This is a genomic window from Pantoea sp. X-Soil-ISGK-275 (assembly GCF_059730795.1).
In genome coordinates this window covers 576,716-632,232 of the sequence record NZ_AP035977.1, presented here as the reverse complement: position 1 = coordinate 632,232, position 55,517 = coordinate 576,716, and the positions used below count along the sequence as shown (strand labels likewise).

The following is a 55,517-nucleotide window of genomic DNA, read 5'->3' as shown; positions in this document are numbered from 1 at the left end:
TCTCATGATCGCTGCGGCATTCGGGGGCACAATAATGGCCCTTGTCGACTGGCTCATCACACCAGAGGCATTTACCGGTGAACGTTGCCGTCACACGCGGCCGGTAAGCCAGCGCTAATTCAATCATCTGAAGCTCAAGTTCTGATGCTGCATCTATCGGATATGGATGTGTCATTTCGATTTCCTGGAGGCAATAAAAAACCGCCTCATTGGGCGGTTTTTGCGGTTTTACTGGCTTCATACTTTCTTCGTATTTCAATCATCCTGATGTAAAAGTCATACAACTCTTTGCGCATGTTGTTTTTCATGTCATCAGGTAGCGGCTCTTGCAATTTCATCCATTCATCAAGTTCAGGTTTGCACTGTACGTAGGCATCATCCACAACTTTCTTAGCGGGTATGGTTGAATTAATGAAGGGAATTGTATGGTCATTCAAACAACGCGTTTCTGGCGTTCCGAATGCTTTTTCGTCCGCTGCCGCAGACATCGAAAGAAATGCTCCCGTAAATAAAATCCATTTCACAGCTTATTTTCATCCTTCATATTTACCGGGTCCGATCCCCGTGGAAATTTCATCGACCCCTGTCGGTAAAACTTTAGCCTTCACTCATGAAAGCTAACCATTCTGCTCAGCAGTTTTCTGGGTCGATATCCCTGTAGCCACGACTCTCTGACGTACTCAAAGCCGCTTCAGCGTCCACGTAAATGGCAGTGGCGTTATCCCTGATATCTAATACCTCCAATTCAGTTAGAGGCGAGCCTTTCTCATCCGCTTTAGATAGCAGCAAGGCAATAAGCGAAGGCACAAAGACGATCGTCATTTATTCGCATCCTTCTGATAAACCGGGTCACTGCCACGCGGAAACTGTAGCGCGACATTCCTGTAATGCTGCAGGCGCTCTTTGAAGTACTCACGCAAATCTGCAGGTTGCTGCATTTCTGCTTCATGTGGAACGAAGGACATGTTCATGCGCTCTTTATATGCAACACCAGACGCGGCTAAATCAACGTTCACACAATCGCGTTCTTCTCTGCTGCGGGCTGCTAAGTTGTGAGAATTAACGCCATCCTCCAGCAGTGATTTTGTCCTTCAGGTTTAGAGGAGGGATTCACCATAGCGTGATAGAACCCCGATACTGTAGTTATTTTCGTCTTCGCCTAATAACGTTACCTTCGAGGCGTAGCTCTGGTGATGGTTCTACCGGAACCAGTTGCCACTTACCGTCAGGTGTAAACCCGTTTTCATCTAATTCTATTTTCATGTTTTCTCCAGCAACGATTATAACGCCTATTCTTTAAAACAGGAGGTGCATATGTGTGGAGGATTCACGCGCTTAAGTAGAATAGGTAAATATTTTTTAATCCTTAGAGCCCAGAGCGGAGAACAGAATGTATGCCACCGATTCCGCTGGGATTGCCATAATACCAGCTTACCCTTAAGATACTTTGCCTTGCATCAAATTAAAACTCACGTGTGCAAGATCTATTTTAAGGAGGCTATCCTTAAGATGAAATTGAAACTGGGTGACCAAAAGTATTTGGATGGGAATTTAAGAATCAGCGAAAGGGACTGCTGCTGATTACATTATAATCGACCCGTCCTATCTCGTGTTTGATGTGCTAAGCAACTTACGCGTTAATATTTGATGTTTGGAAGGCAGCACTTTCTTGTCTTCTGCTCACTCCATGACCAATGGAATTTGGCTAATAGTTACTGGCCGGCTACAGCTTTTAGTGTAATCTTTCTTTACTCTAGTTAAATTCACCCATGTACTTAGGGCATGTTGTCAGTTATTAACTAACCTTTCTTAGCTCGGATTTTCATAGATCCTTCCTGAAAGTGCACACACTACCCCGTTATTTTCAATCAGGGAGTGTGTGCATAGATGATTTAGCCTTTTTTACTTGTGTTAATTTTTGAGGGCTGAAGAAGAATTAAGAAACAAATGCCGAAGCATCCATGCTAAGTGTATAAATATCAGACTCGATATTTTGATCACCATGAGTTTTTATAACTCCACTTAATGTGTTAGTTTTATCTTTAGTCAAAAACCAGTCACCGTCGGCAAGAGGTGTCATACCCATAAATGGGGGCAAGTAAACATAAATATGATGTTTCGGGTCATTCGTACCTGTTAATAGGTACTGACCAGTATTTTGTTTTTGAGCCCTATTAGGTGTCCAGCGTATTCCCAAACGGTTTGGCGGCGTTGCACTAATGTTGAATGTGGCAAGTTTTGTATTACCAGGAACTTTTCCTGCATTCAAATATTTCTCAGCCACCAGTTGAAAATCAACTTTCACTGGGTTTTTAAACACCAAATCTACAGATCGGTTAACAGTTTCTCCTGTCATCTTAGGAGTGTCTGCCATTGTAGAGCCACATGCAACAGCGGCAATAACCAGAAGGAGTATGCGTATACTTTTCATGTAAGTCCTTACTCTTTTTTTTTGTGAGAGATATAATTTGGTATTATTCATAAATTATTGTTGGTCGGGTTTTGTGTTTTTCTTTAATATTCCTCCTTATGGTCAAGATGGTCCATAATGCACTTCGCACTCAGCTGCACAGTCAAGGAACTGGAAGCTATAAATTGTTCGCCACGACTAAGTAATTTAATTTCAGAAAATCTTGTCGAATTTCTTATGAAAATCCCTTTTCCACTAACAGTGTTCGGTTGCCAGTTTTCACCATGTAGTTTTACGCTAAGATTTATTTTCCCGTTTTCTGCATTCGAAAGTGTGTATTGTCCGGGAGTAGTTTCATTACTTGTTGTTTCATCCCACACGTTTAGGACACAACCTGAGTTTATGCCAGAAATACGTATTCGGGCCAATAGCGTACTATCTGGTATCTTTCCTGCATGTAGATCAGATTGAGCGATAATTGTCATGTTTAATTTTTCTGCTCGTAAGTGAGATGATAGTAAGCAAAATATGAGTGAAGAGATAAATAAAAATAAATTCCTACGGGATGACATAGTGTCTTTCCTGTTAATGACTTTTGACTGTGATAAAATACAGACCAGCAGCAGATTCGCTTTTTTCTAAGTGATAATTAAATATGAGCGTTTTACCTTTTAATTTTACAGTTAATCTACCGTTACGTGCTAATCCGGATAAAAAGACTTTTCCATTGTTGTCGACTATTCCCACTGTACCGTCCGCTGACAAAGCATTCACTACTGAACCAAAGGGTACTTTTGAACCATCATGTTGCAATAGCGTGACTATTGCCTTTGCACCTATATTAGTTTTAAAAGTTACAGGAATGACGGCACCTTCTGTTGGCACAACTGTCTTATCGGTTATGTTTATCTCAACGTCAGGTGGAAGCGTTGTCGGATCCAGAGAAATAGAATTCTCGTGATAAGGGTTCAAAAAAGGTTGGGCTGTATATCCCCGATAATCGGAAGCAATACCAGGAGAGCCTAATACTTTGACTCCTTTAGCCCCTCTGGCCTCAATCAGTGCGTTGGTTTCACCAAGCGACTGCGTGAACGTAAGACCATGGGGATGAGCGATCAAACCGCCGTCTATGGCAATGTAGCGCTGCCGGAAATTATGGTCATAGCTGTAACCTGAAGAGATATGTCCATAAGATCCACTCCATCCGATATTGATATCGCCATTGTTGCGGCTTTCTGCGTTGTCGGGGGTGTAACGCTGGTCTACGCTCCAGCTAATTCGCTGATCAAATGCCTCACCACTTAAGCCCACCGAATGACTGGCATGACCGGGCGATGATTGTGTTAACCGGTATGAAGCTCGAGTGTTAACTCCCATCCATTTTTTCAGCGGTACGCTCAGCCAGAAAGTGGTGATATTGTTTCTGCGATGGCGATGAGCGCTCTGATATGTTGACCAGTTAAACGAAAGGGTCATCCCGTTTAATGGAATAGCATACCCCGCGTTGAAACTTAACTCGTGGTTACCGCTGTTCCAGTAAGTATCACGGTAAGCGCCGGCGTTAAGATAACCCCATTTCCCTAAGCCCTGGCTGACAGATATTCCCGTACGGCTTTTCTTTTTATTTCTTTGTTGCCGGCGTATTACGACCTTATCCTTTCGCCAGCTGTCCAGCGTTTCTCCTAACGTAAGATAATTAGCCTGACTGAACTGAAAATTGACTAACGTAAGCGAGGTGTTTGTCACGACAATCTGCTTACTGTACCGCATGCGCCAGGACTGGCCACGATGAGTGCCCTCACTGGAAGGTTGTCCCCGGCTATATACCATGTCTGTTGATATAGCCCCCCAGTCCCCCATGCTTACGCCCACCCCCAATGACGAAGACTGATAGTGCCGGGCTGCCAGGATACCGCCATATAGCGTGAATCCACGCGGAAGACCATACATCGCGGTGGATTCCACGACGGGTGCCTGAATAACCCTTTTATCAGATGATCGATACTGTCCTGCCATCACGCTGTATCGCAGATAACCTTCCTTTATTGCCACTGCCGGAGTTTGAAAAGGCACAGTAAAGACCTGAGGGACACCATCGGCTTCCCATACGGTGACCTGAAAGTCGCCTCCCGAACCGGTGGGATTAAAATCCGTTAGCGCGAAAGGGCCTGGTGCGATGATCTGGTTATAGATGGTATAGCCGTTTTGCCTGACCTCTACGCGCGCCTGCGTCCTGGCCACACCGTGTATCACTGGGGCAAACATGTATTGACTCGAAGGAACCATCCTGTCGTCCGAAGCAAGCATCACGCCACGGAATGGGACGCTATCGAATATTTCCGAAGGGGTGTAGCGCTCTCCCAGGGTCAAACGACTGTTTATGTCGTTAATACTGCGTTCCAGATAGGTATTGATGACTTGCCAGCGGCCTGGTCGTCCCTTTGACTGATGCCAGCTGGTGACATTCCGTAGCCGCCATGGGCCAAGATTTGCCCCAGGACTTATTTGCAGCCACGAATATTGATCAGTGCGATATGATGCTCCGCGCATTACACTTTGACTGGTACCCGCATGGTAATTCAAGATTAGAGCGGGAATGCCGTCATCCCATAACGTTTTTGGCGCGATGCCTCTCAGTCTGGGTTTGAGATATACCTGAGGGATACTCAGAACCAGTGTCTGCTCGTTAAAACGGAAATCGGCCCGAGTGCCAGGTATCTGGGACAGGTCAAACTGCCCAGTGCGCACCTCCTCGTCTGAAACCTTAATTCGCTCCATGCGGATACCATAATCGGAAAGTACTTCACGTGTAATACAGGGAACAAGTTTCTGGTGACTATATTTGTTCGGCATCAATGTGAACACGACAGACCTGGAATCAACATGTGTGTCATTAATGAATATGTCTACCGGGTAAGCGCCGGGCAACTGACTGCCCTGATTGAACAGGGAAAGGTCAGCTTCAGTACCGCTCCCCGCTATCAGCGAAGGGTTGAAAGTATAAGCCTTCACTTGCGACTGAATTACGGCCAGCACAATGCCTGCCGCAAAGATGGGTCTTGATGCGAACATGATTCAGATCCTGAAGGGCATGAATGTAGCGAATTAACGGGGCTATTTCAGTACGGACGTAAATTCCTGACTCTCCCCGCCATAATCCGTAATCATTCGCCAGTGAACCGGGCCGCGTGCGCCTGCGGGGATGCTCAGTTCTCGTTTCCCCATGGGCGGCACATACTCAAGGTTGTTCACACTCACTTTGCCAAGCATAACGTTGCTGAGATTAATGAAGAACGGCGTGGGGTTTTTTATGGTAAGGGTCTTACCGGTTTTGACCCAGGTCAGACATGACGCGAAATCGTCTGGTGTTCCCCTCAGAGAGGAAGGGCGAACGATCAGTTTCAGACAACTTTTGATGCGTAACTGAGTGAGAAGGGTGGCACTGTTTCCGGCGACTCTCCTCTTATATGCTTCATCCGTCCAGTCGGAGTCCGGCTCAGGTGGGATCCCCTTAAGGCACAGCCAGAAAAGTGATTCCTTCAGGTCATCGGCGTGATTGCTTGTCGCGATAACTTTTATACGACTTTGTTGATGCCCATCCAGTCGGAAAAGTGGCGGTGTAACAATAAAGGGGGCTTTTGACTTACGGTCATTCCCAATCACTTCTGACTGAACCAGCATGGGATACGACTGGGGATTCATCACCGTCAGGGAGGCCCCATTTGAACCTGCAGGATAAATAAGACGTGTCGCGCCAGTTTTAATGGAAAATGCCTGGAGTTCATTTTTAATTGGTACGCCTTCACCCTTAGCAAGCGTCACGGTACCAACCATGGCTGCAATGAGAATCATGATGTTAACATTTGCTGTCATTTTTAATTTTTCCGTAGTCCAGCTTTTAATTTTCAATCGTTCATTGTTCGATGATATATAATTTCAACGCTCAGGCTCACTAGTTTAATGCGCGTGTAATTACTTCTCTTTATTGGGAATGTTTGCTGCAATCGCACAATTATTGCCTGATGTCACCACTTCCACGTTCACCGCTTCATACAGGGGCATAATATAATTAACTGGCTGCTCCATTAATTCCATGTAGCTGAACGCATCTGCATGGCTCAGGAACAGCTTGTCCTGCACTTCGCCCGGTAACTTTACGATCCATGCAACGGGTGGGGAAATCAGTGAAAGTTTAGCAATGAAATATACCAGTCGTTCCATGTGTTCTGAATTGGCAGTATTCAAATGACAATCTATGTAGTTAAGTAGTAAATTTTTCATGAATGCCTCTTGGTTTGATAATGGCGGTGTCTATGCGTTATTTTTTATTTAACAGCGCACCATTAATCAATATTTTTCGATTTAACTCATTTTGTTGAGTGAGAGGAATGTATCACTCAGACATAATTAGATGAAGTCAGAAAAGTGAACAAATTCAGAAGTTGAATTTTCCCTGGTATTAGCTAAGACAAATATAAGATTATTTTTGAGACCATCCATTACGTAAAACACTCTGGCAATACTGGCTTCGATGTTCTGACCATTCAGCGTTAACCTGTCTCATGGCCAGTTTCATTGCCTTTAACCAGAGCTTCCCTGCTTTTTCATAGTGTCCAAAGTTTTCCGCAATCGCTGCTGCTTCAGCAGTGTTATAATAACGGAGGTTACGTAAATTACCTTTCATGGGCTTACCTTGTCTCCTGGCCACACTTTTAAAAAATCATGATTTCTCACTTGTTCCGGCTTCATCCATTTCAGCTTTCCTCACCAGAAAGACATCGGTCGCTTTCTCAAGTAGTGCTGGTGTAGAAGCCAGCACTCTGGAGGCATAGGCGTAACATTTGGCCAACGCGCTGACGGTTTTGGCGTTCATCGCAGCCTCACAGAAATCCGCCAGCAGCTTATCGGGCGTCCGTTGCTGAACATCCTGATCGTTGACGAAAACTTTCGCTTTCCCGGCGGAACGCTGTGCTGATTTTTGCTCAGGCGCTGTCACTACGGAATGCTGCGTATCTGGGATAGGCGGTGGCGCTGTTGCTGGCGTATACGATGCGCTTTGGTCAACATCTGATGCTTCATCTTCAGCATCACTGTGTTCAATTAACGCCTCGGCTTGCTGCCTGGACTGATTGATCAGTGCGTTCAAGTCGGTCAAAGTGGATTTAGCGGGAGTAATATCTCGCTCAACGGTTGGAGCAGTGTCAATTTCATCGGGTGTATAAACGCCCAGGATGACATCGGGGCAATGCAGTCGCGCCCACCGTTTGACGGCGAGATAAGCCAGTTGTTGTTTGGGGTCACTTGCCCACAGTGTGGAGTTGCGCACCTGCGCCTGCGTTAAAAGGATTTCCAGCTCGCGTGGCTGTTCCTCATTCTTCATCGTTGCCCAGACACGAACGCCACAACCGGATTCATCGTCCAGTGTCCATCCGGGAGCCGTGTACTTATTTCCCTTTGATGACGTTTTTTCAGTGAATTTGCCGATGACCTTTTCCCACGGACCAAACCAGGCATACTGAATCCGATCGCGTGTAGGGGCCATTGTCGAGATGACGGCGTTAACCAGCTGAGCTTCATAACCCAGCACGCCGTTAACCATGAAGGTTTTCTGGGCCACAGCAAACGGGTTCATGCGCCACTGCACCGCCTGCATTGTGACGGCGAGGCAGTCTGAGGCTTTCCCGGCGAGGTGCGCAGGTACAGTCACCCGGCTGCCGGCCATAATCTCGGCGAAACGCACAAGCTTATCCAATGCATCCGGGCTGAAAATGGTGGCGGCCGTGCTGGTGTTATCTGACGTGGGGTCCACTGGTTTATTCTGCATCACTGATTCTCCTGTCTGCGTGCCCACAACGGGCGCTGGATTGTCTCAATGCCGCCCCAGTAATCATTGAGGCGGCAGTGGTGGAAGGTGTCGAGATTCTGGCGAAAGAGTTTCAAACCTGTCTGAAAGTCATCTTCATGCAGTTCGAATACCCGAACGGGGTAGCGGCCACAATCGATGGTTTCGCTCACGGCAATAAAGACAAACTGTGGATTTTCCCGGAAGCAATTATAGAAACCCTCGCAGTACATCGCGGCCTGTACGTGGTATCGGAACTCTTCTATATGCCGTGAAAAACGGGACATGTCGGCGACTTTCTTTACATCAATGATGACAGGGCGGTCGGCCAGAAATTTATCCGGGCGGATTCGGCATAGCTCATCGGTTTCACTGTCTCGCCAGTAGATTGAAGATTCGCAATACCCTTCGTCTTTCAAAAAGTAACTGGCTGCGGGGTGAGCCATTGCACTGTCTCGCATCAGCAAAAGCTTTCGTCCCTGCTCAGCATCCAGCACGGTCATGTTCATCCTGCTGGCATCGTCCAGGAATGTCTGCTCTTCCGCCTTGCCCTGATTTGTGCGGCGGTTGAAAGCGGGGGCCACGATATAGCGCTTATCAAATTCACCGGGTTCCAGCAGCATGCAATGCAGGGCGCTACCCATATCCAGTGCGGCTGTTTTTTCAGGATCGACAGGCGCATCCTTACGCCATTTGTAGATGGCAGGGTTCAGCGCCACATCATCAAGCTGCGACTTACTGACCCCCGGGCCTGCGTGGTAGTCCTCATTACTGATGTTGTGATACACGCCGGGTTTTACTGGCATGGCTCCTCCCATTTCAGTAATACCTGCAGGTCATAGTTTTCATTTGCCTGGAGGTAAGCAAGGTTAAGAATGAAGTCCCAATACTCTTCATTCGCTTTACCGCCGAAACAGCATTTGCTGGCGAGTGGATGAAGCAGGGAAGCCCTGAATTCATCAAGCGTGTCAGGAAAGAAGGTAAGAAGGCGTGCGGCTTCGTCGTCGATCCACTGCTCTTTTCGAATGGCATCCTGTTCTTCCGCATCGAGTTGTTCTTTTCTGCGCTCGAGCTCAATGAATGGCATCATGGCTTGCCCTCCTGAAGAATGATTTCGGTCAGTCTGTCAGTCAGAACCTGCAGTAGCGGTTTAGGAGGTCGACGGCTAAAGCTGGCACTGCTCAGAATGTTCTTTCGGCTGAACTCGACAGAATGGATGGAGTGAAAAGGACGTGCGCAGGCGGCATCGCCCCTGATGTTTTTGTTCATCATGGTGAAGTTCCTGTGAATAGGTCTGTTAAAAGGTATTGCTGTGGAAAAGGCTGAGTGAGGCTAAAAGAGGTCAGTTCTGGATTTCACTCAGCGCCTGATAACAAGTAGTTCGATCACGACCATTTTCTTACTGGTTTTCGTGCTATTGGCCGGTAACCGGGCTCCCCCGATCAATGCACCCTGCAAATCAGCACCTTCCAGCCTGGCTGTACGCATGTCCGCATCCCGTAGATTGGCAGCCATCAACTTTGCATGGCTGAAGTCTGTGTTTAATAAAGTGGTGCCTGACAGATCAGCGAACGGCATAAAAGCCCGGCAAAGCAGGGTGTTATTCAGACTCGCTCCCTGTAAATTTGCACCAATCATAAGGGCCTGGGTCAGATCAGCGTTATCGAGAGGTGCACCTCTCAGGTCCATAAAACTCATATCGGCACGCTTTCCTTTCTGACCCTCTGAGCGGACCCAGATTTTGTGAGCACGCAGTATGATTTCAAGTTGTGAAAGGTTCATGGTGTTACTCCATTGATTAACGGGTAAAAGGTGATGGCCTGACCTGTTTCTCCTGAGTTGGAGGAGAACGAGCGAATGAGAATTTTTTTAACGGCGTTGCGTTCAGTTGTGTGTGTAGCGGAACTGACCAGCGCGCCTGAACGGAGTATGTCCATGTAATGAAAACTCAGCTGGTTCGTCGGGTGGTTCAGGGTAAGTAAGACATAGATGCAAAACATTCATTTACACTCCTCCCGCCTTGCTGCCGCGCGGGCTTCATAAATGGAGGGCGTTTTGCCCGAAATGATTGTTTTCAGACAAAACACACCAGACGTCGATACGTTTGCTTCTGGAGCCGCGCTCAGGGCTGCATTTGCTACCCGCGCGTGTTTAAGCAAGCAGAAGATGCAGGACTTAATGATGAGCATGGATTGTTCGCCATTTGTGATGTATGTGATTTTCACAGGATCAACTCCGTGTAAATATTCAGAAAGAAGCAGGTATAATTAAAGCCAGTCTGGCCTCTCACCTTTACCGGTATAAAAGTCAAGAATATCCAGGAGCCTTGGATAAAATTGAATTGCGCGTTCGCCATCCATCGCCTCAATATCTTCCTGTCTGAAGCGTCGCCAGTCTTCGAATTTGTGAGTCTGACAGCCGGCGCTTAATGTGACGCCATGCGTTATTTGAATACTGTATTCCTCACCCAGAATAAGCCATGTATTGGCAGGTAAGCGGGTTCCAAATAAATGGGCTCCTTTCAGCTTTGTTCCCGTTACATCAGCGAGGCGAAGATTAGCGTCATAGAAATTCGTATAAAATAAATTGGAATGACGCAGTGACGCATAATCAAACTTTACGTGAGTAAAATCAGCTCTCTCCAGATTACATCCATCTAATGCAGCATGGCGTAGTTTTGCACGACTGAAGTTACAGGCGCTGAGGTTACAATTAGTTAAGATGCATTTCTCAAGGTTGATGTTATAAAAATTGTGTTTAGACAAATCCCGGTAATTAAGTACTAATCTTTTCCCCTCTTCACCTGCTGACCGAAGCCAGGCGTAATGTTCCTTCAGTAGTTCCGATAATTCGTCTTCAGTCATTTCATTTCCATAAGACTTTAAGGAACAATTTAACATTGACAGGTCATGCATATTTGTTATTCCCGTTCAGAGTTCTTTGTCATAATCGGCGTGACTGAGTAAAAGCCATTTTCTCCCTCCGTTTTTGGAGAGAAGACGCCAGGAAGGTGTCACGCAGATGGAAAGATAGCCATGTCGTATTGTGCGTCGTGGCTTTATTTGTCCCTGACGCCATTGCCTGAGAAGACAGCGTGCCCGGATGTTAACGCGTTCTGGTACCTTATGTTTATTCACGGCTGGCCACCCATTCATCTGCGCATGACGCCGCAAGCTTTTGGGTAAATACCCAGTCTAAGCCATCACAGAAATGGACAAATCTCCGCGAACGGTTTAAAGAACAGGCTGTGAATATGTGCCAACCCCATCTGAATCTGTAAATCATGTGATCTCCTAGTTTCAGGTAAAAATAGTCCCGTTTAGGACGGGACAGCAGTGCATAATCCATTTTTAACCAGCATGATAATACTGAATGGTGTTTGTGATACTTTCATAACATGAGATGCCAGGCGAAATACATCGCACGTTATTTATAACGAGTAGCAAAGCTCATTAACCTGAATAAACGCAATGCTCTTATTCAGGATTATGCGACTTTTCACACGCACAACACTTAGGGCGTAAGTCCGGGTGTAATTTATAGACGGGCTCCAGAATTTCACTGATTATATTATCAATTGAAATCTGTACTTTCTCCATATACTCTTCTGATTCCTCGTTGGTCACTTTACCTTCTGCTTCATACTCGTAAATATAACCCGCTGAGCTACTCATCTCACGCACAACCATTAAAACGGTTTGTTTAATGCTGACTGCTGCTTCACGATGTTTCATAGATACTCCTGATTAAGTGCTACATAGCGTTGATTAATTGAATAACCTGGCGAGTGTAAGGCGCTGATTTATTGAGCCCCCGCTTAAGGATTCAACGTAGAGGGTATATAAGTCACACCTGTCTTCTCATGATGGCATTTAGGATTATTTCATATTGAGAAAATGCACAGTCCGGGTAATATGTTCGACCTCTACAGAGAGAGGTCACTATGAAAAATGTCGTACTGAGCATGCTTGCTAAAATTTCGAAAATTGACGCGGCGACGAAGCAGCTGACTGCCCGCGTCGAAGCACAGTCACTTCTGATCAGCGCGTTGATTTTGGCCGTCAGCAAGCAGGGTGGTGTCACTGAGATGATTGAGAGCGCGAATAAAGCGATTAATACAGTTATTGAGTCGGCAGAGTCCGATGATATGCTCAAGTCAGATGCTGCAATTTTGCTGAGTGAATTGCAGGATTTGCTCACTATTTCCCGGGCCGTAGACGGGGCTGATACTGAAATCAACCATGAAGGTCTGGCAGAGATTTCAGGAATGTCCTCTGGAAATGACAATTCAATTCAGGACAAGAGCTGACAATTTTTGAGTGATGTATCGAAAGCCATTCGCTAATAAAAAACCCGGCATTAAGCCGGGTGGTATAAACTGCACCTTTAAACGGAACCAGCAATGTTCCTTGCTTAAGCATAATGCCTAAGATTAAATCCGATACTAAGGAACATTTGTCGTTACGATAAGGTTATTTTTCAGTAAGCGAGTTACATGCATAACCACCTGAACCATAATGTTTATTCCAGCAGTGTGCTTTGGTTTTGATGAGTCTGGTTGGCTTTTGTAATTATAAAAATCTTTCTTAGCGCTTAGCTCAAGCCTGCTATCGAAAATTAATGTGTGATGTCGGTCTAATTTTTTCCGGGCATTATGCGACTATCACTTTATTTGCTCAGAGATTTTAAAAAAAATCCCGCACAAGGCGGGAAAGGGTCAAAGGAATGCAGGTATGCGGTCTGATAACTCACGCCCGGCAAACTGGGCTAAGTCGCAGCCGCGAATTGACTAGACGAGGAGTCAGAAATACTTCCTGACGAAGAATTTATAATCTAATCGTTATTCGTTTTACTGAAAAAATTCATCCATTCGTTTATTTCATCTCACCTCTGTAATGATTTTTTTGATTAGCAATAATCAAGGCTTGCCAGTTTTCATCACGTAAATTGAAAGGCAGGGTGATTTTTGCTTGAGAGGTTTGCTTTGCCCGAAACAGCTGCGTCGAACATCACGAATCCTGGCCAGATCAAAATCACTGGCATTCCGGTGATAAGTCTTGATGTGGGTTAATGGAGTTCGAGGGTCGAAGCGTCTGTTGCAAAGCGGGCATACAACGGTAGTGCGTTTCATGCTTCCTTCTCCAACAAATGACATGGCACTGGTTAGCGCCATCTCGTTTGTTGCGAGTAGGTTGGGTCTTGCCACTTCGGGATATCGCACTCCTGTGCTCCTCCCGCCCGACTTTATTGTGCCGTCCAAACTAACTCGTAGAGCATTAGTTCGAGGGTTTCCGTTCCACTAATTCAAAGATCACACGATGTGGCATCAGGTGTCAACACGTATTGTGTGATATTTTTTGAAGGTCTCGTTTTGTTATTGAATTTAATGTGATCTTTTATGCTCATAAACCCGCAGTTTGGGCTTTATGAGCATGAGGGGAAGAGCTTCGAAGGAGGTGAGTTTAAGATGGAAGATAAGATTATTGGCAAGGCTTAAAAAAATTCATCATCCCATTGTGCTTTTACAACCTTACCGAGAATGCGACAATTTTCATCAATTTCGATGCTTTGATATCTCGCTGTAGTATTCATAGGCTCGAGCCACTGCTTACCATCCTCTGTAACAAACTTTTTGAAAGTAACTTCCGTTTTGTCATACACGATACTTACGCAGTAGTGGCCGGACTCGATAGGTGCTTCAGGATCAACTAAAACAAGTATGCCCTCTGGAAAACTGGGTTTAACTCCATAGGGGGAAGTCATTGAATGCCCTGGAACCTGAAACCAAAAGGATTTTTTACTTGCCCGTGTTGTGGAGGAGTAAAACTTAGTATTACTGTCAAAAGCGATTGGATATCCGCGCTCCTGACTTATTAGTTGGTCTTTAGTGAGTAGTGGATATTCGTGTTGCTTGTAAACTGTACTTGAATCATCGCCGAACAGAATAAATGCTGGAGTCACCCCTAAAGCCAAAGCCAGTAGTGCCGCGTCATCAGCATTCACTTTTCGTGAACCAATCTCGTAATTGCCTAATCTTGATGCTGTAACCCAGCCGCACTGTTTCGCTAACTGAGCCTGGCTCAGCCTTTTTGACTCTCTGAGCGCCCTTATTCTTTCCCCAATATCGTTAGACATTTCATATCTCAATTTACGGAATTACACATGCCGTGAGTATAGCAGCCTCACACCGTGGTTGAAATTAGATCACAAATTGTGATAGTTAATATGTGATTACACTGGAGGCTTTATGAACAATTTAGCTTTGATTCGAAAAAAAATAGGCATCTCTCAGGCAGTGCTGGCGAAGTCAATTGGCTGGGGGCCATCTCGTATTGCCAATTACGAAAGCAACATCCGAACCCCAAGCCTGGCCAGCTGCCGTCTGATCCTCAAGGGGCTGGAAACGCTCGGTCATACACTTACTATAGATGAGGTATTCCCTCCATAAAAAATGATTTTAAACAAAGCCTTACTCGAAGATTAATTGTCACTAATCATCAGCAGCGTCTCCGAAGTTCTTTGCCCGGAAACGCTGTTTCGACCATTTTTAGGAAATTATCCAATGGAAAGAGCAAATGCACGCAAATCAGATGGACTGAGTGTGAATGGCCGTCATCTTCTCTCTTTAGCCCATAAAGCGTTATTGCATACACGGCAAACTGAAGTTGCTAAACGACTTAACGTAGCCGATTCAACAGTGCTGAGACGAACAGAGAAATACCCTGAAATCATGGAAACGCTGGCAGCAAGTGGGGTGGAGGATTTCGTGTTGAGGGGAGAGATGAAAGTGCCACTGGAACAGTATCGATGGCTTCTCACCGTGGCCATACAGTTTGCCGAGTACGAACTGGAGCGCACAAAAGAGAAAACCCCGGACTGCGCGAACAGTACCGGGGTTTAGTGCAGTACAGTTTCGTCAGAAACCATTCCAATTATGTCAGCAGCAGCCGTGCAAGTAAACGGCTGCGATTTGAGTTAAGGGCCAGGAAATGTTCGCCAAAAAAATGAAGTCGCCAGAAGTTCTCTCATCCCATCCCAAAGTGCATTTGATGGCACAGCATCTACTGATTTCCCCTCGCTCAGTAGGTGAGGGTAGTCACCGTGCAAAGCAGGAGGGCAGTATTCGTGATAAGCGCGATATCACTGTGGCTGGTCTGCTTAAGTTCTGGTCTGTTGCGAAACATCATGCCCGAAAGGGTGTGATTCCTGATGCTGATCTCTCATACATCGATGCTGTCGTGAACCATCCCGGTTTCGGTCAGGCAATGCAGAAAGTAGGTTGGGTTGAGTATGACAAGCGGAGAAACTGCCTGTTGCTTCCGGAAATGAAAGGGGAGCAACAAAAGATTGAAGGCAAAAAATCTCAGGCTGCATTGAGGCAGCAGCGCTACCGTATGAGGCTTAAGGTCAGGAACTGGATAGTTGAGGGAAGGCGGGCTGCTGCTGAACTTGCTAATAGCTCACGTTTTAAAAATCAGACTGTCGTCATAAAGCATGATGAGGTTTATGACGAGGAGGGAAGGCTGCTGAAGTTAGGGTCAATCACTGTCGATGGCAAAACAACGCACGTTGGTTACTGCTACCCCCAACATAAAACAACTGATAAGCATGGCCGGCCATCCTGGGCATCAGACATATCGATCAGTGTTTCATGCGATAAGCCCGGCGTAACGCAGAGCGTCACCGGCAGCGTCACGCCAGCTGATTCTGGCGTAACGCAAAGCGTCACCGACAGCGTAACGCCTGGTAATTCTGGCATCACTCAGAGCGTCACCAACAGCGTAACGCCCGGTGATTCTGGCGTAACGCAGAGCGTCACGGACAGCGTAACGCCCGGTGATTCTGGCGTAACGCAAAGCGTCACCGACAGCGTAACGCCTGGTAATTCTGGCATCACTCAGAGCGTCACCAACAGCGTAACGCCCGGTGATTCTGGCGTAACGCAGAGCGTCACGGACAGCGTAACGCCCGGTGATTCTGGCGTAACGCAGAGTGTCACCGGCAGCGTCACGCCCGGCAATTCTGTCGTAACGCGAAACGTTCCTGGCGGGCTCACGCGTGTTATACCTTCGCGCGCGCACACCCGTTTTAGTTTTTTAAGATCTAAAACCTTAAAATCAAAATCTAAAACAACACACATCGCGCGCGAGAAAATTTCATGGCCTGTGGATAACTTCGACCCCAACAGCAAAATCGCGTTGACCCCTGATTGGCTGACTGACTTTCCAGCCCCCTGGGTGAGCAAGTCCTCCCCACATAAAACCCTGCCCAGCGGTTGTGCCTTCGACGCCATGCGCAACGTGACCCAGAGCGTGACAATCCTGAGAACCGGAAACTCCGCCACCTGTGTCACTCGCAAGCGTGCCGCATGTGGCTCAACGGGTGGAGGCAATGCACAATCAACTGAGCAGGCTAAATTCAGGCTTGACCCACACTGGACAACCTCAAGCCAGTTTCTCAAACATGCCCGGCATATTGGCATCGACCTTGATTCTGACGCATCGATCTATGAGCTGAGCGAGTTTGTAAATTACTGGATGGAAGAGGGCGCAGAACACACGCAGAAGCAGTGGGAGACGAAGCTGGCACGGTTTATAGGCAAGGGGCGTAAGCGGGCGGCTAAGCGCGCTTCAGGCCGTCAGGACTTTACAATTCCAACCAGCATGGATTACGCCATCCCGCATGGGTTTCATGGGGGATGATCAGACAGCCATGATTAAAACAGATCCCTTAGTGAACATGGGAACCTGGAGAGCTGCTAAGAGCGAATTGCGGAAGTTGACAATTGTGAAAACCGTTAAGGTTGACATCTTTTGTATTTTCGTGAGTTGATTTACAGGTAGAAAGTTAAAGTGAGTGAACAGAAAATGAGAGTTAATGAATTTTATTTGGATGGAGCATGCGTCCTATCTGAAAAAGAATTTCATTCTATTATTTCTTTATCTTTAAACTTTGGACCCTACTATGGCAAAAATCTTGATGCATTATGGGACCGCCTTAGCACTGATATTGAAAGGCCAGTAAAAATAATATGGTTAAATTCCGAGCTATCCAAGGTGGGTTTTGGCAATTATTTCGACAAAATAATCGAGGTTTTTGAAAGGGTAAAACTGCAAGATCTGAATTTCAATTGGGAAGAAAAATTCGATTATGAATTGAAATAGCCCGCGCTAACAGGGCTTTGGTCTGCTCCGCATTAGCCAATACAAGACGGGCTTCACAATGTCTGCTTTTGGCACTGATCGGCCCGAAGCGTTCCTCTGTGGCAGCAAAGACAGGCCGCTCCTGCTTTAGAGTGAATGTTTGCGTCTCCATTCATCAATTACATCACCCAAATTTTTTGGTACATCATTTCTTATCCAGGCCATAAACTCGCGATCAAAGCGGAAGTCTGCACCACACTCATCCACCATGAAACGGCGAACGTTTTGTGTGTTTTTGTAATCTTTATCCACCATTGTCAAACGTGTTAATGAAGAACTATGCCAATCGATTTTCACTTGTTGACTCAAGTTTTAAACAAACGATAGCGGTGTTCAAATTTAACACGCTGACTTTGAAATGCCCGCTTCAAGCACTTAGCTGAAGTTTCGAATTTTGTTATGGCCAGCGCGTCAATATTAGCTTGTTGTAGCAAGCAAGAGGGCGCGCAGCACACCCCGAAGCCATGGGAGAGCCATCTTGGCTGCTTTATCTCGAAGGGGCTTCGGCTTTCGGTTAAGACCCGAACTTCACGTCGGGATATCACTATCGTGTCCAGTGCCGATTATGCGATACCTGAAGGGGTCAGGGGATGATGAACATTAATTCATATAGACTTTTAAACTGAAGAGTGAAGTGCCGGATGTCTCTTGGTACCAGATATGATCCTGACCATACAGCCTGTTCCGTTTATCATTGGATAGCTGTGGCAACGTCAAACTATAAAAAATTTGGGCCTTGCATTTATCTCCTTGAATTTAATTCTGATTTATCAGACTGGCATTTCAACCTGAATTTTTTCACTGTATTACAATGAATAGTATTTACTCATCTGTGAGGCATTCAGGGATGGATAAGCGTTCTGGCGTTCAACGACGCGCTTTTGATACGGCGATAGAATGGCAGGACCGTAATGTTATGGTCAGGCAAGCGCTACACATCAGTATTCCCTGGTTCACGTTTGTGAACGTCAGCTTTGCTTTGATAATTTTTTTTCGCAATGTTCTCATCAGCGGTTTTGACCGTTCAATCAGCAATCAGTCAGAAATACTTCCTCTGATTAATGGCATTGCAGTCAGCATCATTGCTTTATCCTGCTTACTGGCCTTGTTGGTCTACCGTCTTCCCGCCAGATTTACTACTGTAAGCCTTTGTTTGCTGATGATTCTCAGTTTGATGTGGAGCTACTGTAGCTATCATTTTCTCGTCTGGTGGCACTTGCCCTTTGCCTGGCCCCTCAGTGTGATTCTTATGCTCACCGCCCTGGCCGCGCTCTATTATCACCCAACGGCTCTTTTGCTCTTCCTCACCCCGTTATGGTTAACCGCTCTGCTGGCAAGTATGCAACTTAATCAGGGCATTAGCGTGCGATTCTTGCTGGTCTGGCTCATCCTCACCACCATTCTCATATATGGCCGCTATATCCTGCAGCGCTGGTTTGATGAAGCCTGGCGGCGTTATCAGGAGAACAGGATGCTCATCGCGCGGCTTGATGTTATGGCGCACCAGGATGCTCTGACCGGAACAGCAAACCGGCGATCCATGGAAAACTTTCTGAATGGCGCTATAGATCAGGCTTTGCCTTTTGCACTTATCATGCTCGATGTGGACTATTTCAAACGCTTCAACGACCATTACGGCCATCAGGCTGGGGATGATTGTCTTGCAAAAGTCGCCGACGTGTTAAAATCGTCGGTTCGTACGCCCGCAGATTTGGTTGCGCGTTACGGAGGGGAAGAGTTTGTGGTGGTGCTGCCAGCGGCCTCACTCGACGAAGCCGCTCTGATTGCAGAACGTATCCAGGCAAGCCTGCATGAAACAGCGCTGGCGCATCTCGCATCCGAGGTCAGCAAAACGGTAACCGTGAGCATGGGCATCGCGGTTTCCGGCAGTAGTGATAGCGCGGCCGGCATTATTGCCCGCGCTGATGAAGCACTCTACCGGGCAAAACAGCAGGGACGAAATCGGTGGGTAAAGCAAAAACCGGCTTAACCTTCATCGCGGACATCCTTGTTCGCAGGAGGCGAAAACCAGTTTGACTTTGTCACAATCACTGGCTGATCCGGCTGACTGATGAAGTTAGGCGACATGATCTGCACGCCGAATTCATTGAACACATCCTGTATATGTCCGTGAAGAATACTTCTTACCCCGGCCAGCGATTCTCCCGCCTGAAGCCGGACCTGAAGTTCATAAGCCACATACCAGTCCTGCAGCGCCAGCTGGCGGACCACTGGGGTAATGCTGCGGTTAACTCCTTGTGTGCGACTGGCGGCCAGCTCCAGCATCGCTTCAACCTGACGCCAGGGCGTGTCATAACCAATGGTGACGCTGGTCGTCATATTGACGCCGTCGCCTTTCAATGTGGCGCTCAGGTTTACGATTCTGCCGCTGACGACCACCGCGTTGGGAACCGTCACCTCGTAATTCTCGCGGGTCAGAATTTTCGTTGCCAGCATGCCCACCTCGCTGACGACGCCTTCATGCTCGGCAATCCTGATCACTTCGCCTTTTCGCAGCGCGCGGGAATAGGTCAGCACCAGGCCGCTCATGGCATGGTTCATTACGCCTGCCGAGCCCAGTGTCAGCATCAGTCCGAAGAAAACGCTAATCCCTTTGAATGCGAGCGAATTAGCGCCGGGTAAAAATGGATACGCCGCCGATAAGGCGAATAACCAGATGACAACGCTGATGAGTTTCCGGGTGACGCCAACGGTATCCGGATGCAGGCCCGGCAGGTGTAACTGCCCGGTCTCAACGCGTTTTAGCACCAGCCGGAGCAATCGCGTCACCAGCCCCGTAATCAGGAAGATGACGACAACAATCAGCATACCCGGCAGCGCCGAAAAGATTGCCAGCCCGAGATGTTGCAGCAGCCCTACCGCATAACCCCCCAGCTCCATGCCCCAAATCCGCGTCCAGGGAAAGAGCCGCAACACCCAACTGACCCAGATGTAAAATGCCACGAGGAAGGCCACGGTAAGTACAATGGCATACAGCCGTACCTCAATGGGACCAAGAAAAGTGCGCAGTGCACCCGGGAAACTTTTCCGCTGAGCACGTCTTGCGTCATATATCCGCTTCAGCCAGGCATAAGAGCGCAGGGCAAACAGGATAAACGCGATCAGCAGTAGCGCACCCACAAGGCTTTTACCCGCAGAGAGCAATAGATATTGCGATGAGTACTGCTCAGACAATGATTGCCTCAGCGTGTCCAGACGGAACCGGAGGCGCTCTGCGGCCTGTTCCAGCGTCAGATCGTCCCCTTCATCCAGATCGCCCTGCGCCAGTAACATAAAAGGTTTGCCGTTGACGGAAAAAAGCACAGCTGACTGTTGGTAGCGCGTCAATGTGTGCATCATTACCGGTTGAGCAAGGTCATTATCATCAAGCGTACGCAATATCGTCACGATGCGCTGGACGCGCTCCTCTGGCGTGGTCAGGCCAAACTTTGCCTGCAGCATCACCACAGGCTGATTAAGCAGATACAACGTCCGCGCTTTTTCCTGTGCCGAAGGCGCCTGACGCGGCTCCGCGCCCAGTGCGTTTTGGAAAGTGAGGAGCAGCAGGAAACCGCACAGACACATCACCGCTTTAATCATTTTTGCCTCCAGAAGTCGTACATTGCCTGGCGGTAAATCCATCCGTAAGGCAGCCATCAATGCGTATTATTGAAATTGCCAGGTATACGAAATCAGAAAGCGTTTGTCGGGATCGTCCAGATAGGTGTTGTTGTCCATAATGAACGTCAGAAGGTTAACTGAACTGTGTTTATCAAATTTGTAACCTGCTCCGATCCCGCCAAAATAGCCCCGGTAATTTTCACCTTCCTCATTTTTTGACCCATAAGAGCCTGCCGCAAAGCCAATCATTGTAAGTTCAGAACTAAGCGGGCGGAGGGTAAAGGCGCCCAGATAGCCGCTGCTGCCGGAAGTGGTGATGGTGCTGAACCCATATTCGGAGGGAATACCATCAGCGAACTGAGGCGCTTTACAATCTGCTGGATTTCCGGTGCTGCAGCCAGTTATCTCACCGGTGTTGTAGGTATATCCAGCCATGGGGAATATCTGGAAACCGGCTGGCGCGAAGCCAAAATAACTGAGAGGGACAAAGGTTCCGACGGAATAGTTAGTCTGGGTGGCACCATTGGTATATTGGTTTCTACCAAAATTAAAGTTAACGATGCCTACTGGAAACAGCCATGACCCGCCCACACGCCACTCGCTGGCATCACTGTTAACGCGCGCGTTCAGTTTTTTTGCCTGATCCAATGCGACTGAACCCGAGAAAGAGAGATTGCTGTCGTCCATGTCATAGGTATCTGACCATGAAACGCCAACTTTAGTGGTTACCTTTGTTGGATCATCATCAAGTTTGTCGCGATTATCATTAACTTCAGCACTATAAGCCGACTGACTTAAAATCAGCAGCCAGAGAGACCCGCTCCATACAATCCCATTATTTCGTGTCATTGCTACTCTCCGGCCAGCCAGTAAATAGTCAATCCGGGCATTTGACCTGGCTCAGGAAGGTCTGATACCGCTGTGGGTTGTTTTCGCTCAGCGCTTTCACGGCTGACAGCACGGCAGAGTTATCATGGGTGCTGTCCAGAAAGTGAGTGCGTAATTGTTCATCGGATACCGTCGTCGGTATCTGACACTTGTGGCGCAGGTCATCGGTAATTTTCTGCTGCCTCAGTGCAAAGGCCAGATTTTCATAGGCCGAGTTAGCCTGGGCGGCCATAGGTGACATCAACAGCGTCAAAACGATGGGTATAAGGTATTTCATATTTCCTCCCGGCCTGTTTCGGCCATAATTAGTATTCCGGCTAAGCCACTCACTGATTGCCTTGAGTCGCGGCACACTGCGCAGGGTCAAACACCGTTTTCCACTCTTTCTTCATATCGACGATGACCCAACCTTTTTGCGGTGCCAGTTTGAGCCCGCTAATAAGTTTGCCACTGGCGGGCGGATGCGCGTCGTAGGCATATTCACGCGCAGCATCGGTGTGATGAACCAGTAAACCAAAGGATTTGTACGTCGGATTGGCGGAGGTGTATTGGAGCATCGGCACATCGCCGTCGCTGTTACCGAAGGCACCGACCGGACGCCGACCCATGAACAGGTGGATGGCGACCGGTTTCATCGCTTCGTCATCGTAAAACGCGCCGTTCATGGTTTTACGCAATTGCGTACCGTTGTCAGTCAGAGAGAACTCACTCAGCGAAAAGGAGCCGACCACCTGTTCAGGCGGGATGCCGTACATTTTTTCGGCCAGCACGCGCATAAAATCGATGCCGCCGCCGGACACAATCCATGTTTTGAAGCCGTTAGCTCGCAGATAATCGAGAAGCTGGCGCATCGGCTGATAGCCCAGCTGATCATAGCGACAGCCGACACGTGTATGCCGGTGGCTATCGACCCAGTTGCTGACCCGTTGGTTAAATTCCTCCGTCGTCATGCCGCTGTGCGTCAGCGCCATCAGCTGCATCAGCCCCTTTTTGCCAGCCTGCGCCACAGCTTTCATATCGTCGTTAATCACTGCCTGCACCAATGCATCGCTTTTCCATTCCGGATGCTGTGGGGCGAGGCGTTTAATTTCATCAATAACGAATTGCAGCTGAAACGTCAGCGGCGCTTCCGGCCACAATGTGCCGTCATTATCAAACACCACATAACGCTGGCTTACAGGAATGAAGTCTTTGCTATTCGCTGTGGTGGTTTCGTTCACCCACGTCTCAATAGCCTGTTTGGCGTGACCCTCATTCCAGCTACTGAGCGGATCGTCTGCCGCAAAAGCCGAACCAAGATGAGCAGTAATCAGCAATGCCAGCAGGGGTTTTAATTTCATCATCTTTTCCTTTTGGTCGGAATGAGGTCAGGCAGCGGGACGATCCGCCAGTATTCGCGCGCGCGATGAAGTAGCCGTTGCAGGCTATGGCTAAGAGTGCGTCGGAAAAAGAAGCCCAGAAGAAGCAGCGCCAGCACCATCGCCGATCCCGCCAACAACGGCTTCCAGTGCGTCGGGGCGCGAGCTTTCAGCGTCTGTTCACTGCCAGCTGTACGCGCTGCCGCAATGGTGTAATGCGCACCGGGTAATTCGGCCAGTTGCCACTGATGCTGGCGCGTATCCCACCAACGTAAAAGCAAAGGCGGGATCACCAGTTCGCCAGACTGAGAAGGCAGATAACGCAGCCGTTCTTCACGCTGAGCGCCGACAATCTCATCCCGCCCTTGTGTCAGGTTGCTATTGACCGGCGGCAAACGTTGCGCACCGGAACCGGGAATGGCATACAGCAGCTGCGGGATTTGCACAGCAATCACATCGGTGGCGCGCAATGTCACCACACGCTCAATCACGTCACCAACATGTAACTGCTTATCTTCTGTTGCGCGGTAAAGTTGCCATTGCTGCGAGAGTTCAAGAGTGCTGGCGGGTAAAAAACGGTCCGGCTGACGCACATCGGCAGGCCAGTTGACCGACTTCTGCAGGACCGGCAGCGACACCGTTTTTGGCGGCTGATTCGCTGAACGCATCACCACATCTGCGGCAGGAAATCGAAGCGTGCCCTGATCCCACGCCATCACCTGACGCTCCATGCGGATGCCGCTCCAGCTGATACCGTCGCTATTGCGCGTAACCAGTTGGTTGGGCAGCGGCGTGTTAAGCAGGTTGCCGTTTTCAATCACCATTTCCGGCCATTGCGGTGGCGGATTAAACCAGCTGTCCGTCCAGAAGGTCACAGCAATCGTGATCGGCTGTCCCGGCACCAGTTGTTCCGGGGCAATCAACTCACGCGTCATGGTCATTTCGGCGCGCACCGGCAGGCTAAGTAGCAACAGCAGACAAAGCAGAAGTCGCTTCATGGTGCCTCCGCCGGCGCTGAGCGGTAGAGATTCTCCAGTAAACCGCCGGGCGAAAGGGTCAGATTGCTGTACCACTGTTCAGCCGAGGGCGCGGTGGCCGCGATGGGCTTCATATCCAGCTGGTTCACGCCCTGATCGGGTTTGAGATCGTGCTTGATGGCGTCAGGGTCTTCATCCTTTTGTTCATGCTGATCGGCCTGCCGGTCGCGTTCTTTCTGCCGCAACTGCATGATGATATGGGCAATCTTCGCCCGGTTCTCCTGAGCCATTGCCCATTCAGGCCGTAAGCTCAGTGCCTGGTCGTAGCTGTTCAGCGCCTGCTGCCAGGATTTTTGCTGAGCGTAACAGTTGCCGATCCACAACAGACTTTCAGCCGTGGCGGGAACCTGACGAAAAGCCCCCAGCGCCTGGACGTAATCCTGCGCGTAATAGAAGGCGATGCCGCGTCGCAACGGGTCCTGAAAACGCTGGGCGGCGGCATCATAGTTACCGTGATTGAAGGCGAATTGTCCCTGCACATCGGGGCGGACCCAGGCGTCCAGCAGTGCGGCTGAACTGCCGGGAGACCAGATAAATAACGGCAGCATCACGACAACCAGACACAGCAGCTGTTGCCGCCACAGCAGTAACAGCAGCAATAGAGGAATGACCAGCAGATAGCCGCTGTTCTTCCACTGCAAATCCTGTCGGCTGTTCTGCTGCGCCGTCACGCTCTGCTGAATGTTACCGTTGACCGCGCGCAGATCATCATCTTCGGCAGAGACCAGCGTCACCGGAATGCCGCCATCGCGAATTTGCTCGAAGCGCGCGACGTTGAGTCGCGTATCAATGCCCTGCGATGCCTGCGCTTCCGGCAACCTGCCGCCGTTGGCCGTGCCCACCACCCAGATCTGCAGCGGCAGATTTTGCTGCCGCAACCAGTCTGCGTCCGGCTGTGCGACACTATCAGCAACCAGTATCAGCGCACGTGGAGCGTCAGGTGCTGAAGGCAGATTTTTAAGCGCAAGGGCGACCGCCTGCCGCAGCCCTGAACCCTCGCCCTGCGGTACCAGCGTGGGCTGCTGGGCCGTCAGAAAGAGGTTATAAAAATCCGCATCATTGGTCAGTGGCGTGGTGAGCCAGGCATTTGCACTGTAAACCACTAGACCAAAGTGACTGCCGGGCAGTTGCGCCATCAGTGCGGCGATTTTCTGCTGCATACGCTGATGACGGTCAGGCGGCACATCCTGCGCCAGCATGCTGAGATCCTGCTGCAAGATCACCATCACATTGTTTTCTGGCGTGAAGGCGGCAGGCAAGTCGCGTTGCCAGCTCGGACCGGCTAACGCCAGAACACCTAAGGCAAACAGCCACGGCAGTACTTGTCGCGCCCGCACGCGCTGACCTTTGATCAACGCATCCGCAAACGGCTTTTCCATCACACGATGCCAGGCACTGCCTGAGCGCTGGGCCAAAAAATAGAGCAGCGGACAAAGCAGCAAACCCAGTAATCGCCAGGGATAAATGAAGTGGAAATCGCTCATGCGCGTCGCCTCATCATGGCGCTGCTAATGGCAAACAGCAGTAACACAAGTAACGCGAGGGCTAACGGCCAGATAAACAGCGGGCGATGCCAGGATAAACCCAGCGTTTTCACCTGTTCCGGCGTTTGCGCATCAATTTGCTGCCAGACCTGCGCCAGCGCATCGCGGTTGGTGGCGGCGCGCCACGCGTTACCGCCGGTGATATGAGCAATGTTTTCCAGCAGCGCCGTATCGACTTTATCCTCACCGCTGCTGTTGACATCACCAAAGGCGATGGTATGCACCATAACGTGATGCGCGGCGGCGAGCTGTGCGGCGAGCGTGGGTTGCAGTTGAGAAGCGGTGTCGTTGCCATCTGTCAGCAGAATCGCCATTTTCGAGGCATCGGCTTCAAGGCTGTGGTCCAGCAGTTTCACCGCCACGCCCAGCGCATCGCCTATTGCCGTTTGCTGACCAACCATGCCCGGTGCGAGCTGGCTGATGCGCGACTGCAGTGCCTGCTTATCTTCGCTGATCGGCGCGAAAGGCCACGCCTGACTGGCAAAAATAACCAGACCGATACGATCATTTTTGCGCTGGCTGATAAAAGTACGCACCGTTTGCTGAACCGCTTGCAAGCGCGTCTGACCGTTCTCACCGTCGTTTTTTTCCATTGAGCCGGAAACATCGAGAATCAGCACAATATTGCGCATGGGCTTTATCAGCGTTTTTGGCGGCATCAGATATTCCGGCCGGGCAAGTGCAGTAATCATTAATATCCATACCGCCCAGAACAGCAGCCGATGTTGCCAGCTGGCTTGCGGTGCGGGTGCCGAGAGTTGCAGGGCTTCAGCCAGTTCAGGTAAAAAAGGGACCCGAACCTGTTCACTCACCGGCTGCTTTGCAGGAAACAGATAGTGAGTCAGCAACGGTAAAAACAGCAGCACGCCCGCCCACGGCCAGGCAAAATCAATGCGCGAAATAAACTCAGACATGAGGCAGCGTCTCCAGCCACTGGCGTAACTGCAGGGCAATACGCTGATTGATACTGCTTTCCAGCTGATTGTCCGGCTGACAATATCGACGACACATCAGCGTGCGCAATTCTTCGTCCAGCGGTGTCTGCGCCAGAAGCTGTTCCGGCGATTGCCACTGGCTGACCTGCGCGCGCGGGTGTTGCACCAGAAGAACCCGCTTAATCAGTGCAATCCAGCCATCGACCTGCTGTTGCCCGAGCTGTTTTCTCGCTTCGCGGCGCCATCGATTGCGACGAAAGCGGGCGAGCCCTATCAGCACGGCAATCAACATCGCCAGCAACAGCATCACGCCGAGCACCATCCAGCCTGCCGGTAATGGAAACCATGAGGCGGCGGCAGGCAACGCGGGATGAGCCAGTTCCGGCGTGCTAAATCCTTTTTCCAGCATGCGCGTCCTCCTGCTGTAGCTGCGGCAGAATCGCCTCACCGGTAACCACGGTTTTTACCGTGACGCCCAGGCGCTGTAACCGGCGCTGCTGCTGCGACAGACGCTCGGTAACGCTTTGCTGAACCCGATCGCTGAGCTGTGAGGTGAGATTGAGTGTGGTGCTGACGTCATGGTAATAAGCCGCCAGTTGGCCGCGCGGCGGCAGGCGGCGATGAAGATCATCCAGCGTGACGTAGGCGGTAATTTCGCAGCGGCGGCGCAGGTGAGCCAGCACCGCATCACAGCGCGCATCAAGATCGTGAAAATCACTGATAATCCCCAACCAGCTGCCGGAAGGCAGCAGGCGGACGATACGATGCAGCGCGTCTGACAGAGAGACGGTTTGGCGAGGGTGTTGCGCATAATGCGCGGGAAGCTGAGCATTGATGCGCTGAACGTCAGTGAGGATCTGCATCAGGTTGCGTTTCGGTGCGCGACAGGGATGCAGGGCCAGTTCATCATCGCCCAATATCGCGCAGCCTAATCGATCACCATCATGCCAGCTTCTCCATGCCAGCAATCCGGCAATGTTTCCGGCGGCCACCGATTTCATCTGCATGCGGGTTCCGAAGTACATCTCCAGTCGCTGATCCACGAGGAGAAATACCGGGCGTTCCCGTTCCTCATTGTAAAGGCGAATCCACGGTGTACGCAGGCGGGCGGTGGCTTTCCAGTCAATCAACCTGACGTCATCGCCCGGCTGATAGCGACGCATGCTGTCGAAATTCAGCCCACGTCCCTGCTGGCGGGATACGCGTTCACCGGTTAACGCGCCGGGTGGGATTTGGCCCGGCGGATTATCGAGTCGCTGAGCATCACCTGCCAGCGCCATCAAATCGGCCATTTCCAGCGTCAACGGCTGCGGCATCATGCCACCACTGCATTAAGAAGCATGGCGATTGCCTGATCGGCGGTGCAGTTGTCGGCGTTGGCCTGATAGCTCAGCAGCAGGCGATGGCGCAGCACCGCCGGTGCGATGCGTTGAATATCCTCCGGCAATACCGCATCACGACCATCCAGCCACGCGCAGGCGCGACCACAGCGATCAAGGGCCAGCGTGCCGCGCGGGCTGATGCCGAGGCTGATATAACTCGCAAAGGCATCGCTGACCTGATCGGGATGACGCGTCATCTCCACCAGATTGACGATGTACTGTTCTACCGTAGGCGCCACATATACGGAGGCAATTTCACGCCAGCAATCGGCGATGTTTTGTTGGCTGATCAGCAATTCAGTTACTGGGGGCGGCGGCGTTTCATGCTGCGCAGCCTGGTATTTTGCCTGCTGCTCAGCACGCACCAGCTGCATCACCAACTGCTCATTCTCTTTCGACGGATAATCGACAATCACCATCATCAGAAAACGGTCAAGCTGGGCTTCGGGTAACGGCCAGGTGCCTTCCTGATCGACCGGGTTTTGTGTCGCCAGTACCATAAATATTCCCGGTAGTGGCCAGGTTTTACCCGCAACGGTCACGTGACGCTCTTCCATCGCCTCCAGCAGCGCCGACTGCACGCGGGCTGAGGCACGGTTGATCTCATCAGCCAGGATAATGTTGCCGAACACCGGACCGGGTCGAAAACGAAACTGATCCTCTTCGCGTGTGGCATTTTGCTGATAAATTTCGCTGCCGGTAATGTCGGAAGGCAGCAGGTCGGGTGTGAACTGAATGCGACGGAATTCGCCTTCGATGTGACGCGCCAGCTCGCGCACCGCACGGGTTTTCGCCAGACCCGGTAAGCCTTCCAGCAGCACATGTCCGTCACACAACAAGGCGACGATCAGCATCCGCACCAGCTCCTGCTGACCAATCACCTGCTGATTCATACTGGCTTCCAGCGCCAGCAGCTTTTCACGATTATCCATTAGGCAGGTTCCACCGTCTGACGCTCCAGCAGCGTGGCGATGCCTACCAGCATCGGCTGCGCATAATTAAAGAACGCTTTAATGCCGGGGCAGAGATAATTCATGCCCAGCTCGCCTTCTTCGCTCCTGACGATGCGGTTTTTCGGGCATTCGCCATAACAGAGTTTCAGGTAAGGACAGCGTTTGCAGGCAGCGGGCAGCGTATCGCGCTTACCTAAACCAAAGGCTTTTTGCCGCTCGGAAAAGGCCATGTGCGCCAGTTTGGTGCTCTGCACATTGCCTAGCTTGTATTCGGGATAGACGTAGTGATCGCAGGAGAAAATGTCGCCGTTTTTCTCAATTGCCAGGCCTTTGCCGCAGAACTCGGAGGTGATGCATATCTGCGCAGGCATTCCCATGGTCTGCGCCACCGCCGTTTCAAACAGGTTGACCTGCACGCGGCCTAAATCGTTGTTCACCCACTCTTCGAACACCGCAATCAAGAAGCGTCCCCAGTCATCCGGATCGACAGACCAGTTGGTGACGATGGAGTCGAGGTCGCCGGGGCGCGCGCGGCGTGAACCGGTTACCGGGATGGTGTCGTCGTGCCAGAACTGCGGTGCCGTTTGCTTGAAATCAACCGGCTCAACGCAGGGGTTGAACTGGATATAGGTGGCACCCAGTTCGCGCGTCAGAAAACGATAAACCTCAAGCGGGAAGCGCGCGTTGGTGCGGTTGACGGTAACCAGAGCGTTGAAGGGAACATGATGACGCTTCAACGCGGCAACGCCCGCCATGACTTTTTCAAATGTGGGTTTACCGCTGCGCGTCACGCGGTAGCGATCGTGCAATTCCGCCGGGCCATCAATCGAAATGCCGACCAGGAAATTGTGCTGACGCAGAAAGCGCGCCCAGTGATCATTAATCAGAATACCGTTGGTCTGCAGATCGTTTTCAATTCGCTGACCCGGTTTCTGATATTTCTTTTGCAGTACCACGATTTTTTCAAAGTACTCCAGCCCCATCAGCGTCGGTTCGCCGCCTTGCCAGGAGAAAACCACCTGCTCGCCATCCTGGCTGTCTATATATTGTCGGATGAAGGTCTCCAGCACCTCATCGCTCATACCGCTGTGTCTGTCCTGTTCCAGAAGCTGTTCTTTATGCAGGTAAAAGCAGTAGTTGCAGTCGATATTGCAACGCGACCCGGTCGGCTTTGCCATGACGTGAAATCGGCGGGTGTAAGCCGGCCCCTTGCCGCTGAATTTTTCCGCCGTAGGCAGCGGTTTAACCGGCAACGTTGTGCTGTATTTCATGAACGCCTCCTGAGTACCGGGTGAAGTAGTTCACCCGGTGTTGTGGTCAGAGCATCAGTTGGTGGCCGGACTGCCTTGCTCGATAAGTTTCGACACATCAGAGACGGTAAATGACCCCGGTTTCTGACGCGGCGGGAACTCTTTGAAGCTTTGCAGCATTTCAGTGGCATATTTCTGCGCACCGCCAAGCAGGAACAGGCGATCATAGAACCAGTGGTTGTAATCCATGCCATCGGTGCCTTTTTCCAGCGGATCGATTTTCAAATCAAAGATCAGTGGCACACGCAGTTTAACGAACGGGTATTTCCACACATCCATGCCTGAACGCTCCTGAATCATGAAGTGTGCTTTCCAGCGACCGTAGCGCATCGCCAGCAGATCACCGTCATCACTCCAGTAGAAGAATTCTTTGCGCGGATCCTCCTGCGTTTTACCGGTGATGAAATCAAGCTGGTTATAGCCATCCAGATGCACTTTGTAGGTCATCGCACTGGTTTTATAACCTTTGAGTAACTGCTGTTTAATGTCCGGCACGCCTGCTGCAGCAACCAGCGTCGGGAACCAGTCATTACTGCCGAAGATGTCGTTGATCAGCGTGCCCGGCTTAATATGTCCCGGCCATTTGACCATCGCCGGTACGCGGAACCCGCCTTCCCAGCCGGTGTTTTTCTCACCACGGAACGGTGTGATACCGGCATCAGGCCAGGTGGCCGTCATCGGGCCGTTATCGGTGGTGTAAACCACAATTGTGTTGTCTTCAATGCCGAGGTCTTTGATTTTCTTCAGTACTTCACCGACGATTTTGTCGTGCTCCACCATGCCGTCAGCGTAGTCACCCAAGCCGGTCACGCCTTTATCGGCCGGTTTTATATGGGTTTTGTTATGCATACGCGTGGTGTTGTACCAGGTAAAGAACGGCTTCTTGGCTTTGACCTGCCGCTCCATAAAGTCGTTGTTCGCCGCCAGCGTCTCTTCATCAACGGTTTCCATACGCTTGATATTTAACGGGCCGGTATCCTCAATTTTCCCGTCCGCGCTGGACTTAATGACGCCACGCGGGCCGAACTGTTTTTTGTATTCAGGATCCTGCGGATAATCCGGGTTCTCCGGTTCTTCTTCCGCATTCAGATGGTAAAGGTTACCCATGAACTCGTCGAAACCATGGGCGGTAGGCAGAAACTCGTTACGGTCACCGAGGTGGTTCTTACCAAACTGGCCGGTGGCATAGCCAAGCTGCTTAAGTATGCTGGCAATAGTAGGATCTTCTTTCTGCAGTCCCTGCGGTGCGCCGGGCATCCCAACTTTACTCATCCCGGTACGGAACGGCATCTGCCCGGTAATGAAGGATGAGCGACCGGCGGTAGAGCTTTGTTCCGCATAGTAAGAAGTGAACTTGGCACCTTCGGCCGCAATGCTGTCAATATTGGGCGTTTGATAGCCCAGCATTCCCTGATTGTAGGTACTGACGTTCCAGTACCCGATGTCATCACCGAATATCACTACAATGTTGGGCTTCTGATTGTTCTGCTCCGGCGCCGTCGTGGTATTGCTGGCCGGGGCTGCATAAGCGCTGGTCGCACAGCAGGCAACAGACAACATTGAGGCAAGCAGCGATTTGCAAAATGGCACTTTTGACATTTCTGTGCTCCAGATAAGTGGACTCTCGTAGGAAAGGCATAGGTATCGCCCGCCCGGTCAAATCGTTCGACAGTAAGTTATGTGATGCGCCTCCTTAGTTGGCCGGGTCAGAAAGTTCGGCTGTAGTTGATGCCTAAGAAATAGAGAGCAGGATTGTCATAGCGTCCTTTGACCAGCGGCGATGCGACCTGTGACGAGTCAATGTGCGCGTATTCGAAGGCGGCGCCGAGGCTGCTGTCAGGATCGAGTTGGTAACGCGCACCAATGCCCCAGCGCCAGGTGTCGCCAGACGGCATCGTCAGAGAGGTATCCTGCTGGTTGCGGTAGAAGCTGCTGTCAAAGGCAACGCCGGTGTTTAAAGTCCAGTCAGCAGAGAGTTTGAACTGGGTGCCGAGTGCGAGGTGCCAGGTATCACGCAGACGCCCGTTGTTGCCCACCTGATTGCCCGCCACGGTTATTTCGCTGTTGCTGTAAACGCTCCAGTCCTGCCATCCCGCATCCCCCATGACAGCCCAGCGATCGTTTAACTGATGGAAAACACTGAGCATAATTTGTTGGGGCGTATTGACGGTTGCTGCGATAGGCAACGTCCAGGAAGGGGAGTTATTCAGCTGGTCAAGACGGACCGTGTTGTTAACGTTGAAGTGATAATTGGTCCGGCTGGTATAGGTTAATCCGGCACGCGTTTGTGGGGTAAACTGCCATAACGCACCTATTTTGCCGTTGAGCGCCCAGTCATGATCGGATAGCTCATCGCCTCGGGCGCGCTTGATTTTTAGCAGGCCATAGTTAATTCCCAACCCCGCACCGAGAGAGAAGGCATCATTGATTTGCCAGGCCAGCGCGGGCATCAGCGTTACGGCCAGCAGCGTGCTGTCTTTAATCAGGTTGTCACCAGCCCAGTCACCGAAATGCAGGCCAAGTCCGTAGTTGCCATAAAATCCTACTCCAGCACTGACAGTTGGGCTGATCCGTTGCGTGTAGAAAGCGCTGCCACCGGGAAACCAGCCAATGACATTCCCAGGGCTGTTACCACTCAGTTGTGCATCGTCGTACAGCCGGTAAGGCGCGTCACCATATAATGCCTGCGCCCCCAAAGTGAGCATTTTATCTGGCAAAAGGGTCATGCCAGCAGGATTGGTAAAAAGCGTTGAGGCATCCTGCGCACGCGAAGCCTGACCTGCACCGGCCAGGCCAATATCATCAGTGCCAATTTCATATAGATAAAGTCCACTCGCGCTTGCAGAAGAAAGATTAAATAAAAAGGCCAGGGCTATTATTTTGCGCATGGGACTCTCTCTTAAACAGGGTTAAGAACATCCGGTCACATTAATCCATTAGTCTTTCAACAATCCTCATGCCACTTAACTCAAGACTGCTCGTGGTATAGAAAGAAAATTGAATTATCTCTGGTAGCAAAATAAGAATCACCCGAAGCGGGGGAAGAGGTCGGGCATTATGAGAATTAAACACAACCCGAGGATAAGACAGTTTTATTTACATTTTGATATTTAACTTAGCCAAAGTTTGAATTTCAGCAACATGAATGTAAGGAATTAGTAAGTCGACTCGCAAATTTTTTGATGAAAATCAAATTTACACACGGATGAGTGAGGTTAGTGGTAAATGCATCTTATTTCATTGAATTACAAAGGCTTTAAAATAGGAGGGGATCACTTTATAAATACATTGCTATAAAATTAAAATCATTGGAATCAAGGGGCTATCGATCTGGTGTTTAATGGGTTTTTTTTCGGAATTTCGCCAATAAGATTATTCTTATTGGCGAAGGGTGGGTTTTAGAAAATTTAAAATGAAGAGGCTTTCCAAACCTTAACCACCATCCATGTATAGTGGGCTCTCAAGTCAGGCTATAAAACTCACATTCAGCATTAGAAGCGCCAGTTGGGTATTAATATTTTAATTATTTGCTTTTAACGGAATCCAGGCTAATCATTTTAGGGCGGTTAAAGAAGTCTAATATTTCAAATCACAAGGGTGAAATAATGAAAAAGATTTCGGTAAGTTTGATAGCTCTGGCCTTAACGACTGTGGTGTGTTCATCAGCTTTTGCTGCTAAGGAAATCACAAAAGAGGAAGCAAAGCAGTATGAGAAGGTAGGCGAAGTCAGCACGACAAAGGAATACACTGCGCCATCAGATGCTATGAAAGATATTTCACAGAAAGCAGATGAGTTAGGTGGCAAGTATTTCGTCATTACTTCTGGTAATGAAGGCGACAAAATTCGTGGCACTGCGACCGTTTATAAATAGTAGTTTGCTATGCCCTGGAAACGGGGCATGACCCCTAGTAAGATTGTGGCCACTAAAGCGGTCAGCGCCTAACTGCACTGCCTCAGGAATTAGAAAGGCAATTGTTGTTGCAAGCTGAAATCTAAGCCAGATAGAGCGCTTAAAAAAGCCCACAGGAGCGGGCAAAGAAGTCCTCAGGCTAAGTCATTTCGTACGCAACACGTTTGCTGTGTGTTACGGATTAATCATAATCGAGCGGTACTGTTTTGCTATAAGCCGCGCGCAAAATTTCATCGCAAAACCTCAACTTCAGAATTCTGCCATTGAGCCGTTTCTTATATCGAAGCTTAGCTGCAGGCGTACCTTAGAGAATTTACAACAGGAGGATGCATGGACATTGAGGTTTGTGACCTGGCGATGGATGCAGTACGCAGCGTTATGGGGCAGGCGGTTATAAACATGCTTGACGAAGGTATACCGATTACGAACGATTCACTGGTCGGTTATATGGCCGCAATGTTTGAGGATGAGACCAGAAGTTGCGAGGCAGAGCTGGCAATGTATCTTTTTGGTGTAAGCAAGCACTGAGCAGTGCCTGCTGGATTTTGATTATGCCTGTGGCTGACCAACCGGCCCCTTGCTCATTGGCCCGCCGGGAACAGGTTGCACCGGATGTACCTTAGGCCGCCCATTGGGACCAATCGGCCTCTCAGAGTGATAGCATCCCGATATAGTCATCAGGCTCATGATAAAAATCATCCCACCTAAACATCTTTTCATTCAATCACTTCCACATTAATAGCAACCAGGCGTTGCATTGAACCCTGGAATCTTCCAGGCCAGTGTCAAAATCCTGCGTCACATAAAACTAAATTTCCTTTTCCGCCAACCCCTTCGCAAAAACCTGATGCAATCGACTTGATCGATCCTGGTGATCAATATTACTGTATTTATATACAGTATCTGTCAGGGAGGGTGATGACCATGCCCCGCGACTACGAAATCAAAGACGCCTTTAGGTTCGCAATCAAACGCGATGCCGCTGGCCGATACACCGTCAGTACACTCGATTTTGTCACTGAGCTTAAGCGGCTCAACTGGCATTACACGCCACGCGAAGCCAACAACTGGATAGAAGCGCACAAGTCAGTTTTCCGGGATATTTCCACAGCGGAAGGTGATGAGCGCGTGTTTCAGGTGTTCAATCCAAACGGTTGAGAATAAATAAAATATTAAATGTTCTTTTAATTTTGTTCTGAAATTCATCAATTGAGACTACAGCCATGAAGTTCTACAAACCTGCAAAAATCCGCGCCATATTAGCGCTGCCATTATTTATTGAGCGCGTCCCATGTGGGTTTCCTTCTCCTGCACAGGACTATGTTGAACAGCGAATCGATCTTAACAGTCTGCTTGTCAGCCATCCCAGCTCAACTTATTTCATCAGGGTAAGCGGTGACTCCATGATTGACGGTGGCATCAGTGATGGCGATATGCTGGTGGTGGACAGCTCAGTGAAAGCTGATCATGGCGACATTATTGTGGCGGCCATCGAGGGAGAGTTCACGGTGAAACAGCTCATGACCAAACCTTGCCTGCACCTGAAGCCAATGAATCCAGCGCACGCTATCATTCCGGTCAATGATCCTGACCAGTTTGAAATTTTTGGAGTGGTCAAATACTCGATTAAATCGATGGCCCGGTAATGTTCGCGCTGGTGGACGTTAATAATTTTTATTGCGCCTGCGAGAAGGTTTTCCGACCTGACCTGTGGGGAAAGCCAGTGCTCGTTTTAAGTAATAATGACGGCTGTGTCATTGCCCGCAGCGCGGAAGTCAAAGCGCTGAATATCCCCATGGGCGCACCTTACTTTAAGCTTAAAGATGAAATACGCAGACACAAGATTCACGTGTTTAGCTCCAATTACGCGCTGTATGCAGATTTTAGCAATCGCGTAATGACAACATTGGAAGCTATGGCGCCATCCGTCGAGGTGTACTCAATCGATGAGGCCTTCCTGGACTTGGCAGGTCTGAGAAATTGCCGGGTTCTTGAAGATTTTGGGCGAGAAGTTCGTGAACGCGTCAGACGCAACACGCATCTGACAGTGGGCGTCGGTATCGCCCAAACTAAAACGTTAGCAAAATTAGCAAATTACGCTGCCAAAAAGTGGACGCAGACCGGCGGCGTTGTTGACCTGTCAAACATTGAGCGCCAGCGGAAGCTGATGGCGCTGGTTCCGGTCGAAGAAGTATGGGGTGTTGGCCGGCGCATCAGTAAGAAGCTAAATGCTATGGGCATCATCACCGCGAAAGACCTGTCGGAGCAAAGCACATATGTCATCCGTAAGCACTTCAACGTTGTGCTGGAGCGAACGGTGCGCGAGCTGCGGGGAGAGCCTTGCCTCGCGCTGGAAGAATTTGCGCCAACCAAGCAGCAAATTGTCTGCTCCCGATCCTTCGGCTCCCGCATAACCGAGTATATGGATATGCGTCAGGCGGTTTGCTCGTATGCAGAGCGCGCGGCTGAGAAGCTGAGAAGGGAGCGCCAGTATTGTAGTCAGGTAGCGGTGTTTGTCCGGACCAGCCCACACGCTGAAGGTGAAGTGTTCTATGGAAACCAGGCGATGGGTAAGCTGCTAACGCCCTCCAACGATACGCGCGACATCATCAGAGTTGCTATGCAGGGTCTCGACCATATATGGCGGGACGGGTGCCGCTATATGAAAGCAGGGGTGATGCTGGGCGATTTTTACAGCCAGGGCGTTTCTCAACTCAATCTCTTTGATGAATTTAAGCCGCAGGCCAACAGTGAGGCGCTGATGCGTGTTGTTGATGGCCTAAACCAGAGCGGGAAGGGGAAGTTATGGTTTGCAGGTCAGGGGATCCAGAAATCCTGGGAGATGAAGCGTGAGATGCTGTCACCGGCATACACGACGCGGTATGAGGATCTGCCCGTGGCGAAGTGAAGTTTACTACTGCCCGCTGCAGTAGTCTGAAACGATAACCGAAACCCGGAACCACGTAGAAATGTCTTAATGATTGAAGTCACCCGGCGACAAATCTCATCTTCCCAGGTTTTATGGCTTTAATGGGGCTTTGCCGATAGGTATCGCCAGTAGCTGACTGCAAGAGAAAAGAAGGAAAAGCACGCTCCTGTAATGAGGCTGCAGTTGATTGGATCATTCACATTGATGTTAAAAAACAGTGCAACCAGTGCCGAACCCACAATCTGACCCAGCAGCCTCGAGCTTCCTAACAGACCGCTGGCGACGCTGGTATTTTCATCGTTTACTGAAGTCATGATGAGATAGTTATTCGGTGACTGAAAAAGTCCGAAGCCCGCACCACATAGCGCGACTCGCCAGATAATATCAATATTTCCGGGTACCACCGGCAGGGCAGCGGTCAGCAGCATGCCGGCAAACAACAACCCAAGACCTGCGGCTCCAATGATATTACAGTCGTATTTTTTCAGCAGATTGCCTGCCAGAACCGAAGTAAACATTGTTGCCAGTGGCCAGGCAGTCAGAAGTAACCCTGTTGACGCGATATCGCGATGGAGCACATTGTGAAGGTAGAAGGGCAGCGATACATAGGCCAGCAGTTGTGTTGCATAGGAGAGCGCTGACATCAGAAGTGAGAGGCTTAACGTTTTACTGTGAAAGACGGTTAGAGGTATCAGCGCCTTTTCGACCTTGTGCTTCTGGTTCAGGTAAAAAGTTTCCAGTAACAATACAAAAACAGTCAGGCTCCCCATCGCAAAAAACATCTTCTGCCGCGTCAGGCCGAAAACAGTGCATGAGAAAAGGAGACCAAGCATAAATACGAGGGTGGCTCCTGTTCGATCAAACGATCCCTTTTCAGCCGGGCTCGTATTCAGAAAGACCACGCTAATCAGTACCGATACTGCCGCAACAGGTACATTGATAGTGAATAGCCAGTTCCAGCTCGCCACAGCAAGGATGGCAGAGGCTATAGATGGCCCGGCCGCTGCGGCAACAGAGACCAGCATAACGTTCACGCCCAAACCTCTGCCCAGCAGGCTTGCGGGATAGATAGCTTTGATTAGTGCCGCATTTACGCTCAAAATCGCTGCTGCACTGAAACCCTGTACCACGCGAAATACCGTCAGCATTTCCAGACTTTCAGATAACGCGCAGCCCAGTGATGACAGCGCGAATAAGAGTACGCCTGCATTGAATACGCGCGTGATACCCACTGATTTTCCCAGTGCCGCCAGTGGAATCATTGATGCGACCACGGCGAACTGATAAGCATTGACGATCAGAACGGAGTCGGATTCACTGATTAAAAACTCTCGCGCAATGACTGGGAGCGCGACGTTGGCGATTGTACTGTCGAGCATCGCAATGACCGTGCTTAACGATACTGCAATGATGGCCATCAGGTTCAGTGTGTTACCCGTGCTAACATCCTTATTCATGGGTTTTCCTTCGTCATAACGGCTTTGTAAGAGAAATGGTTAAACCAGAATATATCCCTTCCGGACAAAGGTAGCCGGTTATGGCACTGGCAAAGGATATCGGGACGATGCACATATTTGCGCACATGAGATGCGTAATCCTGAATTTATTCGCGATGAAAGATCGTGAGGGCTAAGGATGTTTAAGCCGGATTAAATGACTAATTTTAGCTCACAGGCATTTTTCGGTCTGTTGTAACAGGATGATGAATGACATCATTAGTTATCACAGCTTCCATTCTGAACAACAGCATTATCAATTAACGAGGCTGTTACCTATTCTCGTCCACGAGTCGGGTATGATAGAAGCATAAGGTTGATGACAATATTGATACTTACGCCAATAATACAGATCGCGAGTTGTTGATCAGGATATATCTGGCACAGCTTTTTGCTGACATCGAGGCAGGTATAAATCGTTGCTGCAATAATCCAGCCCTTGATAAGGTAATTCATGTGTAATTCTCCTTCAGAGTACTGAATACGTCCGCATTATGATAATGTTAGCCTCTGCTGTAATAATTTTCAGGGTTGTAATTATAAAAGCTGACATAAAATCTTCCCTTAGTGATGTCGAGTTCTCAGATGTTATCGTTCCAGTAAGAAAAGACAAGCATAATTTTTTCTGATTAACTTATATCATTTTTATTTGAGATTAAATAATGAGTGCTGGCTGGCAGTATTGATATCTATGTTTTGATGTTGTTTTTATTTTTTACGGAATTAAATAACCTGTGTGTGTTACTCTTGGCTGGGGCGCGTTATACCCGACCTGTAAATTTGCATAATTTGACGCCGCTAAGATATACCCAAGCGTAATTATTAGTGTGCCCGGTTTGACGCCGGTGAATTGGTCAAAGGACTATGACGGTAAAGTTCATATGATGCCAGCTATCTGGCTACAGATGTTTCTACTGGGGGCATAGGGCATAGGGCATAACGGCATCAGAACTCCTGCCGGGCAAGATAAATTGTTCACGCTAAGCAGCGCTACATATTTCATTTCAATAAAAAATTCTCGAATATACTTTCTTCACACCCGCGCTTTGTCATGAAGCGCAAAGCGCAGTTATCCTCTGTTAATATTGCTTTTTTTATTTTGTCCTTTTTTTAAACCTTTGAGTTTTTGGTGCTTTCTGTAGGGATCCAGTCGATGGGATTTTGCCTCATCTCCAGAGATGTTTTTATCAGGTACTGCAAAGATGAAATTTTCATACCCTCCGATATAACCGGTGTGGGCCGTATGAACAGCGTCAGGGTATACGCGCACATGATTATCACACCTGGCATTGCATTTCGGGATTGAATATATAGCAAGAAAGAATGTGTACATAAATGTTTTTAACATGATAGTTCGCTTGGTTACTATTAATGATCGAAGGGATTTTACGCCTGAGAAATACAATTCGTCAATTCATCTTTCTGTATACATTATCTCAGAGATACTCCTGAATAATTCTCTTAAAAAATACATGATTAAAAATTGGTGTGTTTTTGCAAGAGCATGAATTTAAAGTTGTTAAATTATTTTATGAGTGTTGCGTCAGGATGTAACAATCGGTCAGGCAGTCTCATGAAGTATTGATTGAATGGTATTATCATGTTCTCATCATAATTCCAAGACAGTATAAATAAGCTCTTCGATTCGACAGGTTAGGGAAGATATTATAATGCTCAGTAAAAACGGTTACCTTCTTGTGCTCGGTGAGCGAAATATTGAAACATTTGGTTTATTCAGTCTTATTGATGACCTGAGCTATCTGTACTCGACGCATGCTGTTTATGTCCGGGATGAACGTGATTTCTACAGAAGGCAGGCCTGTTTTCGCGAAGATGTCAGTTTTAGCGCTATCGTGTGCATTTCAGCGAACATATTCTTTCCGGAATGGTTTAATACATTTCTCTTTCTGCAAAGAAAAACGCATGGGCGGATTTTGATTTATATCAATGATGAGAGTTATGTGTGTGACGGAAAAAAACGGCTTATCAGCAGGGTAGCTCACGCTGATTGCATCCTGTATTCATCTATGCAGGTAAACAGCCTCAGAGTTGCACTCGTGGATGCATTGAATGGCCGAATAAGAAACGATCACGCATGCTGCCTGTCGTTGCGCGAACTCTCAATTATCGATGGTTACATCAAGGGTGTTAAAGCTCCTGCCCAGTCTGTCCTGTTAAACGTAAATGTCAAAACCATATACCAGCACAGAAAAAACTGCGCTAACAAACTCGGCCTGAAAAGCCTAAAGGACCTGACCAGGATGTAAGACAACGTGACCAATACATCCACGATTTCCGGTTAATGTTTTCATCAGAAATTATGCGTGTTCAGGAGAGCATCGTGCCTTTAGTCAACATTTATAAAACAGACTGGTTCAAAGTGCTTTGCGACATCAGCAGGGCCGGGTTCTCGCTTCAGACCATTGCTTACGAACTGGATGTCGCTACCTCAACACTCATCGGCTGGAAGCAAGGCGCAAGCCCTCGCCATCATACGGGTGAAGCACTGATAGATATCTGGATGAACGTGACTGGCAGGGACCGAAAGGAGTTACCCAGGGTTGTCTGCAAGCGGGCGTTTATCCACAAACCGCTTTGCATCGTTTCACCGAATTCAGAAAAGTGAACGTCTCCATCGCTACAGTCCGTTGCCTGTATCACTTCATTCCTGATGCAGTGCAACGGAGTCAACATGAATCTCGAACACCTGATCAAATTTCACAACCCAAAATCTGTAACGCATGGAAATGTGCCGTTGAAAGGCTCATGCTCATCGCTAACCACCAGTGATGTGATGGCTGCAGCAGGCATGCTGCAGCACCGTGCGGCGCTGGGCTATGCAGCCTTTGCAGGAAAAATGAATCTGAGCAAAACTGAATCGCTGCGTGCGGTGAGCCTTCTGAGTATTTATGCGCGGGAGCAGGCGCAACATATTCCTGCGCTCAATAAGCTGACGCCGGCAGTCAGAACATCTGTCATTAACCACATGTCGGTGTGTGCTTTCATGGAGTTTGCACGCAGTGCTGCCACTGAGAATCAATGTCCTGTCTGTCGTGGAAAAGGCATTCTTGATAATGGCCTGTGCCCGTGCTGCAAGGGTAAACGGAAAGTTCGCGCTGCCTGTCCATCCTGTAAGGGCCGTGGCGAAGCCGTTAACCGCCGCGAGTCAAAGCTCCGAGGTGTACCCGTTTATCAGCCCTGCAAGCGTTGTAGTGGGCGAGGGTTTAGCCGGATCCCTTCGACCCATATTTTTGGCATTATTAGTCACATCACTACCGAAATATCGCTGGATACATGGCACAAAAGCGTCAAATCATTCTATGAAAGTCTCGTAACCAAACTACTGACGGAAGAATCATGGGCGGAGAAGCAACTGAAACAAATCACTAAGTAGTAAGCGATATGTTTTCTGGCGATTATATAGCTCACTATTTACATTTCCATTTTATGTGGTATCTTGCGCCCAACCGTGGGGTATTGCCCTTCAGAAAACTACGCAGGATACGGTAGTGTGCCTGACAATCTTTTAATCACGCCTTCGTTTTCATCATAATACTCTGCACAACTACTCTCGATGCCAATTTCCTCATGGCATTCACGAACAGAGCCTCGCTTGAAAGCGGGGCTTTTTGCTTTCTGCATCCAGTAAATGATATGGCCTGAGGCGATATTCATTTTCCTGGTGTATCTGCGCCTCACCTTAACGAGTTAGGGCTCATGACTTTCACAATGGACAGGCTTACCTCTGGCGCTGCTTACAGTACTTCGGCAGGGCTGGTATCCAATGGCATTCTGACCTGGCTCAGCCCGGATGAATGGAGTGCCTTTGGCGTGCTGACCGGGATCGCACTTGCACTCCTCACACTAATGATTAACTGGTTTTATAAGCGAAAAGTTGCCCTCGCACAGATTGAGGCCTTACATCATAAATCTTGCGATAAAGATCCGCGCGAGGAATAAACCTTGGCCATACCACAAGCACTGCGTCGAAAACTGATTGCTGCTGCTGGCGGCGGGGCGCTGATGATTGCCACCGTATTGCTCAGTGGCAGAACAGGTATTGAGGGGCGGGTTTACGAGCCTTATCTTGATGTAACTGGCGTCCTTACGGTTTGCGACGGGCATACAGGTGCCGATATTATCAGAGGTAAAAGGTACACCGATCGCGAATGCGAACGCCTGACGTGGAATGACATGCAGCCAGTCAGGCGAACGGTTGATGACCTGGTAAGCGTGCCGCTAAACGAGTACCAACGGGCAGCACTGTACAGTTTCACCTATAACGTCGGTACTGAAGCCTTCTCAAAATCCACCCTTCTGAAAAAGCTCAATGCAGGCGATTACAATGGAGCGTGCAATGAATTACGCCGCTGGGTATACGCCGGAGGCATGAAGTGGAAAGGCCTGATGAACCGACGCGATATGGAGCGTTCTCTCTGCCTGGCGGGTGGTGCAGATGACTTTTAATTCCGGTGTATTTATCACATCGATTGCCTTAAGCAGCGTACTGGCGGCAGGCTCAATAGCCATTTATTACCGCAGCAATGCCATAACCTATCAGGCCCAGCGCGATAAATTAAAAGGGCAGTTAACCTCAGCTAATGAAACCATTAACGATATTCAGAGACGGCAGCGCGATGTTGCTGAGATTGATGCGAAATACACTAGGGAGTTGGCCAGTGCTCAGGCGACTATTGATAATCTCCAGCATGATGTTGCCACTGGCAGGCGTAGGTTGCAGTTCTACACATCGGGTATGCCGAAGCGAAGCACCTCCCCCGCCAGCATGGATGATGCAACCAGCCCCAGACTTACTGACTCCGCTGAACGGGATTATTTCACCCTCAGAGAGCGAATCGAAAAAATCACCAAACAACTGACGGGCCTGCAGGCGTATGTGCATGATCAGTGTGTGAAATAATCTGTGAAAACCGCATATTTCTATGCGGCAACATTTCACTGATCTTTTTTGGCTTTGAGGTTCGCCTCTCTGATTAATTGCTCTGCTTCATCCATTGATGAAGCTTCGAAATCAAATCCGCCAATTCGAATCCCTTCTTCATCATAGTAAATGACTTCGTAACGGGCATTTTTCATCAGTTCAATTACTTCAACGAGCCATTTCATTACTATTTCCTTTTTAGATAAAGGGTAGTGATACATGTCAACTCTAGAGGCTTGCACTTTTCTCTGCTATCAGCGTCCTAAGCGTGTCAATTGCTGAATTACCAGCAGCCTGAACATTTTTGGCTCCCTCTTAGTCTTTGTGATTATTGACGGCGTGATTGGTTCTTAACTCGGCTTGCAGGATGTAGCCATTTAGCTCATCAACAGACTTGTCACGCAAAACAGCCAATAGCAAAAGCTTAAGATATAGATTGTCAGTTAAAAGTTGATTCAGAATTGCGTTTAGATCACCAGATGTACTCATTAATTCCTCTCCTTAGTTATAAATACGGCACTCACCGACAAACAAGAGATGTTTTGTCGAGAGTACCTGATCGATTTGAGGATTACCTAAGCTCCTTTCACATTAACTCGCCTTCCATTGCATCTGGTAGGTCTGGTTCGAAGGTGGTGGCAGGTTCGACACTTTGGTCAATGACTGAAGGGCCATATTGTTCAGCTAAGAAACGCTCTCTATAGAGATAATATGCAGCTTCGCAGACATTTGAGGTGAAGTAGGCATTAAATCCGCCGCCAACAACGGCACCGGCTACAGGTATAATTTGCGCCAATTTTGCTTTTGTGATCTTGACTCCCAGACTGCTGGCAATTTGCTGGATTATTTTTACGAATGCATGTTGCTCAAGCTGCTTCCAGGTTTGTTTTTTGGCGACTTGCTGTGAGATTTTTACAAGTTGAGCCATCGCCACATTTTTGGATGCATCTGCAGGCGATGAAGAAAGCGCAAGAATGTTAAAAGCAAAAAGTCTTTCCTCTTGCCTTTCAATATCAAATCCATAATAGGTTGCATATTCACCAATGGCTCGAAGGTTTAGAGCAATTAGCGTCGGGATATCAATTGCAATCCCAGCTATACCTGCAGCACCGGCGCCAGCACCTTCAGCAAGAGCTAAGCTTTTATACTTCGCAGCAAGCCAGCCGACAGTCTTGTCAGCATCTTCCAGCGATAATCCGGAGACGTCTTTTAGAGATTTGACGTGGACGTGTCCATCTGAGCGATATTCCTCAAGGATAGCTTCTGGCCTGACAGACCATTGTGCCGCATCATTGCAGACACTAATAAGCCCTTTAACCGATTTCTGGATTGCTTCACCCACTAGAGGCGTTGAAAGAACTGCATTGCCGGCGGCATTCAAAGGTTCATTAATTACCTTCAGAGCCTTATCAAACCATCCTATCTGAGGGTTTTTCCATTGATGAATCTCTTTAAGTGCCTTCTGATCATACGCCGTAATTTTCATAGCAATCCCTGAGTTGTCCGCATGTTTGTAAAGCAGAATGAATTAACGCCTTTAATGAATATTTATCGGAAGAGATTGCAGATTATTTACTACTAAATTTAGTGGTAGCCCCCTCGTTCGATTCGAGTCAGTTTCTGCAAAGAGCGAGGCGATTATCTGAGGTTTGAATTGAAGACCTTAACTCCTAAACAAGAAATGTTTTGTCGTGAGTACCTAGTTGATCTAAACGCTTCACAGGCCGCCATTCGGGCAGGATACAGCCAGAAAACAGCAAGCCGCATGGGTTCTGAAAACCTCTCTAAACCTGATATTGCGAAGCGCATCATAGAACTTAAAACAGCCCGAAACGAAAGGGTTGAGATAAATGCAGATTACGTACTGCAGCGGTTGGTTCAGATCGATGAAATGGACGTACTCGACATCCTGAAAGACGACGGTGGCCTCAAACTTGTTCATGAGTGGCCAAAAGTCTGGCGTACGACACTAAGTGGTCTGGATGTGCTGACGACCATCACTAACTTCGACGAAACCACCACTGAAAACATACTAAAAAAAATCAAGTGGCCGGATAAAGTGAAGAACCTTGAATTGCTGGGTAAGCACATCGCAGTGCAGGCCTTCAGAGAGCAGGCCACGCACGCGCTGACGGGCAAGGATGGTGGTTCCGTTGAAGTTAAGCTGCTCTCACGTGAGGAATACCGGCAGGCACGCCGGGAAATGTTAGAGGATGACGACTGCTGACTATAAGACCGCTGCACGCCGTATAGAGTGTGAAGAGGACGGGATGTACTTCGCCCGCTACTTCTTCAGGCAGCGCGCCGGCAGCAGAATGATTGTGGCACAACATCATCAGGTCATACAGCAGACGCTGGACCGCGTGATTGATGGTGACATTCAGCGACTAATCATCAACGTTCCACCGGGCTACACCAAGACCGAATTGGCCACCATCAACATGATGGGCCGGGGTCTGGCATTGAACCGCCGTGCCCGCTTTATGCACCTGTCGTATTCCCACAACCTGGCGTTACTGAACTCATCGACCACGCGCAGCATCGTTAAATCGTCTGCCTATCAGGCCATGTGGCCGATGGCTCTTCGCGATGACGCTGACAGCAAAGCGATGTGGTGGACCGAATACGGTGGCGGGGTGTATGCCTCGTCTGCGGCGGGACAGGTCACAGGCTTTCGTGCTGGACATATGGAGCCTGGCTGGCAGGGCGCGCTCATAATTGATGACGCAGTTAAGCCTGACGACGCCTACAGCGAAATCATCCGTGACGGGGTGAACACACGCTTCAACGAAACAATTCGCTCTCGTCTGGCCGTTGAGACCACGCCTATCGTGGTCATCATGCAGCGCATTCACTATCACGACCTGAGTGGCTACCTGCTCCGGGGTGGCAGCGGTGAAGAGTGGCATCACCTGAATCTGCCGGTGATTATCGATAACAGTCAGTCTTACAGCGCGCTTTACCCTGAGAACACCCACGCGATACCGGTTGAGCATGGCCTGCCTGACGGCTGGCTATGGCCGTATAAGCATAACGAGTCGCACCGGGTTTCCCTGTTTTCACACCGCCGCACTGCCGAAGCGCAGTACATGCAGCGTCCGCGCCGGTTTAATGCTGAAGGCGCACTGTGGACAGAAACCATGGTGTCGGGTGCCCGAGCGCTGGAGATTGCGCTTCAGCCGTCCCGTACCGTTGTGGCTATCGACCCACAGGCCACCAACAGCGAAGAGAGTGACGAAACGGGCATTGTCGTGGCAAGCAGTTACGGGCGCGGTAATGACCGGCTGTTCTCCGCTGATGCTGATTATTCGGGCAAATACTCACCTAACGGCTGGGCGAAGCGTGCCATCCGGGCTTATGAGGAGCACCGGGCTGAAGCCATCGTTATCGAAACCAATCAGGGCGGTGACATGGCGGAAGATACGCTGCGTAATGCGGGCTATCGCGGGCGCATCATTCGCGTCCATGCCAGTAAGGGCAAATTTGCCCGCGCTGAACCTATCTCGGCGCTATATGAACAGGGGCGGGTGGCGCACCGTGGCAATCTCTATCAGCTGGAGAATCAGCTGCTGGAGTACGTACCTGCCACCGCTAAAAAATCACCGGATCGTCTTGATGCGCTGGTCTGGGCCATTACTGAGCTGTTCCAGCCAAAAGGCACAACAGTCCGTCCATTCACTGCATAACTGAATATCATCATGAACAACGACGTCCGGAAGCGATCGCCCAGAATTGAGTCGATGGCCGGATGCTGGCCCATGATCAGCGCACTGCTGGGTGGCACGGCGGCAATGCGTAAGGCAGGAAAAACGTATCTGCCACGGTGGCCCAACGAAGAAGATGCGTTCTATCAGAATCGCCTGAGTACGGCCACGCTGTTTCCGGCGTTCAGCCGAACCGTTGAAGTGCTCAGCGGCAAACCCTTCTCCCGCCCGGTGACCTGGGATGAAAAAGTTGTGCCTGCCCGCATATGCGAAATGTTCGCCGATATCGACCTGCAGGGTACAAATCTGCACTCGTTTCTGGCTGACATTTGTGAAGAAGCGATGGCGTATGGCCTGTGTGGCATTCTGGTTGAGCACCCGCCCTCGAATAAGCGCATTTCTCTGGCTGAGGAGCGTCACCGGGGGCTGCGTCCTTATTTCGTGAAGGTGACCGCCAACAGCCTGCTGGACTTCGACTCCGAACGAGTCAATGGTCAGGAGACCTTCACCATGCTGCGCTTTGTCGAGACGGTGAGCGAGCGCGATCCGGACAATGAATTTGTTGTTAAAAACATTGAACAGGTCAGGGTGCTGAATCCCGGCCGCTGGCGTGTTTACCGTGAAAAACCCAATACCATAACCGGTACTCTGGAGTGGCAGCTGCACGATGAGGGTAAAACCAGCCTGCAAAAAATCACCTTTGTCCCGGTGTATGGCGATAAGCGAGGTTTCATGCACGGCAGGCCGCCGCTGACTGAGCTTGCATGGCTCAATGTCGAGCACTGGCAGTCCCGCAGTGACCAGCAGACCATTCTGCACGTGGCGCGGGTGCCGGTCCTTTTCGGTAAAAAACTCGGCGATGGGCCGATATCTGTTGGGGCGGCGTCTGCCATCATGGCTGAAGAAGACGATGCAGACCTGCGCTATGTCGAGCACAGCGGTAAAGCCATCGAAGCCGGACGCACGGACATCCTCGACCTTGAGGAGAAGATGCGTCAGATAGGGGCGGAACTGCTGGTGATAAAACCCGGCCACAGAACCGTGGTGCAGACGCTGGCAGATAACGAGGCGGGTACCAGTGCTCTGCAGCGTATGGTCTGTGACCTGACCGATGCCGCTCGTCTGGCACTGCAGTACCTGGCTGAATGGATCGGGGAAAACGACGGCGGTCACGTCACGATATTCTGCGACTTTGGGGCCACCACTCTCGCTGAAGCTTCCGCAGACTTCCTGGTGGGCATGCATAAAGCCAGGGCTTTGTCAGATGAAACGCTGTTCAACGAAATTCAGCGCCGTGGTTTGATAAACAGCGAACTCCGCTGGACGGATGAACTACTACGTATCCGCGCCATGGCGCCACCCAATAAAGATAAGCCGGTACCAGACCCGGTTTAACCCTCTCAGGCCTGTGCAATCGCATGGGCTTTTTTATTGCCGACCGCTGCGGATGCAGCTCGGCGCCACGAGCCGGATGGCTCTTACCCGGTTGGATGACCTGTATGAAACTTAAACTCGATGAGAACGGCAATGTTGTCGTGAACGATGGTAAACCTGTGTACATGCAGGATGACGGCAAAGAGATCGTATTCGATGCGCCGGGCACTCTGCAGACCATCTCGCGCCTGAATGGCGAGGCGAAGTCGCACCGCGAACGTGCGGAGACGGCGGAGACCGCGCTTAAGACGTTCGACGGTATCACTGATCCGGCCGCTGCTCTGGCGGCGCTGGAGACCGTAAAAAACCTGGAAGACAAAACGCTGGTGGATGCTGGTGAAGTCGAAAAGGTGCGTACAGAAGCGGTTCGTGCAGTAGAAGAGAAATACGCCCCGATCGTCAAAGAGCGCGATGACCTGAGCGAAAAGCTCACTGCGGAAAAAATCGGTGGGAGTTTTGCCCGTTCTAAATTCATCGCCGAGAAGATGAGTATCCCGGCTGACCTCGTGGAAGCCCGCTTTGGCAGTAACTTCCAGTTAGACGGTGACGCTGTCACGGCATTTGATCGTGAAGGCAACAAAATCTTCAGTGCAATCAAGCCTGGCGAAGCAGCCGGCTTCGATGAAGCGCTGGGCATTCTCGTCGAGCACTATCCCTACAAAGACCAGATCCTCAAAGGTACCGGCGCATCAGGCGGCGGCTCCAGTGGAGGCAATGGGAACACCAACCCGAATACGCTTACCCGTGAACAGTTCGAAACACTCAGCCCTCAGGAGCAGAGCGAAAGAGCGTGCGCGGGTGTGCAGATTACTGATTAACAGGGCACTCTGAATGTCTAATACCCTCACGCAACTTATTCCCGACCTGTATCAGTCGCTCGATATTGTATCGCGCGAACTGGCAGGGTTTATCCCCTCCGTCACGCTTGATGCATCGGCAGAACGTGCGGCACTCAACCAGCCGATCCGTATTCCGCTGACGCCTGCATCCAAAGCGGATGATGTGACGCCCGGCCAGTTACCACCCGATAACGGCGATCAAATTATTGATAACGTACCGCTGACCATCACCAAATCCCGCATGGTGCCGTTCCGCTGGGAAGGCGAGCAACAGAAAGGCATCAAATCGGGACCAGGCTACCACGGCATTCGTCGCGACCAGGTGACGCAGGCTATGCGTACGCTGGTCAATGAAATCGAAGTCGACCTAGGACAGCTCTTCCGCCGTGCATCCCGTGCTGCTGGTGTAGCCGGTAAAACACCGTTTGAGGACACCCTGACCGACACGGCACAGGTGCGTAAAATTCTCACCGATAACGGTGCACCGCTCAGTGACCTGCAATGTGTTATCGACACGACTGCAGGTGCAGCACTGCGCACCATGGCGCAGCTGACCAAAGCCAACGAAGCGGGCACCACATCGCTGCGTGCGCAGGGCACACTGCTCGAATTGCATGGTTTCACGTTGCGCGAGTCTGCAGGTGTGGCGCAGAACACAGGCGTAAAATCAGGGACGTTGACTGTCGGTAACGACCTTGTTGCCGGGCAAACACTTATCAAACTCGCTAAGGTTGAGGGGAAGACGCCAAATCTTGATGCTGTTAAGTCGGGTTCTCTCATACCTCTTGGGAAGCATAAATATGTGGTGGCGGAGGTTTCAACTGATGGCATCCATATTCATGCCCCCGGACTGCGAGAAAATGTGAAGGCTGGAGCGAAATTTGACGTTGTGAGTGAGTTCATTGCCAATTTTGCCTTCAGCCGTTCTGCGATCATCCTGGCCACTCGTGCCCCGGCTCTTCCTGAAGAGGGGGATATGGCTGACGACCGCATCATGATTACTGACCCGCGCACCAACATGTCATTCGAAGTCTCCATGTACAAACAGTACCGCCGTGTTCGTTATGAAATCGCCGCGGCATGGGGCTGTCAGAACATCAAACCAGAACACACCGCACTGCTCTTAAGCTAGTTCTTCACTGCTATATTCGATAGCTATTCACTTAATGAGGTATCTCATGCTGACTCCACAACAGCAGGCTGATGCGCGCCGGTACATGGGTTATCCAATGCTGGGTGATACCTCTCCGGACGATCGCTCAGATGTGGCGTATGCGCAGGTGACGTCCGGGCGCTTTCAGACTCTGGCGCATCGACTGAACACTCTCCGGGATGAGGAGGAAAAAATTGTGGCGAACTACCTCATTACGCTGGCGGGGCTGGAGAGCGGTATTGCCCGCGCGGCCGACAATCTGGATACGGATAAGGCTGCCGTCTGGCAGCGCAACCGCTCAGAGGTGTCAGACCGCACGCGTTTATACAACCAGTGGCGACGTCAGCTGTGCGGATTGCTGGGTATCACTCCGGGCCCGTCTCTGGGTGATGGCACTACACGACTGGTCAGGAGCTGATATGGATGCGTTACAGCTTTCAGTCAGGGTAAGCATGGGCAATGGCAAGGCAGCAAAACGCCTTGGCAGCATCGCACGTCATTACCGGGCAGTGAACCCGTTCAGCCCGCTCAAAACGGAACCATTGCAGGTGCTTGCGGCGTCCTTCACGACTGATTACGGCTACATGCGCGCTGCGCGTTTTGGTCAGGCCGCCCGCATTGGTATTTTTGATGCAACCGGATTTAAAACGGGTGATATCCTGGCCTCAGATGAAGAGGCTACATTTTATGTGGCTGCCATGCCTCTGTTGCAGCCCATCCTGTGTGTGAAAGCAGAACGGCTGATTACCTTACGACGAACCGCTGCGGCAAGGGCGAGTGGAGGGTTACAGGATTACGGAGGGACGTCTGCAGCGGATGAAAAAATTATCATGACTGACTGGCCTGCGAGTATTCTGCACAATCGAAATGGTGAGCACAGCCCGTTAAAATTGCCCGGTGAAACACGCAGTGCGTGGTACAACATTCTGATGCCGGCCTTCGGTGATCTGCATATTCATCCTGGGGATTTTGTGACAGATGATACTGGCCTTCGCTATGTCATTAGCGGTACCGAACTGACAGAGATGGGCTGGCGCCTGACGGCAATGCGGTTGACTGCTTAAGATGGCCAGTATTGATGAGGTCTCAAATTACCTCGCAAAACGGATAGCTGAGGTGCTGTATCCCGCAGGTGTCAATGCATCAAGCATCGTGACAGCCCCCATCAAAATATACCCCGGCTGGCCTGTGCCTGGTGCATTGCAGCCTGATATGGACGCGGGCGTTGTGCATGTTTCCGTCTGGCCATTACCCACTGAACGGAAAGTGACTACGCCGCTGGGCAGGCCATTCCGACGGATGGCGTTATCTGGAGACGTTGCCGGACAAGCGGTCAGGGAGCTGAAACGTCAGATCAAAGACTTTCAGATTACAGTCTGGGCACCGACGCCTCCGCTAAGAAACACCGTCGGTACAGTCATCGATACTGCGCTGACAGAACAGTGCCACATTGACCTTAGAGACGGTGCACCGACGCAGATGTTTTATGCCCGACAGTTTGATTCGGATGCTGCTGAGAACTGGCACGTTTACCGTCGAGACCTGATTTTTAGTGTTAATTACGCCACAACTCAGGCCATCAGTGCGCCGGAGGTGACTGAGATTGCTGTCACCGTAAATAGCCACAACCTCAGGCATTGATGCCTGCCTTTCTCGCATCAGCTTCAACCCGCTACCCGCATTACTGATTTATTACGGAGTAATTCTCATGCCGATTTATCCTTCCGGTAGCCTTAACACGTCTGCACTGACGGCACCCGATCTGTACGTGCAGGTCGTGCCGCCCCGCACACGGTATATAAATGGCGTACCCACAGATGGACTGGGGCTGGTGGGCGTGGCCAGCTGGGGACCGGTAAACAGCGCATTCCGCATCAGTTCCGATACTGACATGGCTTTTTTTCTGGGATCACCCAGGAATCGCCAGTACGATTTATCCACCGCTGCGGCGATCTCACTGCAGCTCGGCGCCTCGAATCTGAACTGTGTCCGCGTTACCAACGGACGGGATACGTCTGCCAGCGCCATGCTCTTTAATAACGGGAGCAAGGCTTCACTGTTGCTTACGGCACTGTACAGCGGCACGCGCGGTAATCAGATCAGCGCAGGCATCAGTAACGGTACCGCCGTCGGTTCACGAAAGCTCACCATCAGCCTGCCGGGTGTCAGTGCTGAGGTCTTCGATAACCTGAAAGGTGAAGGGGATGCGATGTGGAAAGCCATGGCAGAGGCGGTGAACCACGGGCAGATGAATATTCGCGGTCCCAGCCAGCTAGTCAGGGCAAAAGTCACCGAGTCAGAGGCGACGACGCCGTCACCGGCTACTGAAGTCACCCTGAGTGGCGGTACCGATGGCGTAACGGGAATTAATGACACAATTCTCCTTGGTCAGGACGGTATTGATACCCCTCGTAAAGGCATGTTTGCCTTGCGAGGTACGAACTCGCAGGTCATCAACCTGATTGATGTGACGGATAAAAATTGCTGGCCTACGATGGCTGCGTTTGCGGAGTCAGAAGGGGCATATATCATCACCCAGGGCGGTGTTTCCACCGACTACAAAACCCTGTCTGAAGCGCTTAACGGTTCTGGTGTGGATGACTGGCACCTGAAACTGATTGTTGGTGACTGGCCGTTCTGGAAGGATAGCGCCAACGGTATAAACCGCATGATTGCGCCAGCCACCTTCGAAGCGGCGAATATTGCATCCCGATCACCTCATATCTCTACCCTGAACAAGCGTATCCCTGGCATCATTGCCACGGAGCGCCAGCAGGCGGGGCGTCCCTATTCTGTACCGGAAATCGGCGCGATTAACTCAGCGCGTCTTGATGTCATTACCAATCCCTGTCCGGGCGGCCATTATTTTGGCATGCGCTCGGGGCGGAATACCTCATCCAACCCGACCCAGAATGATGACACTTACACCCGCATGACCAACTTCCTGTCGCTGACGATTGCGGCAAGCTTTGGTGGCGTGGTGGGTGACAACCAGACGGTGGATTTGCGCCGGGAAACGAAAAGCACGCTGGAGTCATTCCTGTCAAACCTGGAAGGGCTGAAGATGATCGGCGATCCGAACGGCGGGCCGGCTTTCTCAGTGCGCCTCGATGCGACCAACAACCCGGATTCCCGCGTTGCGCTGGGCTATATGATGGCCGATGTGCAGGTCAAATATCTGAATGTGGTGCGCTATTTCCTGGTGAATATGGAAGGGGGTGGCAGCGTGTCCATCTCCGTCTCAAACGACTCACACCGCTAATGCCGCTGCGCTATTAATCCGGAGATAAACCATGCCAACCCTTGGCTATACCGTGGGCCGCGATATCGCTGTTGATATCAATACGCACACGGGCAAGCTGCGCATTCCCAAAATAATGAGCTTTGACTCCAAGCCGCAGGTTTCGACACAGAAGATTACCCCGCTAAACGGCATTACTGATGAATTACAAATCCCGGTTGGCTGGCATGGGACCATTACGGCTGAACGTATGGATGCCACGCTGGATGACTTCTGGGCGAAGTGGGAAGACAACTACTACAACGGTATTGATCAGCCGCGCGGCACCATTACCGAAACCATTACTGAAGCGAATGGCTTAGTGAGCGTGTATCGCTATGAAGGGGTGTCATTTCACCTCACCGATGCCGGCAACAAGCAGGGTGAGAAAACCGTCAACCAGACGCTGACGTTCACTGCCAGCCGTCGTAAAAAAGTTAACTGAGGTTACTGAGTGAAAGTCACAGTCCATGAAAAACCGAGATCTGATGAACCCTCGGTTGCTGTATCAAATCAGGTAACTGACACTCGCGGTCGCGTTATCCGCTATCGCGAGCTTGACCCGTTACAGGAATCACGTCTGATTCTGGCAATTGGCGCGCAGGCCGCAATGAACCCGGTTTATGTGAATGTGTATGCCATTCCTGCAGCGCGGGTCTCAGATATTGATGGGGATGAGTACGCCATTCCTCAGACGCAGGCTCAGGTAGATGCCATGATCAGCATTCTGGGGCGCGAGGGCATGGACGCGCTGGCCACCCAATTTTTCCCGACCGGAGACTGCAATCAAGGTGATGACATTCCCAGGGCCGCCACAAAAAACTCGCCCTGAACCCTGATTTTCGCAGTCGTTGCTGGCTGCTGAAGAACGGGGTTCCATTCTCAATGGTATTTGATGTGACAGAGATGGTGATGCACGAACGGCACGCGATGGCGATCGTCTTTTCGGAGCTGGAAGGGGCACAGTTCAACTGGCAGACATGGGCCTGGGAGAAACAGACGTGAAAGAGTTAGAAGGATTCCTCGGTGCGGCACTGCAATTTGCGGCGCTGGAAGTCGCGCTGCACAAGCGACTGGCTGACGGACTCGAAGACGTCGCAGAATCTATCGCACAGACCGCGAAAGATGAAATCTGTTTTTATCAGCCGGCGGTCGGTCCTTTTCAGGACTGGGCTCCGCTGGCTGAGAGTACCGAAGCGGACAAGGCGATAAAAGGCTTTCCACTGGAAGCCCCGCTTCTGCGTACCGGTGAGTTCCGCGATACGTGGGAGCATGAGATCAGTGGTTTCGAGGCGGTGGTGGGTTCAAAAGATAAAAGAGCTCCCTGGTTTGAATTCGGTACCGTC

Annotated in this window: 68 protein-coding genes (2 of these 68 running past the window's edge); 29 read left to right on the top strand and 39 right to left on the bottom strand. The window is 50.1% G+C overall.

Annotation, left to right across the window (positions count from 1 at the left end):
• The 19 genes from AC6I8A_RS22410 to AC6I8A_RS22320 all read right to left on the bottom strand — a co-directional run.
• Positions 1-175, bottom strand: partial view of a hypothetical protein gene (locus AC6I8A_RS22410; RefSeq protein ID WP_497819235.1) — the 5' portion only. Its footprint begins 44 nt before the window's first position; 175 of the gene's 219 nt are visible here — the first part of the coding sequence; its start codon is at positions 173-175; the stop codon falls past the left edge of the window.
• Positions 176-206: 31 nt separating this feature from the next.
• The gene (locus AC6I8A_RS22405; RefSeq protein WP_497819234.1) at positions 207-524 is read right to left on the bottom strand and encodes a hypothetical protein; all 318 of its coding nucleotides are present in this window, start codon (positions 522-524) and stop codon (positions 207-209) included.
• A 106-nt stretch (positions 525-630) separates the two neighbouring features.
• Complete coding sequence (locus AC6I8A_RS22400) at positions 631-822, bottom strand: hypothetical protein (RefSeq protein ID WP_497819233.1); 192 nt, start codon at positions 820-822, stop codon at positions 631-633.
• Complete coding sequence (locus AC6I8A_RS22395) at positions 819-1,076, bottom strand: DNA polymerase III subunit theta (protein ID WP_497819347.1); 258 nt, start codon at positions 1,074-1,076, stop codon at positions 819-821. Before AC6I8A_RS22395 ends, AC6I8A_RS22400 begins: the two co-directional genes overlap by 4 nt.
• Before the next feature lie 860 nt (positions 1,077-1,936).
• A complete protein-coding gene (locus tag AC6I8A_RS22390) occupies positions 1,937-2,431 on the bottom strand; it encodes a hypothetical protein (RefSeq protein ID WP_497819232.1) in 495 nt (164 codons plus the stop codon).
• A gap of 83 nt (positions 2,432-2,514) precedes the next feature.
• Positions 2,515-2,895, bottom strand: coding sequence for an AfaD family invasin (gene afaD / locus AC6I8A_RS22385; protein WP_497819231.1), 381 nt, complete (start codon positions 2,893-2,895; stop codon positions 2,515-2,517).
• 100 nt (positions 2,896-2,995) lie between these two features.
• A complete protein-coding gene (locus AC6I8A_RS22380; protein ID WP_497819230.1) occupies positions 2,996-5,482 on the bottom strand; it encodes a fimbria/pilus outer membrane usher protein in 2,487 nt (828 codons plus the stop codon).
• 42 nt (positions 5,483-5,524) lie between these two features.
• Positions 5,525-6,319: a fimbria/pilus periplasmic chaperone gene (locus AC6I8A_RS22375; RefSeq protein WP_497819229.1), complete on the bottom strand. Its 795-nt coding sequence runs from the start codon at positions 6,317-6,319 to the stop codon at positions 5,525-5,527.
• A 63-nt stretch (positions 6,320-6,382) separates the two neighbouring features.
• Positions 6,383-6,691, bottom strand: a complete 309-nt coding sequence (locus AC6I8A_RS22370; protein WP_497819228.1) for a hypothetical protein — start codon at positions 6,689-6,691, stop codon at positions 6,383-6,385.
• 199 nt (positions 6,692-6,890) lie between these two features.
• Positions 6,891-7,094: an ANR family transcriptional regulator gene (locus AC6I8A_RS22365; protein WP_323271645.1), complete on the bottom strand. Its 204-nt coding sequence runs from the start codon at positions 7,092-7,094 to the stop codon at positions 6,891-6,893.
• 36 nt (positions 7,095-7,130) lie between these two features.
• Positions 7,131-8,234 carry a RecT family recombinase gene (locus AC6I8A_RS22360; RefSeq protein ID WP_497819227.1) on the bottom strand — a complete coding sequence of 368 codons (1,104 nt, stop codon included), beginning with the start codon at positions 8,232-8,234 and terminating at the stop codon, positions 7,131-7,133.
• Positions 8,234-9,058, bottom strand: a complete 825-nt coding sequence (locus AC6I8A_RS22355) for a PD-(D/E)XK nuclease-like domain-containing protein (RefSeq protein WP_277976435.1) — start codon at positions 9,056-9,058, stop codon at positions 8,234-8,236. The genes AC6I8A_RS22360 and AC6I8A_RS22355 overlap by 1 nt, the downstream gene beginning before the upstream one ends.
• Entirely contained in the window at positions 9,049-9,342 is a 294-nt protein-coding gene (gamL, locus tag AC6I8A_RS22350; RefSeq protein ID WP_277976434.1) for a host nuclease inhibitor GamL, read from the bottom strand. Before gamL ends, AC6I8A_RS22355 begins: the two co-directional genes overlap by 10 nt.
• On the bottom strand, positions 9,339-9,524 hold the full coding sequence (locus AC6I8A_RS22345; protein ID WP_277976433.1) for a hypothetical protein: 186 nt from the start codon (positions 9,522-9,524) through the stop codon (positions 9,339-9,341). The genes gamL and AC6I8A_RS22345 overlap by 4 nt, the downstream gene beginning before the upstream one ends.
• An 87-nt stretch (positions 9,525-9,611) precedes the next feature.
• Positions 9,612-10,034: a pentapeptide repeat-containing protein gene (locus AC6I8A_RS22340; protein WP_497819226.1), complete on the bottom strand. Its 423-nt coding sequence runs from the start codon at positions 10,032-10,034 to the stop codon at positions 9,612-9,614.
• A gap of 218 nt (positions 10,035-10,252) precedes the next feature.
• Positions 10,253-10,477 carry a hypothetical protein gene (locus tag AC6I8A_RS22335; protein ID WP_323271640.1) on the bottom strand — a complete coding sequence of 75 codons (225 nt, stop codon included), beginning with the start codon at positions 10,475-10,477 and terminating at the stop codon, positions 10,253-10,255.
• Positions 10,478-10,519: 42 nt separating this feature from the next.
• Positions 10,520-11,116: a pentapeptide repeat-containing protein gene (locus tag AC6I8A_RS22330; RefSeq protein WP_497819225.1), complete on the bottom strand. Its 597-nt coding sequence runs from the start codon at positions 11,114-11,116 to the stop codon at positions 10,520-10,522.
• A 66-nt stretch (positions 11,117-11,182) separates the two neighbouring features.
• Positions 11,183-11,407: a ParE family toxin-like protein gene (locus AC6I8A_RS22325; RefSeq protein ID WP_431356958.1), complete on the bottom strand. Its 225-nt coding sequence runs from the start codon at positions 11,405-11,407 to the stop codon at positions 11,183-11,185.
• A 321-nt stretch (positions 11,408-11,728) separates the two neighbouring features.
• The gene (locus AC6I8A_RS22320; RefSeq protein WP_497819224.1) at positions 11,729-11,986 is read right to left on the bottom strand and encodes a hypothetical protein; all 258 of its coding nucleotides are present in this window, start codon (positions 11,984-11,986) and stop codon (positions 11,729-11,731) included.
• Positions 11,987-12,195: 209 nt separating this feature from the next.
• On the opposite strand from AC6I8A_RS22320, the gene iraP reads away from it, so the two are divergent.
• Positions 12,196-12,561 (top strand): anti-adapter protein IraP, encoded by a 366-nt coding sequence (gene iraP, locus AC6I8A_RS22315; protein WP_497819223.1) that lies wholly within the window; start codon positions 12,196-12,198, stop codon positions 12,559-12,561.
• A gap of 1,184 nt (positions 12,562-13,745) precedes the next feature.
• Here iraP and AC6I8A_RS22310 read toward each other — a convergent pair.
• Positions 13,746-14,387: a helix-turn-helix domain-containing protein gene (locus AC6I8A_RS22310; RefSeq protein ID WP_101761650.1), complete on the bottom strand. Its 642-nt coding sequence runs from the start codon at positions 14,385-14,387 to the stop codon at positions 13,746-13,748.
• 112 nt (positions 14,388-14,499) lie between these two features.
• Here AC6I8A_RS22310 and AC6I8A_RS22305 point away from each other — a divergent pair, with 112 nt between their 5' ends.
• From AC6I8A_RS22305 to AC6I8A_RS22290, 4 genes are all read left to right on the top strand, one after another.
• Complete coding sequence (locus AC6I8A_RS22305; protein WP_091003926.1) at positions 14,500-14,700, top strand: helix-turn-helix transcriptional regulator; 201 nt, start codon at positions 14,500-14,502, stop codon at positions 14,698-14,700.
• A 114-nt stretch (positions 14,701-14,814) separates the two neighbouring features.
• A complete protein-coding gene (locus AC6I8A_RS22300; protein ID WP_497819222.1) occupies positions 14,815-15,153 on the top strand; it encodes a hypothetical protein in 339 nt (112 codons plus the stop codon).
• 88 nt (positions 15,154-15,241) lie between these two features.
• The gene (locus AC6I8A_RS22295) at positions 15,242-16,954 is read left to right on the top strand and encodes a DnaT-like ssDNA-binding domain-containing protein (protein WP_497819221.1); all 1,713 of its coding nucleotides are present in this window, start codon (positions 15,242-15,244) and stop codon (positions 16,952-16,954) included.
• 150 nt (positions 16,955-17,104) lie between these two features.
• Positions 17,105-17,416, top strand: a complete 312-nt coding sequence (locus AC6I8A_RS22290) for a barstar family protein (RefSeq protein WP_497819220.1) — start codon at positions 17,105-17,107, stop codon at positions 17,414-17,416.
• 126 nt (positions 17,417-17,542) lie between these two features.
• On the opposite strand, the gene AC6I8A_RS22285 is transcribed toward AC6I8A_RS22290, so the two are convergent.
• A complete protein-coding gene (locus AC6I8A_RS22285; protein WP_497819219.1) occupies positions 17,543-17,752 on the bottom strand; it encodes a DUF6434 domain-containing protein in 210 nt (69 codons plus the stop codon).
• Positions 17,753-18,371: 619 nt separating this feature from the next.
• Between AC6I8A_RS22285 and AC6I8A_RS22280 the strand changes: the two genes are divergently transcribed.
• Positions 18,372-19,445, top strand: coding sequence for a GGDEF domain-containing protein (locus AC6I8A_RS22280; RefSeq protein ID WP_497819346.1), 1,074 nt, complete (start codon positions 18,372-18,374; stop codon positions 19,443-19,445).
• Here AC6I8A_RS22280 and AC6I8A_RS22275 read toward each other — a convergent pair.
• The 13 genes from AC6I8A_RS22275 to AC6I8A_RS22215 all read right to left on the bottom strand — a co-directional run bounded on the left by AC6I8A_RS22275 (position 19,442) and on the right by AC6I8A_RS22215 (position 33,371).
• Entirely contained in the window at positions 19,442-21,055 is a 1,614-nt protein-coding gene (locus AC6I8A_RS22275; protein ID WP_497819218.1) for a mechanosensitive ion channel family protein, read from the bottom strand. The two genes, AC6I8A_RS22280 and AC6I8A_RS22275, sit on opposite strands and share 4 nt — an antisense overlap.
• A gap of 66 nt (positions 21,056-21,121) precedes the next feature.
• A complete protein-coding gene (locus AC6I8A_RS22270; protein WP_497819217.1) occupies positions 21,122-21,925 on the bottom strand; it encodes a hypothetical protein in 804 nt (267 codons plus the stop codon).
• Positions 21,926-21,953: 28 nt separating this feature from the next.
• Positions 21,954-22,241, bottom strand: coding sequence for a YicS family protein (locus tag AC6I8A_RS22265; protein WP_497819216.1), 288 nt, complete (start codon positions 22,239-22,241; stop codon positions 21,954-21,956).
• Positions 22,242-22,290: 49 nt separating this feature from the next.
• Complete coding sequence (locus AC6I8A_RS22260) at positions 22,291-23,304, bottom strand: HAD family hydrolase (protein WP_497819215.1); 1,014 nt, start codon at positions 23,302-23,304, stop codon at positions 22,291-22,293.
• Positions 23,304-24,320 (bottom strand): oxygen tolerance domain protein, encoded by a 1,017-nt coding sequence (locus AC6I8A_RS22255; RefSeq protein ID WP_497819214.1) that lies wholly within the window; start codon positions 24,318-24,320, stop codon positions 23,304-23,306. Before AC6I8A_RS22255 ends, AC6I8A_RS22260 begins: the two co-directional genes overlap by 1 nt.
• Positions 24,317-25,843 (bottom strand): vWA domain-containing protein, encoded by a 1,527-nt coding sequence (locus AC6I8A_RS22250; RefSeq protein WP_497819213.1) that lies wholly within the window; start codon positions 25,841-25,843, stop codon positions 24,317-24,319. Before AC6I8A_RS22250 ends, AC6I8A_RS22255 begins: the two co-directional genes overlap by 4 nt.
• Complete coding sequence (locus AC6I8A_RS22245) at positions 25,840-26,817, bottom strand: VWA domain-containing protein (protein ID WP_497819212.1); 978 nt, start codon at positions 26,815-26,817, stop codon at positions 25,840-25,842. Before AC6I8A_RS22245 ends, AC6I8A_RS22250 begins: the two co-directional genes overlap by 4 nt.
• A complete protein-coding gene (locus AC6I8A_RS22240) occupies positions 26,810-27,247 on the bottom strand; it encodes a DUF4381 family protein (RefSeq protein WP_497819211.1) in 438 nt (145 codons plus the stop codon). Before AC6I8A_RS22240 ends, AC6I8A_RS22245 begins: the two co-directional genes overlap by 8 nt.
• On the bottom strand, positions 27,228-28,154 hold the full coding sequence (locus AC6I8A_RS22235) for a DUF58 domain-containing protein (RefSeq protein ID WP_497819345.1): 927 nt from the start codon (positions 28,152-28,154) through the stop codon (positions 27,228-27,230). Before AC6I8A_RS22235 ends, AC6I8A_RS22240 begins: the two co-directional genes overlap by 20 nt.
• A complete protein-coding gene (locus AC6I8A_RS22230; RefSeq protein WP_497819210.1) occupies positions 28,154-29,152 on the bottom strand; it encodes an AAA family ATPase in 999 nt (332 codons plus the stop codon). The genes AC6I8A_RS22235 and AC6I8A_RS22230 overlap by 1 nt, the downstream gene beginning before the upstream one ends.
• Positions 29,152-30,444, bottom strand: coding sequence for an anaerobic sulfatase maturase (locus AC6I8A_RS22225; protein WP_497819209.1), 1,293 nt, complete (start codon positions 30,442-30,444; stop codon positions 29,152-29,154). Before AC6I8A_RS22225 ends, AC6I8A_RS22230 begins: the two co-directional genes overlap by 1 nt.
• Before the next feature lie 54 nt (positions 30,445-30,498).
• Complete coding sequence (locus AC6I8A_RS22220) at positions 30,499-32,082, bottom strand: arylsulfatase (protein ID WP_497819208.1); 1,584 nt, start codon at positions 32,080-32,082, stop codon at positions 30,499-30,501.
• A gap of 107 nt (positions 32,083-32,189) precedes the next feature.
• Positions 32,190-33,371 carry an OmpP1/FadL family transporter gene (locus tag AC6I8A_RS22215; protein WP_497819207.1) on the bottom strand — a complete coding sequence of 394 codons (1,182 nt, stop codon included), beginning with the start codon at positions 33,369-33,371 and terminating at the stop codon, positions 32,190-32,192.
• A gap of 717 nt (positions 33,372-34,088) precedes the next feature.
• Here AC6I8A_RS22215 and AC6I8A_RS22210 point away from each other — a divergent pair.
• The 5 genes from AC6I8A_RS22210 (at position 34,089) to umuC (ending at position 37,302) form a co-directional block, all read left to right on the top strand.
• Entirely contained in the window at positions 34,089-34,355 is a 267-nt protein-coding gene (locus AC6I8A_RS22210) for a YdgH/BhsA/McbA-like domain containing protein (RefSeq protein ID WP_280171981.1), read from the top strand.
• 369 nt (positions 34,356-34,724) lie between these two features.
• Positions 34,725-34,922 (top strand): hypothetical protein, encoded by a 198-nt coding sequence (locus AC6I8A_RS22205; protein ID WP_497819206.1) that lies wholly within the window; start codon positions 34,725-34,727, stop codon positions 34,920-34,922.
• Between the two features lie 396 nt (positions 34,923-35,318).
• Complete coding sequence (locus AC6I8A_RS22200; protein ID WP_008101736.1) at positions 35,319-35,552, top strand: hypothetical protein; 234 nt, start codon at positions 35,319-35,321, stop codon at positions 35,550-35,552.
• Between the two features lie 65 nt (positions 35,553-35,617).
• Positions 35,618-36,040, top strand: coding sequence for a translesion error-prone DNA polymerase V autoproteolytic subunit (gene umuD, locus AC6I8A_RS22195; RefSeq protein WP_497819205.1), 423 nt, complete (start codon positions 35,618-35,620; stop codon positions 36,038-36,040).
• Positions 36,040-37,302 (top strand): translesion error-prone DNA polymerase V subunit UmuC, encoded by a 1,263-nt coding sequence (gene umuC / locus AC6I8A_RS22190; RefSeq protein WP_497819204.1) that lies wholly within the window; start codon positions 36,040-36,042, stop codon positions 37,300-37,302. Before umuD ends, umuC begins: the two co-directional genes overlap by 1 nt.
• Positions 37,303-37,421: 119 nt before the next feature.
• On the opposite strand, the gene AC6I8A_RS22185 is transcribed toward umuC, so the two are convergent.
• Together AC6I8A_RS22185 and AC6I8A_RS22180 are read right to left on the bottom strand one after the other, a co-directional pair.
• Entirely contained in the window at positions 37,422-38,780 is a 1,359-nt protein-coding gene (locus tag AC6I8A_RS22185) for an MFS transporter (protein ID WP_497819203.1), read from the bottom strand.
• Positions 38,781-39,888: 1,108 nt separating this feature from the next.
• Positions 39,889-40,167 (bottom strand): hypothetical protein, encoded by a 279-nt coding sequence (locus AC6I8A_RS22180; protein ID WP_497819202.1) that lies wholly within the window; start codon positions 40,165-40,167, stop codon positions 39,889-39,891.
• Between the two features lie 322 nt (positions 40,168-40,489).
• Here AC6I8A_RS22180 and AC6I8A_RS22175 point away from each other — a divergent pair, with 322 nt between their 5' ends.
• The 6 genes from AC6I8A_RS22175 (at position 40,490) to AC6I8A_RS22150 (ending at position 43,740) form a co-directional block, all read left to right on the top strand.
• Positions 40,490-41,086: a hypothetical protein gene (locus AC6I8A_RS22175; RefSeq protein WP_277976409.1), complete on the top strand. Its 597-nt coding sequence runs from the start codon at positions 40,490-40,492 to the stop codon at positions 41,084-41,086.
• A gap of 74 nt (positions 41,087-41,160) precedes the next feature.
• The gene (locus tag AC6I8A_RS22170; protein ID WP_277976408.1) at positions 41,161-41,445 is read left to right on the top strand and encodes a hypothetical protein; all 285 of its coding nucleotides are present in this window, start codon (positions 41,161-41,163) and stop codon (positions 41,443-41,445) included.
• Between the two features lie 66 nt (positions 41,446-41,511).
• The gene (locus AC6I8A_RS22165; RefSeq protein ID WP_497819201.1) at positions 41,512-42,213 is read left to right on the top strand and encodes an antitermination protein Q; all 702 of its coding nucleotides are present in this window, start codon (positions 41,512-41,514) and stop codon (positions 42,211-42,213) included.
• A 323-nt stretch (positions 42,214-42,536) separates the two neighbouring features.
• Positions 42,537-42,779, top strand: a complete 243-nt coding sequence (locus AC6I8A_RS22160; protein ID WP_101761628.1) for a phage holin — start codon at positions 42,537-42,539, stop codon at positions 42,777-42,779.
• A 3-nt stretch (positions 42,780-42,782) separates the two neighbouring features.
• The gene (locus AC6I8A_RS22155) at positions 42,783-43,286 is read left to right on the top strand and encodes a lysozyme (RefSeq protein WP_497819200.1); all 504 of its coding nucleotides are present in this window, start codon (positions 42,783-42,785) and stop codon (positions 43,284-43,286) included.
• Positions 43,276-43,740, top strand: coding sequence for a lysis protein (locus AC6I8A_RS22150; RefSeq protein WP_497819199.1), 465 nt, complete (start codon positions 43,276-43,278; stop codon positions 43,738-43,740). The genes AC6I8A_RS22155 and AC6I8A_RS22150 overlap by 11 nt, the downstream gene beginning before the upstream one ends.
• Positions 43,741-43,775: 35 nt before the next feature.
• On the opposite strand, the gene AC6I8A_RS22145 is transcribed toward AC6I8A_RS22150, so the two are convergent.
• The 3 genes from AC6I8A_RS22145 to AC6I8A_RS22135 all read right to left on the bottom strand — a co-directional run bounded on the left by AC6I8A_RS22145 (position 43,776) and on the right by AC6I8A_RS22135 (position 45,247).
• Positions 43,776-43,946: a hypothetical protein gene (locus AC6I8A_RS22145; protein WP_154183786.1), complete on the bottom strand. Its 171-nt coding sequence runs from the start codon at positions 43,944-43,946 to the stop codon at positions 43,776-43,778.
• 130 nt (positions 43,947-44,076) lie between these two features.
• Entirely contained in the window at positions 44,077-44,250 is a 174-nt protein-coding gene (locus tag AC6I8A_RS22140) for a hypothetical protein (protein WP_497819198.1), read from the bottom strand.
• 97 nt (positions 44,251-44,347) lie between these two features.
• On the bottom strand, positions 44,348-45,247 hold the full coding sequence (locus AC6I8A_RS22135; protein WP_497819197.1) for an EcsC family protein: 900 nt from the start codon (positions 45,245-45,247) through the stop codon (positions 44,348-44,350).
• A gap of 168 nt (positions 45,248-45,415) precedes the next feature.
• Between AC6I8A_RS22135 and AC6I8A_RS22130 the strand changes: the two genes are divergently transcribed.
• From AC6I8A_RS22130 to AC6I8A_RS22075, 12 genes are all read left to right on the top strand, one after another.
• On the top strand, positions 45,416-45,988 hold the full coding sequence (locus AC6I8A_RS22130; RefSeq protein WP_497819196.1) for a terminase small subunit: 573 nt from the start codon (positions 45,416-45,418) through the stop codon (positions 45,986-45,988).
• Complete coding sequence (locus AC6I8A_RS22125) at positions 45,975-47,447, top strand: phage terminase large subunit family protein (RefSeq protein ID WP_497819195.1); 1,473 nt, start codon at positions 45,975-45,977, stop codon at positions 47,445-47,447. The genes AC6I8A_RS22130 and AC6I8A_RS22125 overlap by 14 nt, the downstream gene beginning before the upstream one ends.
• A gap of 72 nt (positions 47,448-47,519) precedes the next feature.
• A complete protein-coding gene (locus AC6I8A_RS22120) occupies positions 47,520-48,860 on the top strand; it encodes a DUF4055 domain-containing protein (protein ID WP_497819194.1) in 1,341 nt (446 codons plus the stop codon).
• A 104-nt stretch (positions 48,861-48,964) separates the two neighbouring features.
• A complete protein-coding gene (locus AC6I8A_RS22115; protein ID WP_277976400.1) occupies positions 48,965-49,717 on the top strand; it encodes a DUF6651 domain-containing protein in 753 nt (250 codons plus the stop codon).
• Between the two features lie 13 nt (positions 49,718-49,730).
• A complete protein-coding gene (locus AC6I8A_RS22110; protein ID WP_277976399.1) occupies positions 49,731-50,870 on the top strand; it encodes a major capsid protein in 1,140 nt (379 codons plus the stop codon).
• Positions 50,871-50,916: 46 nt separating this feature from the next.
• A complete protein-coding gene (locus tag AC6I8A_RS22105; RefSeq protein WP_277976398.1) occupies positions 50,917-51,309 on the top strand; it encodes a hypothetical protein in 393 nt (130 codons plus the stop codon).
• A 1-nt stretch (position 51,310) separates the two neighbouring features.
• Positions 51,311-51,955: a hypothetical protein gene (locus AC6I8A_RS22100; protein WP_497819193.1), complete on the top strand. Its 645-nt coding sequence runs from the start codon at positions 51,311-51,313 to the stop codon at positions 51,953-51,955.
• A 1-nt stretch (position 51,956) separates the two neighbouring features.
• The gene (locus tag AC6I8A_RS22095; protein ID WP_497819192.1) at positions 51,957-52,532 is read left to right on the top strand and encodes a hypothetical protein; all 576 of its coding nucleotides are present in this window, start codon (positions 51,957-51,959) and stop codon (positions 52,530-52,532) included.
• Positions 52,533-52,599: 67 nt separating this feature from the next.
• Positions 52,600-54,153 carry a phage tail protein gene (locus AC6I8A_RS22090; protein WP_497819191.1) on the top strand — a complete coding sequence of 518 codons (1,554 nt, stop codon included), beginning with the start codon at positions 52,600-52,602 and terminating at the stop codon, positions 54,151-54,153.
• Positions 54,154-54,184: 31 nt separating this feature from the next.
• On the top strand, positions 54,185-54,616 hold the full coding sequence (locus tag AC6I8A_RS22085) for a hypothetical protein (RefSeq protein WP_497819190.1): 432 nt from the start codon (positions 54,185-54,187) through the stop codon (positions 54,614-54,616).
• Between the two features lie 9 nt (positions 54,617-54,625).
• Positions 54,626-55,003 carry a hypothetical protein gene (locus AC6I8A_RS22080; RefSeq protein ID WP_101761613.1) on the top strand — a complete coding sequence of 126 codons (378 nt, stop codon included), beginning with the start codon at positions 54,626-54,628 and terminating at the stop codon, positions 55,001-55,003.
• A 169-nt stretch (positions 55,004-55,172) separates the two neighbouring features.
• Positions 55,173-55,517 carry the 5' portion of a phage virion morphogenesis protein gene (locus AC6I8A_RS22075; RefSeq protein WP_497819189.1) on the top strand. It continues 144 nt past the right edge of the window, so the window shows 345 of its 489 coding nt (coding positions 1-345); it begins with the start codon at positions 55,173-55,175; the stop codon falls past the right edge of the window.

Coding starts and splice junctions, on each gene's coding strand:
- AC6I8A_RS22400 (WP_497819233.1), bottom strand. CDS start 822: ATGACGATCGTCTTTGTGCCTTCGCTTATTGCCTTGCTGCTATCTAAA.
- AC6I8A_RS22390 (WP_497819232.1), bottom strand. CDS start 2,431: ATGAAAAGTATACGCATACTCCTTCTGGTTATTGCCGCTGTTGCATGT.
- afaD (WP_497819231.1), bottom strand. CDS start 2,895: ATGACAATTATCGCTCAATCTGATCTACATGCAGGAAAGATACCAGAT.
- AC6I8A_RS22380 (WP_497819230.1), bottom strand. CDS start 5,482: ATGTTCGCATCAAGACCCATCTTTGCGGCAGGCATTGTGCTGGCCGTA.
- AC6I8A_RS22370 (WP_497819228.1), bottom strand. CDS start 6,691: ATGAAAAATTTACTACTTAACTACATAGATTGTCATTTGAATACTGCC.
- AC6I8A_RS22365 (WP_323271645.1), bottom strand. CDS start 7,094: ATGAAAGGTAATTTACGTAACCTCCGTTATTATAACACTGCTGAAGCA.
- AC6I8A_RS22360 (WP_497819227.1), bottom strand. CDS start 8,234: ATGCAGAATAAACCAGTGGACCCCACGTCAGATAACACCAGCACGGCC.
- AC6I8A_RS22355 (WP_277976435.1), bottom strand. CDS start 9,058: ATGCCAGTAAAACCCGGCGTGTATCACAACATCAGTAATGAGGACTAC.
- gamL (WP_277976434.1), bottom strand. CDS start 9,342: ATGATGCCATTCATTGAGCTCGAGCGCAGAAAAGAACAACTCGATGCG.
- AC6I8A_RS22345 (WP_277976433.1), bottom strand. CDS start 9,524: ATGATGAACAAAAACATCAGGGGCGATGCCGCCTGCGCACGTCCTTTT.
- AC6I8A_RS22340 (WP_497819226.1), bottom strand. CDS start 10,034: ATGAACCTTTCACAACTTGAAATCATACTGCGTGCTCACAAAATCTGG.
- AC6I8A_RS22330 (WP_497819225.1), bottom strand. CDS start 11,116: ATGACTGAAGACGAATTATCGGAACTACTGAAGGAACATTACGCCTGG.
- AC6I8A_RS22325 (WP_431356958.1), bottom strand. CDS start 11,407: ATGAATGGGTGGCCAGCCGTGAATAAACATAAGGTACCAGAACGCGTT.
- AC6I8A_RS22320 (WP_497819224.1), bottom strand. CDS start 11,986: ATGAAACATCGTGAAGCAGCAGTCAGCATTAAACAAACCGTTTTAATG.
- iraP (WP_497819223.1), top strand. CDS start 12,196: ATGAAAAATGTCGTACTGAGCATGCTTGCTAAAATTTCGAAAATTGAC.
- AC6I8A_RS22310 (WP_101761650.1), bottom strand. CDS start 14,387: ATGTCTAACGATATTGGGGAAAGAATAAGGGCGCTCAGAGAGTCAAAA.
- AC6I8A_RS22305 (WP_091003926.1), top strand. CDS start 14,500: ATGAACAATTTAGCTTTGATTCGAAAAAAAATAGGCATCTCTCAGGCA.
- AC6I8A_RS22300 (WP_497819222.1), top strand. CDS start 14,815: ATGGAAAGAGCAAATGCACGCAAATCAGATGGACTGAGTGTGAATGGC.
- AC6I8A_RS22295 (WP_497819221.1), top strand. CDS start 15,242: ATGTTCGCCAAAAAAATGAAGTCGCCAGAAGTTCTCTCATCCCATCCC.
- AC6I8A_RS22280 (WP_497819346.1), top strand. CDS start 18,372: ATGGTCAGGCAAGCGCTACACATCAGTATTCCCTGGTTCACGTTTGTG.
- AC6I8A_RS22275 (WP_497819218.1), bottom strand. CDS start 21,055: ATGATTAAAGCGGTGATGTGTCTGTGCGGTTTCCTGCTGCTCCTCACT.
- AC6I8A_RS22270 (WP_497819217.1), bottom strand. CDS start 21,925: ATGACACGAAATAATGGGATTGTATGGAGCGGGTCTCTCTGGCTGCTG.
- AC6I8A_RS22265 (WP_497819216.1), bottom strand. CDS start 22,241: ATGAAATACCTTATACCCATCGTTTTGACGCTGTTGATGTCACCTATG.
- AC6I8A_RS22260 (WP_497819215.1), bottom strand. CDS start 23,304: ATGAAATTAAAACCCCTGCTGGCATTGCTGATTACTGCTCATCTTGGT.
- AC6I8A_RS22255 (WP_497819214.1), bottom strand. CDS start 24,320: ATGAAGCGACTTCTGCTTTGTCTGCTGTTGCTACTTAGCCTGCCGGTG.
- AC6I8A_RS22250 (WP_497819213.1), bottom strand. CDS start 25,843: ATGAGCGATTTCCACTTCATTTATCCCTGGCGATTACTGGGTTTGCTG.
- AC6I8A_RS22245 (WP_497819212.1), bottom strand. CDS start 26,817: ATGTCTGAGTTTATTTCGCGCATTGATTTTGCCTGGCCGTGGGCGGGC.
- AC6I8A_RS22240 (WP_497819211.1), bottom strand. CDS start 27,247: ATGCTGGAAAAAGGATTTAGCACGCCGGAACTGGCTCATCCCGCGTTG.
- AC6I8A_RS22235 (WP_497819345.1), bottom strand. CDS start 28,154: ATGCCGCAGCCGTTGACGCTGGAAATGGCCGATTTGATGGCGCTGGCA.
- AC6I8A_RS22230 (WP_497819210.1), bottom strand. CDS start 29,152: ATGGATAATCGTGAAAAGCTGCTGGCGCTGGAAGCCAGTATGAATCAG.
- AC6I8A_RS22225 (WP_497819209.1), bottom strand. CDS start 30,444: ATGAAATACAGCACAACGTTGCCGGTTAAACCGCTGCCTACGGCGGAA.
- AC6I8A_RS22220 (WP_497819208.1), bottom strand. CDS start 32,082: ATGTCAAAAGTGCCATTTTGCAAATCGCTGCTTGCCTCAATGTTGTCT.
- AC6I8A_RS22215 (WP_497819207.1), bottom strand. CDS start 33,371: ATGCGCAAAATAATAGCCCTGGCCTTTTTATTTAATCTTTCTTCTGCA.
- AC6I8A_RS22210 (WP_280171981.1), top strand. CDS start 34,089: ATGAAAAAGATTTCGGTAAGTTTGATAGCTCTGGCCTTAACGACTGTG.
- AC6I8A_RS22205 (WP_497819206.1), top strand. CDS start 34,725: ATGGACATTGAGGTTTGTGACCTGGCGATGGATGCAGTACGCAGCGTT.
- AC6I8A_RS22200 (WP_008101736.1), top strand. CDS start 35,319: ATGCCCCGCGACTACGAAATCAAAGACGCCTTTAGGTTCGCAATCAAA.
- umuD (WP_497819205.1), top strand. CDS start 35,618: ATGAAGTTCTACAAACCTGCAAAAATCCGCGCCATATTAGCGCTGCCA.
- umuC (WP_497819204.1), top strand. CDS start 36,040: ATGTTCGCGCTGGTGGACGTTAATAATTTTTATTGCGCCTGCGAGAAG.
- AC6I8A_RS22185 (WP_497819203.1), bottom strand. CDS start 38,780: ATGAATAAGGATGTTAGCACGGGTAACACACTGAACCTGATGGCCATC.
- AC6I8A_RS22180 (WP_497819202.1), bottom strand. CDS start 40,167: ATGTTAAAAACATTTATGTACACATTCTTTCTTGCTATATATTCAATC.
- AC6I8A_RS22175 (WP_277976409.1), top strand. CDS start 40,490: ATGCTCAGTAAAAACGGTTACCTTCTTGTGCTCGGTGAGCGAAATATT.
- AC6I8A_RS22165 (WP_497819201.1), top strand. CDS start 41,512: ATGAATCTCGAACACCTGATCAAATTTCACAACCCAAAATCTGTAACG.
- AC6I8A_RS22160 (WP_101761628.1), top strand. CDS start 42,537: ATGACTTTCACAATGGACAGGCTTACCTCTGGCGCTGCTTACAGTACT.
- AC6I8A_RS22150 (WP_497819199.1), top strand. CDS start 43,276: ATGACTTTTAATTCCGGTGTATTTATCACATCGATTGCCTTAAGCAGC.
- AC6I8A_RS22145 (WP_154183786.1), bottom strand. CDS start 43,946: ATGAAATGGCTCGTTGAAGTAATTGAACTGATGAAAAATGCCCGTTAC.
- AC6I8A_RS22140 (WP_497819198.1), bottom strand. CDS start 44,250: ATGAGTACATCTGGTGATCTAAACGCAATTCTGAATCAACTTTTAACT.
- AC6I8A_RS22135 (WP_497819197.1), bottom strand. CDS start 45,247: ATGAAAATTACGGCGTATGATCAGAAGGCACTTAAAGAGATTCATCAA.
- AC6I8A_RS22125 (WP_497819195.1), top strand. CDS start 45,975: ATGACGACTGCTGACTATAAGACCGCTGCACGCCGTATAGAGTGTGAA.
- AC6I8A_RS22120 (WP_497819194.1), top strand. CDS start 47,520: ATGATCAGCGCACTGCTGGGTGGCACGGCGGCAATGCGTAAGGCAGGA.
- AC6I8A_RS22115 (WP_277976400.1), top strand. CDS start 48,965: ATGAAACTTAAACTCGATGAGAACGGCAATGTTGTCGTGAACGATGGT.
- AC6I8A_RS22110 (WP_277976399.1), top strand. CDS start 49,731: ATGTCTAATACCCTCACGCAACTTATTCCCGACCTGTATCAGTCGCTC.
- AC6I8A_RS22105 (WP_277976398.1), top strand. CDS start 50,917: ATGCTGACTCCACAACAGCAGGCTGATGCGCGCCGGTACATGGGTTAT.
- AC6I8A_RS22100 (WP_497819193.1), top strand. CDS start 51,311: ATGGATGCGTTACAGCTTTCAGTCAGGGTAAGCATGGGCAATGGCAAG.
- AC6I8A_RS22095 (WP_497819192.1), top strand. CDS start 51,957: ATGGCCAGTATTGATGAGGTCTCAAATTACCTCGCAAAACGGATAGCT.
- AC6I8A_RS22090 (WP_497819191.1), top strand. CDS start 52,600: ATGCCGATTTATCCTTCCGGTAGCCTTAACACGTCTGCACTGACGGCA.
- AC6I8A_RS22085 (WP_497819190.1), top strand. CDS start 54,185: ATGCCAACCCTTGGCTATACCGTGGGCCGCGATATCGCTGTTGATATC.